Annotated in this window: 43 protein-coding genes, 1 other RNA gene and 2 pseudogenes; 24 read left to right on the top strand and 22 right to left on the bottom strand. The window is 64.6% G+C overall.

Annotated elements, in window-relative coordinates:
• The 5 genes from AC07ZH_RS01415 to dapF form a co-directional block, all read right to left on the bottom strand.
• Positions 1-734, bottom strand: a 734-nt coding sequence (locus AC07ZH_RS01415) for a class I SAM-dependent rRNA methyltransferase (protein WP_495198235.1), incomplete at its 3' end; no start/stop codon positions are given.
• A gap of 81 nt (positions 735-815) precedes the next feature.
• Positions 816-1,487, bottom strand: a complete 672-nt coding sequence (gene lepB, locus AC07ZH_RS01410) for a signal peptidase I (protein ID WP_495198234.1) — start codon at positions 1,485-1,487, stop codon at positions 816-818.
• A gap of 473 nt (positions 1,488-1,960) precedes the next feature.
• Positions 1,961-2,896 (bottom strand): tyrosine recombinase XerC, encoded by a 936-nt coding sequence (locus AC07ZH_RS01405; protein ID WP_495198233.1) that lies wholly within the window; start codon positions 2,894-2,896, stop codon positions 1,961-1,963.
• Between the two features lie 161 nt (positions 2,897-3,057).
• The gene (locus AC07ZH_RS01400) at positions 3,058-3,765 is read right to left on the bottom strand and encodes a DUF484 family protein (protein WP_495198232.1); all 708 of its coding nucleotides are present in this window, start codon (positions 3,763-3,765) and stop codon (positions 3,058-3,060) included.
• Positions 3,762-4,637, bottom strand: coding sequence for a diaminopimelate epimerase (gene dapF / locus AC07ZH_RS01395; protein ID WP_495198231.1), 876 nt, complete (start codon positions 4,635-4,637; stop codon positions 3,762-3,764). The genes AC07ZH_RS01400 and dapF overlap by 4 nt, the downstream gene beginning before the upstream one ends.
• A gap of 98 nt (positions 4,638-4,735) precedes the next feature.
• On the opposite strand from dapF, the gene AC07ZH_RS01390 reads away from it, so the two are divergent.
• From AC07ZH_RS01390 to AC07ZH_RS01380, 3 genes are all read left to right on the top strand, one after another.
• On the top strand, positions 4,736-5,440 hold the full coding sequence (locus AC07ZH_RS01390) for a glutathione S-transferase N-terminal domain-containing protein (protein WP_495198230.1): 705 nt from the start codon (positions 4,736-4,738) through the stop codon (positions 5,438-5,440).
• Positions 5,441-5,462: 22 nt separating this feature from the next.
• Positions 5,463-7,139, top strand: coding sequence for an MBL fold metallo-hydrolase (locus AC07ZH_RS01385; RefSeq protein WP_495198229.1), 1,677 nt, complete (start codon positions 5,463-5,465; stop codon positions 7,137-7,139).
• A 140-nt stretch (positions 7,140-7,279) separates the two neighbouring features.
• Positions 7,280-8,068 carry an rRNA pseudouridine synthase gene (locus AC07ZH_RS01380; RefSeq protein WP_495198228.1) on the top strand — a complete coding sequence of 263 codons (789 nt, stop codon included), beginning with the start codon at positions 7,280-7,282 and terminating at the stop codon, positions 8,066-8,068.
• Positions 8,069-8,152: 84 nt separating this feature from the next.
• On the opposite strand, the gene rnpB is transcribed toward AC07ZH_RS01380, so the two are convergent.
• An RNA gene (rnpB, locus tag AC07ZH_RS01375) (RNase P RNA component class A) lies at positions 8,153-8,484 on the bottom strand.
• 60 nt (positions 8,485-8,544) lie between these two features.
• Between rnpB and AC07ZH_RS01370 the strand changes: the two genes are divergently transcribed.
• From AC07ZH_RS01370 to AC07ZH_RS01340, 7 genes are all read left to right on the top strand, one after another.
• Entirely contained in the window at positions 8,545-9,162 is a 618-nt protein-coding gene (locus tag AC07ZH_RS01370) for a class I SAM-dependent DNA methyltransferase (RefSeq protein ID WP_495198227.1), read from the top strand.
• A 142-nt stretch (positions 9,163-9,304) separates the two neighbouring features.
• Positions 9,305-10,222, top strand: a complete 918-nt coding sequence (cysK, locus tag AC07ZH_RS01365) for a cysteine synthase A (protein WP_495198226.1) — start codon at positions 9,305-9,307, stop codon at positions 10,220-10,222.
• A 169-nt stretch (positions 10,223-10,391) separates the two neighbouring features.
• Positions 10,392-11,156: an endonuclease/exonuclease/phosphatase family protein gene (locus tag AC07ZH_RS01360; protein ID WP_495198225.1), complete on the top strand. Its 765-nt coding sequence runs from the start codon at positions 10,392-10,394 to the stop codon at positions 11,154-11,156.
• Positions 11,157-11,202: 46 nt separating this feature from the next.
• Positions 11,203-12,474: a cardiolipin synthase ClsB gene (clsB, locus tag AC07ZH_RS01355; protein WP_495198224.1), complete on the top strand. Its 1,272-nt coding sequence runs from the start codon at positions 11,203-11,205 to the stop codon at positions 12,472-12,474.
• A 13-nt stretch (positions 12,475-12,487) separates the two neighbouring features.
• The gene (locus AC07ZH_RS01350; protein ID WP_495198223.1) at positions 12,488-13,555 is read left to right on the top strand and encodes a lysylphosphatidylglycerol synthase domain-containing protein; all 1,068 of its coding nucleotides are present in this window, start codon (positions 12,488-12,490) and stop codon (positions 13,553-13,555) included.
• Positions 13,556-13,861: 306 nt separating this feature from the next.
• Complete coding sequence (locus AC07ZH_RS01345) at positions 13,862-14,749, top strand: cache domain-containing protein (protein WP_495198222.1); 888 nt, start codon at positions 13,862-13,864, stop codon at positions 14,747-14,749.
• Positions 14,750-14,914: 165 nt separating this feature from the next.
• Positions 14,915-16,630 carry an NAD(P)/FAD-dependent oxidoreductase gene (locus tag AC07ZH_RS01340; protein ID WP_495198221.1) on the top strand — a complete coding sequence of 572 codons (1,716 nt, stop codon included), beginning with the start codon at positions 14,915-14,917 and terminating at the stop codon, positions 16,628-16,630.
• 46 nt (positions 16,631-16,676) lie between these two features.
• Here the strand turns inward: AC07ZH_RS01340 and htpX are convergent, their stop codons facing one another.
• The 3 genes from htpX to pyrC are packed head-to-tail and all read right to left on the bottom strand — an operon-like array spanning position 16,677 to position 19,450.
• Positions 16,677-17,558, bottom strand: a complete 882-nt coding sequence (gene htpX, locus AC07ZH_RS01335; RefSeq protein WP_495198220.1) for a protease HtpX — start codon at positions 17,556-17,558, stop codon at positions 16,677-16,679.
• 60 nt (positions 17,559-17,618) lie between these two features.
• Complete coding sequence (locus tag AC07ZH_RS01330; RefSeq protein ID WP_495198219.1) at positions 17,619-18,377, bottom strand: DUF3025 domain-containing protein; 759 nt, start codon at positions 18,375-18,377, stop codon at positions 17,619-17,621.
• Between the two features lie 20 nt (positions 18,378-18,397).
• The gene (gene pyrC, locus AC07ZH_RS01325; RefSeq protein ID WP_495198218.1) at positions 18,398-19,450 is read right to left on the bottom strand and encodes a dihydroorotase; all 1,053 of its coding nucleotides are present in this window, start codon (positions 19,448-19,450) and stop codon (positions 18,398-18,400) included.
• A 330-nt stretch (positions 19,451-19,780) separates the two neighbouring features.
• Between pyrC and AC07ZH_RS01320 the strand changes: the two genes are divergently transcribed.
• From AC07ZH_RS01320 to AC07ZH_RS01310, 3 genes are read left to right on the top strand one after another with little or no spacing between them, the layout of a single operon-like run.
• On the top strand, positions 19,781-21,343 hold the full coding sequence (locus AC07ZH_RS01320) for a sensor domain-containing diguanylate cyclase (RefSeq protein WP_495198217.1): 1,563 nt from the start codon (positions 19,781-19,783) through the stop codon (positions 21,341-21,343).
• Between the two features lie 22 nt (positions 21,344-21,365).
• Positions 21,366-21,728 carry a response regulator gene (locus tag AC07ZH_RS01315; protein WP_495198216.1) on the top strand — a complete coding sequence of 121 codons (363 nt, stop codon included), beginning with the start codon at positions 21,366-21,368 and terminating at the stop codon, positions 21,726-21,728.
• 1 nt (position 21,729) lies between these two features.
• Positions 21,730-22,341 (top strand): chemotaxis protein CheC, encoded by a 612-nt coding sequence (locus tag AC07ZH_RS01310; RefSeq protein ID WP_495198215.1) that lies wholly within the window; start codon positions 21,730-21,732, stop codon positions 22,339-22,341.
• Between the two features lie 75 nt (positions 22,342-22,416).
• On the opposite strand, the gene AC07ZH_RS01305 is transcribed toward AC07ZH_RS01310, so the two are convergent.
• The 6 genes from AC07ZH_RS01305 to AC07ZH_RS01280 form a co-directional block, all read right to left on the bottom strand.
• Entirely contained in the window at positions 22,417-23,154 is a 738-nt protein-coding gene (locus tag AC07ZH_RS01305) for an amino acid ABC transporter ATP-binding protein (protein ID WP_495198214.1), read from the bottom strand.
• A gap of 9 nt (positions 23,155-23,163) precedes the next feature.
• On the bottom strand, positions 23,164-23,856 hold the full coding sequence (locus AC07ZH_RS01300; protein ID WP_119109221.1) for an amino acid ABC transporter permease: 693 nt from the start codon (positions 23,854-23,856) through the stop codon (positions 23,164-23,166).
• 1 nt (position 23,857) lies between these two features.
• A complete protein-coding gene (locus tag AC07ZH_RS01295) occupies positions 23,858-24,613 on the bottom strand; it encodes an amino acid ABC transporter permease (protein WP_495198213.1) in 756 nt (251 codons plus the stop codon).
• An 89-nt stretch (positions 24,614-24,702) separates the two neighbouring features.
• A complete protein-coding gene (locus tag AC07ZH_RS01290) occupies positions 24,703-25,602 on the bottom strand; it encodes an amino acid ABC transporter substrate-binding protein (RefSeq protein ID WP_495198212.1) in 900 nt (299 codons plus the stop codon).
• A 183-nt stretch (positions 25,603-25,785) separates the two neighbouring features.
• On the bottom strand, positions 25,786-26,679 hold the full coding sequence (locus AC07ZH_RS01285) for an amino acid ABC transporter substrate-binding protein (protein ID WP_495198211.1): 894 nt from the start codon (positions 26,677-26,679) through the stop codon (positions 25,786-25,788).
• A 99-nt stretch (positions 26,680-26,778) separates the two neighbouring features.
• Complete coding sequence (locus AC07ZH_RS01280) at positions 26,779-27,720, bottom strand: LysR substrate-binding domain-containing protein (protein ID WP_495198210.1); 942 nt, start codon at positions 27,718-27,720, stop codon at positions 26,779-26,781.
• Between the two features lie 288 nt (positions 27,721-28,008).
• On the opposite strand from AC07ZH_RS01280, the pseudogene AC07ZH_RS01275 reads away from it, so the two are divergent.
• From AC07ZH_RS01275 to AC07ZH_RS01250, 6 genes and pseudogenes are all read left to right on the top strand, one after another.
• A pseudogene (locus AC07ZH_RS01275) lies at positions 28,009-28,524 on the top strand (TRAP transporter small permease).
• The gene (locus AC07ZH_RS01270; protein WP_495198209.1) at positions 28,521-29,819 is read left to right on the top strand and encodes a TRAP transporter large permease; all 1,299 of its coding nucleotides are present in this window, start codon (positions 28,521-28,523) and stop codon (positions 29,817-29,819) included. Before AC07ZH_RS01275 ends, AC07ZH_RS01270 begins: the two are co-directional and overlap by 4 nt.
• Before the next feature lie 21 nt (positions 29,820-29,840).
• The gene (locus AC07ZH_RS01265; RefSeq protein ID WP_495198208.1) at positions 29,841-30,878 is read left to right on the top strand and encodes a DctP family TRAP transporter solute-binding subunit; all 1,038 of its coding nucleotides are present in this window, start codon (positions 29,841-29,843) and stop codon (positions 30,876-30,878) included.
• 118 nt (positions 30,879-30,996) lie between these two features.
• Positions 30,997-32,358 carry an efflux RND transporter periplasmic adaptor subunit gene (locus tag AC07ZH_RS01260; RefSeq protein WP_495198207.1) on the top strand — a complete coding sequence of 454 codons (1,362 nt, stop codon included), beginning with the start codon at positions 30,997-30,999 and terminating at the stop codon, positions 32,356-32,358.
• A gap of 14 nt (positions 32,359-32,372) precedes the next feature.
• The gene (locus AC07ZH_RS01255; protein ID WP_495198206.1) at positions 32,373-35,537 is read left to right on the top strand and encodes an efflux RND transporter permease subunit; all 3,165 of its coding nucleotides are present in this window, start codon (positions 32,373-32,375) and stop codon (positions 35,535-35,537) included.
• Between the two features lie 5 nt (positions 35,538-35,542).
• Positions 35,543-37,009: an efflux transporter outer membrane subunit gene (locus AC07ZH_RS01250; RefSeq protein WP_495198255.1), complete on the top strand. Its 1,467-nt coding sequence runs from the start codon at positions 35,543-35,545 to the stop codon at positions 37,007-37,009.
• A 121-nt stretch (positions 37,010-37,130) separates the two neighbouring features.
• On the opposite strand, the gene AC07ZH_RS01245 is transcribed toward AC07ZH_RS01250, so the two are convergent.
• Positions 37,131-38,960 (bottom strand): ABCB family ABC transporter ATP-binding protein/permease, encoded by a 1,830-nt coding sequence (locus AC07ZH_RS01245; RefSeq protein WP_495198205.1) that lies wholly within the window; start codon positions 38,958-38,960, stop codon positions 37,131-37,133.
• A gap of 43 nt (positions 38,961-39,003) precedes the next feature.
• Between AC07ZH_RS01245 and AC07ZH_RS01240 the strand changes: the two genes are divergently transcribed.
• A complete protein-coding gene (locus AC07ZH_RS01240; RefSeq protein ID WP_119109231.1) occupies positions 39,004-39,441 on the top strand; it encodes an acyl-CoA thioesterase in 438 nt (145 codons plus the stop codon).
• Between the two features lie 137 nt (positions 39,442-39,578).
• Here the strand turns inward: AC07ZH_RS01240 and AC07ZH_RS01235 are convergent, their stop codons facing one another.
• Positions 39,579-40,595: a 1-aminocyclopropane-1-carboxylate deaminase gene (locus AC07ZH_RS01235; protein WP_495198204.1), complete on the bottom strand. Its 1,017-nt coding sequence runs from the start codon at positions 40,593-40,595 to the stop codon at positions 39,579-39,581.
• Positions 40,596-40,757: 162 nt separating this feature from the next.
• Here AC07ZH_RS01235 and AC07ZH_RS01230 point away from each other — a divergent pair, with 162 nt between their 5' ends.
• Positions 40,758-41,273, top strand: a complete 516-nt coding sequence (locus AC07ZH_RS01230) for an Lrp/AsnC family transcriptional regulator (protein ID WP_495198203.1) — start codon at positions 40,758-40,760, stop codon at positions 41,271-41,273.
• A gap of 28 nt (positions 41,274-41,301) precedes the next feature.
• Here AC07ZH_RS01230 and AC07ZH_RS01225 read toward each other — a convergent pair whose 3' ends face one another.
• The 5 genes from AC07ZH_RS01225 to AC07ZH_RS01205 form a co-directional block, all read right to left on the bottom strand.
• The gene (locus AC07ZH_RS01225) at positions 41,302-42,477 is read right to left on the bottom strand and encodes an acyl-CoA dehydrogenase family protein (protein ID WP_119109234.1); all 1,176 of its coding nucleotides are present in this window, start codon (positions 42,475-42,477) and stop codon (positions 41,302-41,304) included.
• Positions 42,474-43,148: a TetR/AcrR family transcriptional regulator gene (locus tag AC07ZH_RS01220; protein ID WP_495198202.1), complete on the bottom strand. Its 675-nt coding sequence runs from the start codon at positions 43,146-43,148 to the stop codon at positions 42,474-42,476. Before AC07ZH_RS01220 ends, AC07ZH_RS01225 begins: the two co-directional genes overlap by 4 nt.
• A 124-nt stretch (positions 43,149-43,272) precedes the next feature.
• The gene (locus AC07ZH_RS01215; RefSeq protein WP_119109236.1) at positions 43,273-43,785 is read right to left on the bottom strand and encodes a bactofilin family protein; all 513 of its coding nucleotides are present in this window, start codon (positions 43,783-43,785) and stop codon (positions 43,273-43,275) included.
• Between the two features lie 142 nt (positions 43,786-43,927).
• Entirely contained in the window at positions 43,928-44,413 is a 486-nt protein-coding gene (locus AC07ZH_RS01210; protein WP_495198201.1) for a thioesterase family protein, read from the bottom strand.
• Positions 44,414-44,512: 99 nt separating this feature from the next.
• Entirely contained in the window at positions 44,513-45,313 is an 801-nt protein-coding gene (locus AC07ZH_RS01205; protein WP_495198200.1) for a crotonase/enoyl-CoA hydratase family protein, read from the bottom strand.
• 121 nt (positions 45,314-45,434) lie between these two features.
• On the opposite strand from AC07ZH_RS01205, the gene AC07ZH_RS01200 reads away from it, so the two are divergent.
• From AC07ZH_RS01200 to AC07ZH_RS01190, 3 genes and pseudogenes are all read left to right on the top strand, one after another.
• A complete protein-coding gene (locus AC07ZH_RS01200; protein WP_495198199.1) occupies positions 45,435-46,310 on the top strand; it encodes a branched-chain amino acid ABC transporter permease in 876 nt (291 codons plus the stop codon).
• 150 nt (positions 46,311-46,460) lie between these two features.
• Complete coding sequence (locus tag AC07ZH_RS01195; RefSeq protein ID WP_495198198.1) at positions 46,461-47,537, top strand: branched-chain amino acid ABC transporter permease; 1,077 nt, start codon at positions 46,461-46,463, stop codon at positions 47,535-47,537.
• Positions 47,534-47,958 (top strand): annotated as a pseudogene (locus AC07ZH_RS01190) (ATP-binding cassette domain-containing protein); the annotation flags it as partial. The gene AC07ZH_RS01195 and the pseudogene AC07ZH_RS01190, both read left to right, overlap by 4 nt.

The raw sequence follows: 47,958 nt of genomic DNA, 5'->3' as shown, positions 1-47,958 counted from the left end.
CCCCCCCCCCCCGCCACCGAAAACCCGCCGGTGTAGCAATAACAATTGAGCACGCGGCGCAGGCGAAGGCGCTGCACGGTGTCGGCAAAGCGCTTGCGGCTGTCGCGCTGGTCCAGGTAGAAGCCGGTTTTGTGGCCTTCGGCGATGTTGAGCGTGAGACGCCACTGGTGCTCGTGGATCTCCAGCTCCAGCGGCGGCGCCTCCCCCCCAGCCGCCGGGCCGCCGCGCAGCCAGCCGGTGCTGGCGTCCAGGCCTTCGAGCTGGCGCACGCTGGCGTCCGAGCGCTCGTACAAGAGCGCCAGCCCCGTGGCCTGCAAAAGGGCGTCGGCAATCACATCCTTCCAGCGCTCGGTGCCTGCGCTGGTGAATTGCGCCACGAGCGTGTCGCCGTAGCGGTCCACGATCAGCCCCGGCAGAGCGTCCGATTCGCCATGGACCAGGCGCATGCCGCTACTTTTGATATCAAATCGGGCTCTAGCGCTTACCGCTCTTGCGCAAGCAGCTATGAAAAATGCACCGTCAATGCGCTGCGATGCGTCAAAACTCCACACCCGCACCCGGATGCGCGAGGCCGGGCTGAACGCCGCCCAGGCCAGAAACTGGCCTTCATGCGACTCCACGCGCACGGTCTCACCGCTGTCGCCCCCACCTTTGGCGATAGCGGTTTCAAAGATCCAGGGGTGGCGGCGCAGCAGGGAGCGCTCTTTGCCGGGGCGCAGGGTGAGGGTTTTCATGGTGGTGCAATCGTCGCGCAAATACGCCCCCAACCAAGCACGGGCCGCGCAGGGGTATGCGCACGCGCTGCCGTCTCAGTATCAGAGCGCTTGGCCGATACGGCCCAGGCGCGGCGCCCAATTCTCCAGGATATCCACCGACACCAGCACGCGCCGTGCCTGGCCAATGAGCAAATGGCGCGGAACCAACCCGATGTAGCGCGAGTCGGCGCTGTTGTCCCGGTTGTCGCCGAGCACCAGGTATTCGCCCTCGGGCACGGTCACCGGGCCGAAGCTGCGGTGCGCCGTCACGCCCTGCAGCCACTGCACGCGTCGTTCATCTCCCTGCAGGTGCTCGGTCCAGCGGGTGGCGGGCACCTGCGCACCGATTTCGGCCAGGGTCTCGGTCACGGCTTCGGGCGCGTCGTAGCGCGCGGCCTCGCCGTTGAGGTACAGCACCTCGTCGCGCATTTCCAGGGTATCGCCAGGCAGCGCCGCAATGCGCTTGATCAGTCGCGTGCCGTCGCGCGGCGAGGAAAAAGTGACGATATCGCCCCGTCGCGGCTCGCCCAGGTGGGCAAGCACCACGTCGGTCAGCGGCAGTTTCAGGTCATAGGCCAGGCGGTTGACAAAGACCACGTCGCCCTCCAGAAGGGTGGGCCGCATGGAGCCCGAGGGAATGGGATTCCAGTCGGCCACGGCGGTGCGAAAGACACCAAAGCACAGCAGCAGGACGATGAACCCACGGTTCGATTTGACCCATTTCAGCAGCATCTGGACAACTCCAAAAGCACTCCACAGCGAGCGCCCCTGCTCGGATGCACCCGGTCGCAACTTGGTTCCACCATGCCGGCGGTCGGGGGTCAGACGCAGCCATGGCCCCGTGCGCTGCGCCATGCCAGTGCCCCCTTGGAACCGGCTTTGCCGGGCCACCGGGTGCGCCCCCCTTGGGGGAAGCGGCGCAGCCGCTTAGAACGTGTTTACGATCTCCCAGGGGCCGCGCAGCAGTCTTTGCGGGATGGGATGCAAGGCGCGGTGGGCGGCCAATAGCCCCGCTATTGGCAAGCGCCGCAACGCCGCAGACCGCCCGCAAAGACCACTGCCCAAAGGGTTGGAGCGAAATCGGGCGATTGGACGCCCCGGCTGCTTGCATGGGCATGAGCCCATGCGGCGCATCCGAAGCATCCACTCATCCCGATTGCGCTCCAACGCAGCCCCTGCGAGATCGTAAACACGTTCTTAGGGGATCATTTTTTTCTCGCGCGCGGGTGCGCCGCGTCGTACACCTTGGCCAGGTGCTGGAAATCGAGCCGCGTATAGACCTGCGTGGTGGTGATGTTGGCGTGGCCCAGCAATTCCTGCACGGCGCGCAGGTCGCCGCTCGATTGCAGCAGGTGGCTGGCAAATGAATGGCGCAGCATGTGCGGGTGCACCGGCGTGCTCAGACCTGCCTGCCCGCTGCGCTGGCGCAGGCGCTTCCAGACCGACTGGGCCGAGAGGCGCGTGCCGCGCTGACCGACAAAGAGCGCCGGCCCGCCCGCACTGCCGCGCAGCGGCAGCCACACAGCCAGCGCCTGCCGCGCAGCCGTGCCCAAAGGCAGGCTGCGGCGCTTGCCGCCCTTGCCCAGTACGTGTGCCTCGCCGGCCCGAAGGTCGATCCAGCCCCGGCCTTCGCGCGCCGCATCGCTGCCGGCCGTTCGGTCCAGGCCGACGAGCTCGCCGACGCGCAGGCCGCAGCCATAGAGCAGTTCCACCATGGCGGCGTCGCGCGCCTCCAGCCAGGGGTCGGCGCCGCCGGCATGGAAATCCGCCAGCCGCACCGCATCGTCCACGCCCAATGCCTTGGGAAGAGGCTTGGCCGCCTTGGGGCCGCGCACGCCCTGGACCGGGTTGCTGCTCACCAGGCCCTGCCGCGCGGCCCAGGTGAAAAAACCGCGCCAGCCCGAGAGAATGAGTGCGATGCCCCGGCTGCTGCGCCCGGCGCCGTGCATTTGCGCCACGAAGCGACGAATATGCGCCGGCTGCAAATGCAATAGCGGTACGCTGACTGCACTCGCAAACTGCGCCAGCTTTTCAAGGTCAAGGGTGTAGAGGGTGAGCGTGCGCGCGGCCAGCCGCTTTTCGACGCGCACATGCTCCAGATAGCGCTGGGCTTCAGCGGGCAGCGGCGCAGGCGCGGTCATGCGCAGACCACCCTGCTTTTCAGTGTTCTGCAGCGCTGTGCACCGCCCACAGCCCACGCAAAGGGCGCAATCCAGACCAGCGGCCACCGTGCAAGGGCCGCCCCGCCGCACCGGTGGCGTCCCCCTGAGGGGGAAGGCGCCGAAGGCGACTCAGGGGGCATCTACCTCAACCGCTGCAGCGCGGCGCTGGCCAACTCGGCCATGCGCGAGAGAAATTCCGTGCCCATGGTGGCATCGAAGCGCTGGGCGTCGGGCGAACCCAGCACCAGCAGGCCAAAGGCCGGCGTGGCGCTGTCGATCGAGCCACCCCGCAGCGGCAGCAGTGCGAGCGACTGCGCTGCCATGCTATCGCCCTCTTCCACCGCGACGCGGGGCAGCCAGCTGGCCGGCTCGAACCCCAGGTTGGGCCCGCAAAACGGCATGGTCAGCGAGCTGGCAAAGGCGCGCACATCGTCGCTTGCGTCCTGCGCAAAATCGTGCTCGGTGTACTCAAAGGCAACGTCCCAGACACGGATGGCGGTCTGCGGCACGTCGAAATGCCGCTCGATGCCCTGCACCACGGCCTGCGGCAGCTCCGCTGGGTGCTGCACGCGCTGCAGCTCGCAGCCCCAGGCGTGCACCTTGGCGGCAATGGCTTCGTTGTCGTGGCTGTTGCGCACCATGTCCATCACGCGCTGCTCCAGCGCCTTGATCTTCTCGCGCAGCATTTCGGCCTGGCGCTCCTGCAAACTCACGGCGCGCTGGCCGTGGGCGCTGGCGATCTGCACGCTGGCCAACACCTCGGCGTGGCGTTCGAAGAATTCTGGGGTATTCACCAGAAATTGGGCGATGTCCTCTTCGGTAATGGGGGACTGGGCACTGTTACTCATAGGGGGTCCGGAAGTTGAATGCGGCCCTCGAACACCGTAGTGGCCGGGCCGGTCATGAAAACGGAGTCGGCCGCCTGGCCGCTCCAGGCAATGGAGAGTTCACCGCCGAGCGTCTGCACCTGCACGGGCGATACCAGATACCCCATGCGAATACCCGCCACCACCGCCGCGCAGGCGCCGGTGCCACAGGCCAGCGTCTCGCCCGCGCCGCGCTCGTACACGCGCAGGCGCACATGGTGGGGGTCCACCACCTGCAAGAAGCCGGCGTTGGCGCGCTCGGGAAAGCGGTGGTGGTTGCCGATCAAGGGGCCGATTTCGGCAACCGGCGCCGTGTCAACGTCGTCCACCAGCAGCACCGCGTGCGGATTGCCCATGGAGAGCACCGCCACATACAGCAGGGTTTCCTGGCCCTGGTCTTCGCGCGCCAGTGGCCAGGTCTGCCAGGCGCCTTCGGGCTTGGGCTGCAGGCCGGTCGCAGTGAATGGGGCCTGCAGCGGGTCAAACACCGGGCGACCCATGTCCACCGTGACGCCGTCGCCGGCGAACTGCAGAACAATGGTGCCCGACAGCGTCTGTACGCGCAGGCTGTCCTTGCTGGAGAGGCCCTTGTCGCGCACAAAGCGGGCAAAGCAGCGTGCACCGTTGCCGCATTGCTGCACCTCGCCGCCGTCGGCGTTGTAGATGGCGTAGGCAAAATCGACGTCCGGGCCGGGCGCGGGGCGCACGCACAGCACCTGGTCGGCGCCCACGCCAAAGTGGCGATCGGCGAGAAAACGAATGTGCTCGGGCGAGAGCTGGTACGCCTGCTGGGTTTCATTGAGCACGACAAAATCGTTGCCCGCGCCCTGCATTTTGGTGAATGCGATTTCCATGGCCGCAATTATGGGTGCAGGCGCCCTGCCGGGCACGGCTGCCGCGTTCGGGTTAGGCTGATTGCCATTGCATCGCAACGGACAGGAAAGGACAGAACATGACGCTACTGAGCGATTTCCCCATCACCAAGAAATGGCCGGCGCGCTTCCCGGACCGCATCCAGCTGTATTCGCTGCCCACGCCCAATGGTGTCAAGGCGTCCATCATGCTGGAGGAAACCGGCCTGGCCTACGAGCCGCACCTGGTGAATTTCGAAACCGACGACCAGCATTCACCCGAATTTCTCTCACTCAACCCGAACAACAAGATTCCGGCACTTCTGGACCCCAATGGCCCAGGCGGCAAGCCCATGGCGCTGTTTGAATCGGGCGCCATCCTCTGGTACCTGGCAGAACGCACCGGCCTGTTCCTTCCCCAGGACGCCATGGCCCGCTACGAAACCCTGCAATGGCTGATGTGGCAAGTGGGCGGCGTCGGCCCGATGTTTGGCCAGCTCGGCTTCTTCAACAAGTTCGCCGGCAAAGACTTTGAGGACAAGCGCCCACGCGATCGTTACGTGGCCGAATCGCGCCGCCTGCTGGGCGTGCTCGACAAGCACCTCGAAGGCCGCGACTGGATCATGGGCCAGGATTACACCGTCGCCGACATCGCCACTTTCCCCTGGGTGCGCAACCTGATTGGTTTTTACGAGGCCGGCGCGCTGGTTCAATTCGAGCAGTTCCGGCAAGTCAAGCGCGTGCTCGACGCCTTTGTCGCCCGGCCCGCCGTGGCGCGCGGCCTCACGATTCCCGCGCGCGGCTGATTTCGGGTTCGATAATGGCCCCATGACCCGCCCTACCCAGTGGCTGCACCCGCAGCGCGAACCCGTCCGGCCGCTTTCGGCCGCCACTGTTCTACTTGTGCGCGATGCGCCGGACGCCCCAGGCGGGCTGCAGGTGCTGATGACGCGGCGTTCCGCCAAGGCGAGTTTTGCGCCAGGTGCCTACGTTTTCCCGGGCGGCGGCATTGACGCGCTGGACGCTGACCCAGCCACGCACGCCGCGTGCGCGCGCCGCCCCGGCCAGTCGGATGAGCAGCTCACGCAGGCCGTCGCCGCGATCCGCGAGAGCTTTGAAGAGCTCGGCATCCTGCTGGCACGCCACGAAGGTGGCCGACCGGCCGATGCTGCCGACATCGCTGCGCTCGATCGCCACGCACCGTTTGCCGCGCAATGCGCCGTGCGGGGCCTGCGCTTGGCGGCCGACGAAGTCTTTGTGCTGGCGCGCTGGACCGGTGACCGCGACCTGCCGCGGCGCTTCGACGTACCCTTCCTGATCGCCCGCATGCCCGAAGGCCAGACGCCCGTGGCCGACGAGGCCGAGCAGTTCGAGCCGGTGTGGGTGCGCCCGCATGAAGCGCTGGAACGCCACGCGGCGGGCGGTTTCTTCATGATTTTCCCGACCATCCGCACCCTGGAGCGCCTGACGAAGTTCGACGGCGCCGACGCCGTGCTGGCGGCCTGCGCCAGCGGCACGCCCCTGTGGACCAGTTGCCCCCGCGCCGGCCTGCTGGCCGGCAAGGAAGCGCGCTACATGGAAGACGAAATGCCCTATGGCGAGCTGGCCCTGGTCTGCCCAGATGGCCAGATCGTGCACCCGCTCGACTGGCAAAGCGAGCGCCCGGTCCCACTTTTGAAGAACTTGCAGCGCCTGACCGCCCCCAATCCCGGCGTCATGACCGGCCCCGGCACCAACAGCTACCTGGTGGGTGAGCCGGCCACGGGCTACATCGCCATCGACCCCGGCCCGGCCGATTCGCAGCACCTGGAAAAACTCTGGCGCGCAGCCGGCGGCGACATCCGCATGATCGTCTGCACCCATTCGCACCCCGACCATTCGCCAGGCAGCCAGCCGCTGCAGGCACTGTGCGTGCAAGCGGGCCGCGGCGCCCCGCCCATCCTAGGCCTGGCCTCAAAACCCACGGCGCGCGCGCACAGCCAGTTCACACCGGATCGCGCGCTACAAGATAGTGAGCTGCTCACGCTTACGGGGCAAGCGCTAGAGGGCAAAATCACCCATACTTTGCAAGTGGTGTACACCCCCGGCCACGCGGCCAACCACCTGTGCCTGCTGCTGGTGGAGGACGCCTTGCTGTTCTCCGGCGACCACATCCTGAACGGCAGCACCACAGTGATCGACCCGCCCGACGGCAACATGGCCGATTACCTCGATTCGCTCGACCGGCTGGACGCGCTGTGTGCCGAGCAGGGCGTGGCGTTCATCCTGCCGGCACACGGCTACGTGCTGGGCGATGCGCGCGGCGCGATTGCCCGGCTCAAGGCCCACCGGCTGGCGCGCGAAGCGAAAGTGATTGCCGCGCTGGAGGCCCTGCCCGGCGGCAGCATGGAAGACTGGGTGGCGCATGCCTACGCCGACGTGCCGCCGCGCATCTGGCCGGTGGCGCAGCGCTCGCTGCTGGCGCACATCGAGCGCATTCGCGCACTCGGGCCTGGGAATAATTGATACCCCCTGAGCCGCTTCGCGGCTTCCCCCAAAGGGGGACGCCACCAGCGCGGCGGGGCGGCCCTTGCGCGGTGGCCGCTGGTCTGGGCCGCGCTTGTTTGATGCGCCGCGCTGGATGTATTGCCCCATGATTGAGCGAAATGAAAAATCTCTCCACTTCACCTGACAACACCGAGCGCCTCGCCAAGCGCGTGGCGGCCGAGCATGGCCTCTCGCGCAGCGCGGCCGAGCAGTACATCGAAGGCGGCTATGTCAGCGTCGATGGGGCACTGGTCGAAGTCCCTGGCGCCCGCGTAGCGCCGCAGCAGCACGTGGTGCTGGCCAAGGATGCCAGCCTCGACGCGCTGGAACCCGTGACGCTGCTGCTGCACAAGCCGCCGGGCTATGAAGCAGGCCTGGGGCTTGACGCGGCGGCCGCTGCGCACGGCAGCCGCAGCCAGGGCGCGCCCGCAGCGCTGAGCCTGATCGGGCTGTCCACCCACATGGAAGGCGACGCCGCCGACACCCGCGTGCTGCTGCGCCACTTTCGCGCCCTGGAATGCTTCACGCCGCTGCCCACACCGGCCAGCGGGCTGGTGGTCTACACGCAGGACAAGCGCATCGCGCGCAAGCTGGCCGAGGACATCGAGTCGCTGGAGCAGGAGTGCATCGTCGAGGTGGCGGGCCAGATTGCCGAGGGCGGTCTGAAAAAGCTCTGCCATGGCCTCTCGTTCAACGGCCGGCCGCTGCCGCCCATCAAGGTGAGCTGGCAGAACGAAACCCGGCTGCGCTTTGCGCTGAAGGGCATCCGCCCCGGGCAGATTCCTTCGATGTGCGAGGCCGTGGGCCTGCGCGTGGTGGCGATCCGCCGCATCCGCATCGGGCGCGTGCCGCTGGCCAAGGTGCCCGAGGGGCAATGGCGCTATCTGCAGGCATGGGAGAAATTCTGACGCTATTGAAAAAATAGCTGTCAGGGCAATACCGATAAGCGCTAGAGGCCAATTTCTCTTAAAATTTCGACCTTGCGAGAATAAGTGTGAAGCGCGCCGATAAGCCGGATTCTGTGCGCTGCGGTTGCCTGCAACGTGACCGCCATTACTCTGGGCCGGGTGTCGCCACCACGGCTCGGTGCTACCTACCCGCCAACTCTGCGGAACCACATCAACGTTGGCCTACTTGGTATTGCTGCGCGTAGAGATTGCCCGTTTCACCCGAAGCGGGCCTAGGCCTGCTTCGACTCGTCTCTGTTGCTCTGATCCTCACCTCACGGTGGGCAGCCGTTAGCTGCTACGCTGTCCTGTGCAGTCCGGACGTTCCTCCAGTGCCTGGTTTCCCAGATTGCACCAGCGGCGGTCTGGCGCGCTTCACGGGAGCGATTATCCCCGACCCACGCACCTCGTTCACCCCTTTTTCCAAGCCCATCACCATGACCATTCCTTCCACCACCCATTTCGACACCGCCGCCCGCGATTGGGACCAGCGCCCCACGTCGCTGCAACTGGCCGCTGTACCCGAGCGCCTGCTGGCGCAGCTGCCCTTGCAGGCCAGTGACCATGTGCTGGATTTCGGCGCCGGCACCGGGCTGCTGTCCACCGCCATTGCGCCGCACGTCGCGCAGGTCACGGCGCTGGATATGTCGGCCGCCATGCTGCAGGTGCTGGATGAAAAGGGCTTTGCCAACATCACCACGCGCCAGCAAGACATCTCCGCAGGGTTGCCCGGGCAGTACCACGCCATCGTGAGCTGTATGGCGATGCACCACGTCGCGGACACCTCCGCGCTCCTGCACACCTTTGCCGCTGCGCTGCACAGCGGTGGGCGCATTGCCTTGGTGGATCTGTACCAGGAGGACGGCAGCTTTCACGGCGACGCCGCCGCCAACGCCGCGAAGGGCGTGCAGCACTTCGGCTTTGCACCCGACAGCTTGCGTGCGCTGGCCGAACAAGCCGGTTTGGTGGACATCGCGTTTGGCGAAATCCTTCGCCTGCAGCAGCACAACGGGCGGGCCTATCCCCTGTTTCTGATGACCGGGCGCAAGCCCTGAGGATGTGTTCACGATCTCCCTGAGACACCGGGTGCCGTGACAGGAAGGCCGCTGATCCGGCATATCCATATGGCTGAACCGGCAGAACAATGGGTTCAGAATGAATGGCACTGCTTTTCCACCCAACCGTTCAGGAGACGCCATGAAGGTCGACAACATTCTGCAAACCATTGGCAACACGCCGCACATCCGCATCAACCGCATCTTCGGGCCGGACGCGAAGGTGTGGATCAAGTCCGAGCGCAGCAACCCAGGCGGCTCCATCAAGGACCGCATTGCGCTGGCCATGGTCGAAGCGGCGGAAAAATCGGGCGCGCTCAAGCCCGGCGGCACCATCATCGAGCCCACCAGCGGCAACACCGGCATCGGCCTGGCGCTGGTAGCGGCCGTCAAGGGCTACAAAATCATCCTGGTGATGCCCGACAGCATGAGCATCGAACGGCGCCGCCTGATGCTGGCCTACGGTGCGAAGTTTGACCTGACGCCCAAGGAAAAGGGCATGAAGGGCGCAATTGCCCGCGCCGAGGAGCTGCAGGCGCAGACGCCCGGCGCCTGGATTCCGCAGCAGTTCGAGAACCCGGCCAATATCGCCGTCCACGCCGAGACCACGGCAAAAGAAATCCTGGCCGATTTCCCCGATGGCCTGGATGTGCTGATCACCGGCGTTGGCACCGGCGGCCACATCACTGGCTGCGCGCGCGTGCTCAAGGCAAGATTCCCGAATCTCAAGGTGTTTGCGGTGGAACCCACCGGCTCGGCCGTGATTTCCGGCGGCGCTCCCGGCCCGCACGCCATTCAGGGTCTGGGCGCCGGCTTCATTCCGAAGAACCTCGACACCAGCGTGCTCGATGGCGCCATCGTGGTGGACGCCGAGGATGCACGCGAATTCGCACGCCGCAGCGCCCGCGAGGAAGGCATTCTGGTCGGCATTTCATCGGGCGCCACGCTGGCCGCGATTGCACAAAAGCTGCCCGAACTGCCCGCTGGCAGCCGCATCCTCGGCTTCAACTACGACACCGGCGAGCGCTACCTGTCGGTGGATGGTTTCCTGCCCACCTGATCCAGACAAGATCTATGAGCGCGGTGGTGGCCGCGCTTCACAAGGCATCGGCCAGCCGTCCTACAGCGCCCGCGGGTAGCACGCGGAACAATCGAACCAGGCCGCCGCGAGCTCCATGCACCCGGCACCAGAATGCAGCGGCGGCATCTGTCCACGACCGATTGCCCGCATGCCTTCCACCGAATCCACCACCCTGGCCTTCAAGGCGCTGACCGTCAACGTCCACAAGGGCTTCAGCACTTTCAACCGGCGCTTTGTGCTGCATGAGTTGCGCGACGCGGTGCGGGCCGTAGGAACCGATCTGGTGTTTCTACAGGAAGTGCACGGCACGCACCGGGCCCACGCGCAGCGCATTGCCAACTTCCCGCAGGTGCCGCAATACGAATTTTTGGCCGACGAAATCTGGCACCAGCACGCCTATGGGCGCAACGCTGTGTACGACAACGGAGACCACGGCAACGCCCTGCTCTCCAAATTTCCCATCGTTCACTACGAAAACCACGATATTTCGATTCGCGGCCCCGAACGCCGGGGCATGCTGCACTGCATCGTCCAGCCGCCCGGGCGTGCGGAGCCTTTGCATGCGATCTGCGTGCACCTGGGTCTACAGGAATCGCACCGCCAGCAGCAACTGCGGCTGGCGTGCGACCTCATCAATTCGCTGCCGGCGCACGAGCCGGTGGTGATGGCCGGTGACTTCAACGACTGGCGTGGTCGCGCCCACCGCGTGCTGCGCGACGGCGCGGGTCTGAGCGAGGTGTTTCTGCAGTCGCAAGGGCATGCCCAGCGAACCTTTCCCGCATCCATGCCGGTGCTGGCACTGGACCGCATCTATGTGCGCGATGCGACGGTGAATTCACCGCTGATACTCCCAAAAAAGCCCTGGGACCGGCTGTCTGACCATGCGCCGCTGGCAGTGGAGATCAGCATATGACGGCAGCCGGCCGCCGACGGCCCGCGCAAGGCATGGAGGTTTTTCCATGAACAGTCGCGCACGCGCCCCCCGCTCCACCCGCTGGGTGGAGGGCAACGACTTCGAGCTGCTGGAAAACGGAGAAGACTTCTTTCCCCGCGTGTTCGCCGCCATTGGGGCCGCCGAACGCCAGGTGTGGCTGGAAACCTTCATCCTGTTCGACGACAAGATCGGTCGTGCGCTGCATGCCGCCCTGCTTGGCGCGGCGCAGCGGGGTGTATGCGTGCATGTGCTGGTCGACGGTTTTGGCTCGCCTGACCTGCCCGAGCGCTATGTCGGCGAGCTGGTCGAGGCGGGCGTGCAGTTCCGCACTTTCGATCCGGGCCAACGTATTTTTGGCCAGCGCCTCAATGTGCTGCGGCGCATGCACCGCAAGATCGTGGTGGTCGACGGCGCACTGGGCTTCATCGGTGGCATCAATTATTCGGCCGACCATGTGGCCGATTTCGGACCCGAGGCCAAGCAGGACTACGCCGTGCAGGTGCGTGGCCCCATCGTCGCGCAAATGCACCGCTTCGTGCAGAGCGCGGTGCACACCGACCGGCGCCAGAAGGTTCCCGAATCGCCCGAGTCGCCCGAGTCGCCCGACCCCCAGACCTTGCCGCAAGCTGGCGCAGCAGGCGCCATCTTCGTCACGCGCGACAACCACCGCCACAGGAGCGATATCGAGCGCCATTACCGAATCGCGCTGCGCAGCGCGCGCCAGCGGGTCGTGATCGCCAACGCCTACTTCTTCCCCGGCTACCGCTTCATCCGCGAGATGCGCCGCGCCGCGCGGCGCGGGGTGGACGTGCGCCTGATTTTGCAGGGCCAGCCCGACATGGCCATCGTCAAGACCGCCGCCAGCCTGCTCTACGAGCACTTGTCACGCGCGGGAGTGCGCATCTTCGAATACTGCGACCGGCCGCTGCACGGCAAGGTGGCCCTGGTGGACGACGAGTGGTCCACCGTGGGTTCAAGCAACCTCGATCCGCTGAGCTTGGCGCTGAATCTGGAAGCCAACGTCATCATCCGCGACCGCCCCTTCAACGCCCACCTGCACGAGCGGCTCACCGATCTCATGGACAACAGCTGCCGCAGCATCGAGTTGCCCGCGAAGAGCCGGTGGGCGCGGCTGCGCCTGCTGCGCAGCTATTTGGTGTTTCACCTGATGCGCTGGTTTCCCACCTGGGTGGGCTGGCTGCCACGCCACGAACCCACCATTGCGCTGGCGCAGGCGGTCAAGGAGGCTGGGCAGGCCGAAGCCGGCGAGACCGAGCGCTCGCACGCCGCAGTCTGAAGGAAAGCCGCGCATGGCGCTTCCAAGGCCCACCACGCCCCAGGCGCCGACCGCATTCACTGCGCTGCCGCGCTTGCGCCCTGGGCGCGGTGCCGCGCGCACCGGCGCACCTCGGCGCGCTTCTCAGGGCATGGGGCTGACTTCATTGCAACAAAAACCCTGGTGGCCCTTGCTGACGCGCGGCCTGGCTGGCGCATTCTTCGTGCTGGTGGCCTCGCTCATCGCCCACCAGGCGCGCGGCGTGCACTGGTCCGCCGTCTGGCAAGCGGTGCTGGCGCTTCCGGCACGTGTGCTTTGGGCGGGCGCGGCGCTGGCCTTGCTGAGCCACTTCACCTACGGCAGTTTTGAATGGATCGGCCGGCACACCACTGGCCACACCCTGGGCCGCGCCACCACGCTGGGCATCGCCATGACCAGCTACGCCTTCACCCTCAACCTCGGTTCGCTGATTGGCGGCGTGGGCGTGCGCTACCGGCTCTACAGCCGGCGCGGCGTGGAGCCCGGAACGATTGGCCAGGTGGTGGCCACCAGCATCCTGACCAACTGGGTCGGCTACCTGCTGCTGGCAGCCGCCGTCCCCTGGTTCTGGGTGCCACCCGCCGTCTTTGGCTGGAGCGCCAGCGCCGCGCAGTGGCGCATGGGCGGCGCCCTGCTGGCCCTGGCTCCGCTGGCCTACCTGGCGCTGTGCCTGGTGCGAGGGGGGCGGCCGCTGGCGCTGCGCGGACACCGCTTTGCCCTGCCGCGCTGGCCGCTGGCGCTGTGGCAGGTGGTGGTGTCGTGCGCCAACTGGATGCTGATGGGTGCGGCGCTGTGGGTGGTGCTGCAGGGCCAGGTGGCCTACCCGGCGGCCATCGCCACCGTGATGCTGGGCGCGGTGGCCGGGCTGGTACTGCGCGTGCCCGCCGGCCTGGGCGTGCTGGAATCGGTGGGCGTGGCGCTGCTGACCACGGACACGCTCTCCAAGACCGACGTGCTGGCCGCGCTGCTCGCCTATCGGGCACTGTACTACTTCGTGCCGCTGGTGCTCGCTGCGTTGGCGCTGGCCGCGCAGGAATGGCTGACACCTGAGCGCCCAAAGTAAACGAATGGGGCGTTGCGTTGGCCAAAATGGATGTGCGTTATGTCCGCCGGAATGTGAGAACAGACCTCCACCCGGCGGGTGCTTCGGGCGCGAAGCATGACTTCCAATGCGTCATGTAATGGAACAATAGTTTCAGATTGGAACGATTGTTCCCGTACGGCGCGATTCGCACGCTTGGCTGTGTGACACAGTTCGACAAATGAATGGGTTGGTCTGTATTTTGCTAGCTATTCAGGCTGACACCTTGGCAATCCAACGCCCATTCCGGTATCGAATGGGCTCTCATTTTTCGATCTGGAGTACGTCATGAAACGCAATCGCTTGGGCTTGCTCACTCTGGCCGTAGTTTCGGCATTGATCGCAGCACCGCTTGTCAACGCTGCCGAAGTTACTGAAGCACAGCACCTTGGCACAATCGAACGCTCGGAAGCCAAACGCGCCACCGCGCTGCTGGATAACGCGGTGAGCTACCTGCAGAAAAATGGCCCCGAAAAATCCTTCGCTGCCTTCAATGATCACAAGGGGCCTTTTATCGACGGCGCCTACTATGTTTTTGCCGTCGGAACGGATGGTTTCATGCATGCCGATGGCGCCGCGCCGGCGCTGGCAGGCAAAAATCAGGCGCAACTGCGCGATGCGGCCGGCAAGCCCTTTATTCAGGACTTGCTGGAACTGGCACAAAAATCCCCGACAGGCACCGTTGAATACCGGTGGTTGAACCGCACCACCAATCACCTGGAAAACAAGGTCAGCCTGTACCGCAAGGTCGGCGACACCATCCTCTGCGTCGGGTACTACACGCCGCGCGCCACGGTTGAGGAGGCACAGGACCTGCTCGCCAAGGCAGTGGCATTCTTGAAAAGATGGGGTGGCAAAACCGCATTTGAGGCTTTCAATGACCCGCAGGGCAGCTTCACGCACAACGACCAATATGTGTTCGTGATCGGCATCGACGATGGCGAATACCGGGCAACCGGCGCGTCACCCCAGCTCACCGGGATGAATGTGCGCGGCCTGCGGGACGCCACCGGCAAACCCCTGATCGAAGAAATGATCACCCTGGCAAAACAGAAGGGCAGCGGCACGGTTGACTACATGTGGCGCAATCCAGCCACCAACGCAGTAGAAGCCAAGCATTCGCTCATCCAGCGCGAGGGCGACGTGTTGCTGGGTGTCGGCTATTACACCAAGTAGCCTTTCCCCACGCCTTGGCGGACCCGCCGCCGTCGACTGAAAACATCCATACAGCCATGAGGCGGGCTACCTAGCCCTTGCGACCAATGGCGCACGCAGTCTGAGGGGCTATCATTTGCGCCCTCCGACATTGCCATCGCCCGATAACCACGGGCCCGCAAAATCTTGATCCGACTCTCCGAAATCCGGCTGCCCTTCACGGCAGCCCAAGCGCCCGAGGTCCCGCTTCGGGCCGCCGCCAGTGTGCTGCTGGGCCTGTCCCCGGCGGACATCGCCCACGTCCACGTCTTCAAGCGCAGCTTCGATGCACGCAAGGCGGGCCTGCTGGCGGTGTACATCATCGATGTCACGCTGGCCCAGCCGGAACGCGAAGCCGCCCTGCTGGAGCGCCATGCCGGCGACCCTCACGTCCAGCCCACACCCGACATGGCGTGGCAGCCCGTGGGCCGGGCGCCAGAAACACTGGCAGATCGCCCCGTGGTGGTAGGTTTTGGCCCCTGCGGCATCTTTGCCGCGCTGGTGCTGGCGCAAATGGGGTTCAAGCCCATCGTGCTCGAGCGTGGCAAGGCGGTACGCGAGCGCACGCAGGACACCTGGGCGCTGTGGCGCAAACGCGAACTGCATCCCGAGAGCAACGTACAGTTTGGCGAGGGTGGCGCCGGCACGTTTTCAGACGGCAAGCTCTACAGCCAGATCAAGGACCCGCGCCACCTGGGCCGCAAGTTGATGCACGAGTTCGTGCAGGCGGGTGCCCCGGAAGAAATTCTGTACGCCGCCCATCCGCACATCGGCACGTTCAAGCTCGTCAAGGTTGTCGAAAACCTGCGTGCGCAAATCATCGCACTGGGCGGTGAGGTGCGCTTCGGCCAGCGGGTAACCGATGTGCTGGTGGACGAGAGCGCCGCGGGCCGGCGCATCGCAGGCCTGCGCGTGCTCGACCAGACCACCGGCGACACGGACGAACTGGCCGCGTCGCAGGTCGTCATGGCACTCGGCCACAGCGCGCGCGACAGCTTCGCCATGCTGCACACGCGCGGCGTCGCCATGGAGGCCAAGCCGTTTTCCATCGGCTTTCGCATCGAGCACCCGCAAGGCCTGATCGACCGCGCCCGCTGGGGCCGGCACGCAGGCAACCCTTTGCTGGGCGCAGCCGATTACAAACTGGTACACCACGCGGCCAACGGGCGCGCTGCCTACAGCTTTTGCATGTGCCCTGGCGGCACCGTGGTGGCCGCCACCAGCGAGCCCGGCCGTGTCGTCACCAACGGCATGAGCCAGTATTCGCGCAACGAGCGCAACGCCAATGCGGGGCTGGTAGTCGGCATCACGCCCGAGGACTACCCGCAGGATGCGGCGGCATTCGAAGCCACGCTGGGGGCGCACCACGGGGTCACCGACAAGAGCGCAGGCAGCGCGCATCCGCTCTCCGGCATCGTGCTGCAGCGCCAGCTCGAATCAAGCGCCTACGTCCTCGGCGGCAGCGACTACAGCGCGCCCGCGCAGTTGGTGGGCGACTTTTTGGCGGGCCGCGCATCCACCCACATGGCGAGTGTCGAGCCCTCGTACCAGCCTGGCGTGCGGCCGGTCGATCTGGCCAACGCCCTGCCCGGCTACGCCATTGCCGCGCTGCGGGAAGCTTTGCCCATCTTTGGCCGAAAAATCAAGGGCTTTGACATGCCCGATGCGGTGCTGACGGGGGTGGAAACACGCACCTCTTCGCCGCTGCGCATCCACCGGGGCGACGATTTCCAAAGCCCCAACACCGCCGGTCTGTACCCCGCCGGCGAAGGCGCGGGCTACGCCGGCGGCATTCTTTCGGCCGGGGTGGACGGCATCAAGGTCGGCGAGGCCGTGGCGCGCAGCCTGCTGGGCTTGGCATAGAAAAGCCGCCAGCGGCAGACCTGCTGGCGGCTTGTAGCGTGCGCGCTCAGCCGTTCTTCTGCGCCGCCTGCAGCGCCGCAATCCGCTCTTCAATCGGCGGGTGGGTGGAAAACAGCTGGCCAATACCGCCGGCAATGCCCATGGCCTGCATGCTCTTGGGCAGCTCTGCCGGGTGCAGGCCGCCGAGGCGGGCGAGCGCATTGATCATGGGCTGGCGCTGGCCCATGAGCTGGGCGGAGCCAGCGTCGGCACGAAACTCCCGCTGGCGTGAGAACCAGGCGACGATGATGGCCGCCAGGAAGCCCAGCACGATGTCGAGCACGATGGTGGTGACGTAGTAGCCGATGCCAGGACCGGAGCGGTTTTCACTGTTCTTGTTCAGAAAGCTGTCCACCGCATAGCCGATGACGCGCGAGAGGAAGACCACAAAGGTGTTCATCACCCCCTGGATCAGCGTCATGGTCACCATGTCGCCGTTGGCAATGTGGGCGACCTCGTGGCCAATGACGGCTTGGACCTCCTCGCGCGTCATGTTGCGCAGCAGGCCCGTGGACACTGCCACCAGCGCCGAATTCTTGAAGGCGCCCGTGGCAAAGGCGTTCGGATCACCCTCGAAAATGCCGACTTCTGGCATGCCGATGCCAGCCTTCTCGGCAAAACCACGCACCGTCTCGACAAGCCAGGCTTCGTCGCCATTGCGCGGCGCCTCGATCACCTGCACGCCAGCGCTCCACTTGGCCACCGGCTTGCTGATGAGCAGCGAGATGATGGCGCCGCCAAAGCCCATGATGAAGGCAAAACCCAGCAGCGCACCAAGGTTCAGGCCATTGGCTGTGAGGTAGCGGTTGACACCGAGCAGGCTGGCCACAATGCCCAGCACCACCACCACGGCCAGGTTGGTCAACAAAAACAGGGCGATACGTTTCATTCGGGCTCCACAAAAGAGTCGGTCAAAGGTCGTTGGAAGGTGCGGCGCCCGACAGCGTTTTCAAGGGCCGCGAGGCGGGCGAAACACCGCCGTCTCATCATAAAAGCCAGGCGCCTCGTTACCGGCCCACCACCCCGGGATACCCAGCAGCGGCAGGGGGGCAAAGGGCTTGGTGGCCAGCCAGGGCGCCTGGAGCTGGTGCGCCAGCCTTGCGCCCTGATTTGCTCCTGAATTTATAGCATCATACGTAATCAACACGTGCGCTGTGATGTCTTTTCTTGGCTTGACCAGTTGTTCCATTGCGGCATGACCAAACAACGTGACCCGGGCGCGGCGCCAAAGCGCGCGGTGCTGCACGAACAGTGCCTGCCAATCGCGCGCCAGCAATGCCTGCCAGAGGGCCGGCGGCGCTTCAAGCAGGGCGCCGCTCTCGTCCAGCAGCGTACAGGCGTCGCGCAGCGGCCCGCGCACCGGTCCCACGCCCTGCACGGCCATCGCGCCCGCCTGCAGCTGGTTCAGGCGCTGCTTGGCTTGGCCAAAGCGCTGCCACACCAGGCCATTGAAAAAGTCGTGCAGGTTGCCACGCGTGGGCACGCAGCCGTTGTCGAAAATAAACTGCTCGTAAGCGGTACCTGCTGGCAGATGCGCCTGGGGCACGAAGCGCACTGGGGCGCCTTGGGCTGCGTTCAGCGCCTCGTGCACCGGCATGCCCCTGGCGACTGCCCCCGCCAGCGGTGCGCCAAGCTCGCGCCAGGGCGCAAGCCAGGGGGCTTGCCAGTCCACTTCAGAAAGCACGGCAGGCCGCGTTCGGCTGGCCATTGGTCTGGCGTCGGCAGGCGTCAGTTTTGGACGCGCCAAGCCAGCGCCTCGCCCGCGCGCAGGGGCTTGAGCTCAGCCTCCCCAAAGGCAAAGCTGTCCGGCGGTGTCCAGCTCTCTCGCACCAGGGTGAGGGTACCGCTGTTGCGCGGCAGGCCGTAGAAGGCCGGGCCGTGAAAGCTGGCAAAGCCCTCCAGCCTGTCGAGCGCGCTGGCGGCGTCGAACGCCTCGGCGTACAGCTCCATGGCCGCGTGCGCGGTGTAGCAGCCAGCGCAACCGCTGGCGTGCTCCTTCAAATGCGCGGGGTGCGGCGCGCTGTCGGTGCCGAGAAAGAAGCGGTCGCTCCCGCTGGTGGCAGCCTGCACCAGCGCGCGGCGGTGCTCTTCACGCTTGAGCACTGGCAGACAGTAATAGTGTGGGCGAATGCCGCCCGTAAAGATAGCGTTGCGGTTGTAGAGCAGGTGGTGTGCGGTGATGGTGGCGGCCGTGAAGCGATCCGCATCATTCACGTACTGTGCGGCCTCGCGGGTAGTGATGTGCTCGAAAACGATTTTCAGCTCAGGAAAATCGTGCCGCAGGGGCATCAGTTGCTGCTCGATGAACACCGCCTCGCGGTCGAACAGGTCGATGTCGGGACTGGTCACTTCACCGTGCACCAGAAGCAGCATGCCCGCTTTCTGCATCGCCTCCAGCGTGGCATAGGTCTTGCGCAGATCGGTCACACCAGCATCGCTGTTGGTCGTGGCGCCGGCAGGGTAGAGCTTCACCGCCACAATGCCCGCTTCCTTGGCGCGGGCGATTTCCTCCGGCTGCAGCTTGTCGGTGAGATAGAGCGTCATCAGCGGCTCGAAGGCCATGCCCTCGGGCACTGCCGCCAGGATGCGCTGCTTGTATTCAAGCGCCTGTTGTGCCGTGGTCACCGGCGGGCGCAGGTTGGGCATGATGATGGCACGGCCAAACTGAGCGGCAGTGTGGGGCACCACGGTTCGCAGCGCATCGCCATCGCGCACGTGCAGGTGCCAGTCGTCGGGGCGGGTGATGGTGAGAATGTCGGTGGAGGCGGTCATGGGCAGCATTGTCCCATCCGCGCCAGCGCTTCCAAAACCGGACGACAGTCCCCCCAATGGGGTATCCACTGGAGGCAAACGCTGGCCCCTGGTGCTCAGAACGTGTTCACGATCTACGGAATATACGGGGGCATTGGACGATGGAGCCGCCAGATCCGATGGGGCCTGTGCGTTACCATTCCCTACTGACCACCGCAGCAGTGGCTAGCCCATGGGCACCCGGGAAAAAGGGCCGCTGAAACTGATCCCCTGACGGCCTTCCCCAACTGCAGGTGCGGGAATACCTCAATCCAACCCTCTCACAGGTCCATGCAATCTCCGTCTGCTAAGACTCCGCCGGTGGCGCCTTCCAGATGGTTGAACGGTACCTACTGGCTGCTCGCCATGGTGGCTGCCATGGCGGTTGCCACTTCGACGGCGCTGTGGTGGACCGTACGGGAAACGCAGTCGCTTGCGCGACCCTACCAGCAAAGCGACCCCTGGTACGTTTCGAGCGTACACAGCGAACTGGCACGGGTCAGTCTGCTTGCACGCAAGCTGCAGACAGGGGAAGCCTCCGCGCATGAGCTGCAGAATGGCGTGGACGTGCTTCTCGGCACGCTCGACCAGCCTCATCAAATCGGCATGCGACTGCGCGAAGAGCCACCACAGCCGGCGGCGGAACTGAAGGAACTGCTGCGCCACACTGCGCAATGGTCCAGCCGGCTGGACCGGCCCGACGCCGACGCACGGGCCGTCGCGACAGACATCATCGGGCGCTCGGATGCACTGCTCGACAGCAGCCGCAAAGCCGTGGCTGCTGCGTACCTGTCCAACACCCAGGAAACCGGCCATGCGCGCCAGCAGCTCCACGACCGCTTCACGGTGCTCAGTGCCGTGCTGGGTGGCCTGCTGGCAGGCACGGCGCTGCTGATCTGGAAGTTGGTGCATGACGCCCGGTCGGCCAGCGCGGCATCACGCCAGCTCGCCCAGGCCAACCGTCAGCTCGAAGTACGCGTGGCCAACCGCACGCGCAAGATCGAGGAAGGCCGCGCGCTGCTCAGCTTCATCCTCGATACCAGCCCGAGCGACGTGGTGCTGGCCGAGGTCCAGAGCGGGCGGGTGCATTTCATCAACCGCAAGCTCACCGAGCGCCTCGGGCTCAAGGCTCCACCCCAGACGCTGTTCCTGCAGCAATTGCTGAACGACCCGCAAACCCGCCAACGGTTCATGCAGGCACTCGACCAGTACGGCCAGGTCGATGCGATGGAGGCGCTCATCGGCGGGCGCAACCCAAGCTGGAGTTCGCTGTCGGCACGCCTCATCGAGGTCGATGGGCAACTGGCCCATTTGCTGTGGGGGTTCGACATCAGCACGCACAAGGCGCTCGAAGCGCAGTTGCGCGAACTGGCCACCCAGGACCCGCTCAGCGGACTGCTCAACCGGCGTGCCTTCATGGAACGGGGCACGGCCCTGTTCGACCATTGCCGCCGGCACGCACAGCCCTGCGCGGTACTCATGATCGACATCGACCACTTCAAGCGCATCAACGACCTGCACGGCCACCAAGCGGGCGACGACGCCATCCGCGCCTGCGCGCAGGCCATAGGACAGGTACTGCGCGATGCCGACCTGGTCGGGCGACTGGGAGGTGAGGAATTCGCGGCGCTGCTCCCCCATTCATCGACCGGCAGCGCCATGGTGATCGCCGAGCGCATCCGCGGCGCAATCGCACGGATGGACATTGAGTCCGCCCCTGGCCATCCTATGGCATTCACCGTCTCCATCGGCGCGGCAGAAATGGCGCCCCAGCATCCCGGCATCGAGCACCTGCTCGCCGAGGCCGACCGGGCGCTTTATCGCGCCAAAGCCACGGGCCGTGACAAAGTACTTGCCTATGAGCCCGGAATCCGACAGTCTTGAGGCACTGCCTGTGCCATTCACCATGAGTATCCGACTACTGATCGTTGACGACAGCCGCATGTCCCGGCTCATCCTGCAGGGACTGGCCCTGCAGGCCCATCCGCAATGGACCATCCTGCATGCCAGCAGCGGCGAGGAGGCGCTGCAGATGGTTCGAGAGAGCCCGGTAGACCTCGTCTCCATGGACTTCAACATGCATGGCATCAACGGCCTGGAGGCCGCGCTGGAGTTGCGCAAGATCCTGCCCAACGTGCCCATCGCCATCCTCACCGCCAACGTACAGTCCGTCCTGCAGGAACGCATCGAGGAGGCAGGAATGGTGTTCATCCCGAAGCCGATCACAGCCAGCGCCACGGCCCAGCTCGCGGCCCTCGTGGGAGCCTGACATGGTGCAGCTTGACGACGAGCAAATCGACGCGCTCAGCGAGATCTTCAACATCGGCGTGGGCAAGGCGGCGGCTGCGATGGGCCACCTCATGCACGACGAGGTCCTGCTGTCCGTGCCGCACGTGAGCATCCTCACCGTAAGCGAGGCCGCCCAGCAGCTCGGTACGGCCGAAAAGCCCATGTACGGCGTGCGCCAGCCGTTCCGGGGCGTCTTCAGCGGCGATGCGCTGCTGATCTTTCCGGGCGACAAGAGCCTGGAGATCGTGCGCATCGTGGCAGGCCAGAGCGTGCCCGGCGAGGACCTCAGCGCCATCGAGCAGGATGCGATGACGGAGGTGGGCAACGTGATGCTCAACGCCTGCATCGCGGCACTGGCCGACCTCCTGGGCAACGAATTCGAGCTCAGTTCGCCCAGCATTGACATCGGCGACAGCCGCACCATCCTGGGTACACGCATCCAGAACCACCTGGTGGTGTTCCTGCGCATCCGCTTCGAGCTGCTGAGCAGCCAGATCGAGGGCTTCGTGGTATTCGTGCTCAACACCACCTCGCTCGAAAGCCTGCGCTCGGCAGTCAACCGACTGCTGGACCGCCCGACAGAAATGGACTGACCCAACCAACTGGTGGGCGTGTTCCACGCCTGCAGGCGCCGTGGAACGGGCTTTGCCGGCCGTCGGCGTCGCCCCTCAGTGCGGCAGTATCTTGTTGAGGAAATCCTTGGTCCGAGGTTGGCGGGCTTCGAGGTTGTTGAAAAACTCGTTGCTGGTGCAGTCTTCGAGGATCTTGCCACCGACGTCCATGAAAATCACCCGGTGCGCCACCTTGCGGGCAAAGCCCATTTCGTGGGTAACGCACATCATGGTCATGCCCTCGTTGGCCAGGCCCACCATCACGTCCAGCACCTCGCCGACCATTTCAGGGTCAAGCGCCGAGGTCGGCTCGTCAAACAGCATGACGATAGGGTCCATGCTGAGTGCACGTGCAATGGCCACGCGCTGTTGCTGACCACCCGAGAGCTGGCCTGGGAACTTGTCCTTGTGCGCCGACAGGCCCACACGGTCGAGCATCTTGAGGCCGCGTTTCTTGGCTTCGTCGGCGCTGCGGCCCAACACCTTGATCTGCGCGATGGTGAGGTTTTCCGTCACTGAGAGGTGCGGGAACAGCTCGAAATGCTGGAACACCATGCCAACACGGCTGCGCAGCTTGGGCAGGTTGGTCTTGGGGTCGTGCACCGCTACCCCATCGACCCAGATCTCGCCCTTCTGGAAGGGTTCGAGCGCGTTGATGGTCTTGATGAGCGTGGACTTGCCCGAGCCGGAAGGGCCGCAGACGACCACCACCTCACCCTTCTGGATGGCGGTGGAGCAATCGGTCAGCACCTGAAAGCTGCCGTACCACTTGGAGACGTTCTTGAGTTCAATCATGCAATTTCCTTAGCGCACGATGGCAATCCTGCGGTGCAGGCGTTTGACGGCCCAGGACAGCGCAAAACAGATGACGAAATAGACCACGGCTGCCGCCAGATAGGCCTCGATGGGTCGGCCGTAGTTCTTGCCGGCGATCTCGAAACCCTTGAGCATGTCGTAGGCGCCGATGGCGTAAACCAGCGAGGTATCCTGAAACAGGATGATGGTCTGCGTCAGCAGCACCGGCAGCATGTTGCGAAACGCCTGCGGCAGGATCACGAGCTTCATGTTCTGCCCATAGGTCATGCCCATGGCCATGCCGGCAAACACCTGGCCGCGCGAAATCGACTGGATACCGGCGCGCATGATCTCGCTGAAGTACGCCGCCTCGAAAGCAACAAAGGTCACGACCGCCGACATCTCTGCACGGTAGTCCCTTCCAAATTCGCCAAAGAGTGCATAAAAAGACATCGGCACCAGCAGGAAGCACCACAGAATCACCATGACCAGCGGAATGCTGCGCATGCCGTTGACATAGATGGTCGCCGGCAGCACGAGCAATTTGCGCCCCGAGAGCCGCATCAACGCCAGCACGGTGCCAAAAATCACGCCGCCAATGGTGGATACCACCGTGAGCATGACGCTGAAGTAGAGGCCCTTGAGCACAAAGTTGTGCACCAGGTCCCAGTTGTAGAACGAAAAATCGATTGAAAGAGGCATTTCAGTGTCCTCCTGCGCCGCTGGCGGCAATGAGGCCCGGCACACGCGAGCGCTTCTCGATGAACGCCATGAGGCGGTTGATCGCGAAGGCCGACACCACGTAAAGCGCTGTCACCGCCAGGTAAACCTCGATACCGCGCGAGGTTTCTTCCTGCGCCTGCATAGCGAACATGGTCAGCTCGGCCACGGAGACCGCAAAGGCCACGGACGAGTTCTTGAAAATGTTCATGGTCTCGCTGGTCAGCGGCGGAATGATGATCCGCAGCGCCATCGGTAGCAGCACGTAGCGGTAGGTCTGGAAGGTGGTGAAGCCCACCGCCATGCCCGCGTAGCGCTGGCCCCGCGGCAGCGACTCCAGCCCCGATCTCACCTGCTCTGCAATGCGCGCGGAGGTGAACAGGCCGAGGGCGAAAATCACCAGCACGAAACCGGGCACCTGCTGGAGCGAGGGGAAGAACGATGGCAGCACGTGGTACCAGAGGAACAACTGCACCAGCAAAGGAATATTGCGAAACAGTTCCACCCAGGCATTGCCCAGTCGTACCACCCAGGGCCTTCCCTGCAGGGTGCGCAGCGTGCCGATGAGGCCGCCCAGCACCAGCGCCAGCACCAGCGCCAGCAGCGACACCGACACCGTCCAGCCCCAGGCCGAGAGCAGCCAATCGAGGTAGGTGATGTCACCACCTTTGCCAAAACAACCGGCCACGGCGGTTTGATCCAGCGTGTCCTGACAGAACACCTGCCAATCCCAACTCATAGGTTTCCTTTCAGTTCACGGTCGTGCAGCGCCACGAAAAAGCCCCCCCGAACCGATGGCTCGAAGGGGGCATGGAGCCGATGGTTGCCTTACTTGTTGCCGTAGTCTTCCATGGGCTTGTCGTTCGGGTGCGCCCACGCATCCTTGGTCGCTTCAGACATGGGCAGACCAATCTTCACGTTGGTTGGCGGCACGGGTTGCATGAACCACTTGTCGTACAGCTTGGCGAGCGAGCCGTCGGCGATCTGGCGCTTGATGGAGTCGTCCACGGCTTTCTTGAAGGCCGGGTCGTCCTTGCGCAGCATGCAGGCGATGGGTTCGACCGACAGCACTTCACCGACGATTTTGTAGTCGGCCGGGTTCTTGGCCTTGGAGATGTTGGCCGCCAGAATGGAGCCGTCCATCACGAAGGCATCGGCACGGCCGGTCTCAACCATCAGGAAGCTGTTGGCGTGGTCCTTGCCATAGACTTCCTTGAAGTCCAGGCCAGTGGCGCGCTCGTTCTTGCGCAGGGTCTGAACCGAGGTGGTGCCGGTGGTGGTCGCTACCGTCTTGCCCTTGAGGTCCTTGATGGAGTTGATGCCCGAGTTGGCCTTGACCGCCATGCGCACTTCCTCCACATAGGTGGTCACGGCAAAAGCCACGTCCTTCTGGCGGGCCTTGTTGTTGGTGGTGGAGCCGCACTCCAGGTCCACGGTGCCATTGGTCACCAGCGGGATGCGGTTTTGCGACGTGACGGGCTGGTACTTGATGTCCAGCTTGGCCACGCCCAGGTCCTTTTGCAGGTCGCCCACGATGCGTTCGGCCATCTCGGTGTGAAAACCGACGTACTTGCCATTGCCCAGCGTGTACGACAGACCTGACGATTCGCGCACGCCCAGCGTGATGCTGCCAGAGGATTTGATCTTTGCCAGGGTGTCACCAGCCTGCGCGAAGCTTGCGCTGGCAGCCAGTGCGAGGACGGCTGCGGCCAATAGTTGCTTTTTCATGCGTGTCTCCTTGGGGTTGTGCCGAAAATGGCGGATTTTAGGGTGCTGCACTCACCTTGCGCAGCTGTTGAAGAAATCGAATCTGCAATCAAAGCGAGAACTGGGCACCTGTGCGGAAACGCCGTTCCGCACCAAGACCGAAACGACACAGTAACCGCTTTAAGAAGAAAATGGCGCTGCCGATCAGAAAGGCACCTTGTCGGTCGGGTACTTCCAGAAGTCGCGCATCAGGTAGTTCACCGGCAGATTGAGCGCGCGGTTTTGTGGTGGAATGGGCTGCAAGAACCACTTATCGTAAATGGCATAGATCTCGCGGCTGGTAATCAGGCGGCGCATTTCGTCGTCCACCAGTTTCTTGAACTCAGGGTCGCCCGGCGCCAGCATGATGGCTAGTGGTTCCGTGGTCACGAACCGACCGACGACTTTGAGCGCCTTCGGGTTCGGGCGGCCGGCCGCCAGACCGTAGAGCAGGACGTCGTCCATCACGAAGGCATCGGCCTCGCCTTTTTCCACCATTTCCACGGCACGCGCGTGGTCCGGCGCCTCGACGATGTTCAGGCCCATCAAGTGCGATCGGTTGGCCTGCTGCACTGCGAGCAAAGGCGTGGAGCCTTTGGTGGATACCACCGTTTTGCCAGAAAGATCCTCAAGCCGGGTCACCGTGCTTGCCGCCGGCACCAGCAAACGTGCGCCGGTAATGTAGTGCGGAATGGTGAATGCCACGGTTTTGCGACGCTCGGCGTTGTTCGTTGTCGAGCCGCATTCCATGTCGGCCTTGCCCTCTGCCACCGTGGCCACCCGATTGGCCGAGGTAACCGGCACCAGCTCGATCGCCATGTCCTTCTTGCCGGTCTGGCGCCGCACGACGTCCGCCAAGTGCAGGCACAGGTCCATGGCGTAGCCAATGGGTTGGCTCGTCTTGGTGTCCAGATAGGAAAACGGCACCGATGAGTCGCGGTAGGCAATGACCAGCTTGCCGCCCCCACGTATGCGCTCCAGCACCCCTTGCGCAGCCAACGCGCTCGTGCTTGCCGCCACGGCCAGCAGGAAGTAGACAAAGCGCGAAGCAAGGTTCATGGGGTTCAGTTCCAGAGTAAGAAATACTGTAGGCGGCGAATGTAAGTGGACAGTTACCGCGCATCCAATGCCTATTGTTGGCAGTGTCATGCAAAAGAATCATGAGCCTGCGGAGGCGGCACTTTGCTCCACGAGAAAATTCCACAAAGCATCAATCTTGTCGTGTCCGGTCTCTCGCGGACCGCGTCGCTCGCGGCAGATGCGCACGTCCATGGTCATTTGCAGATGCGGCAGTTCAGGCGGCGCGGCACTGACCAGGCGGCGCGCACGCAGATCTTTGCGAACCGCGCTAAGAGGCAAAAAGGCCACGCCGTGGCCTTCCAGCGCCATCGCCTTGAGGCCTTCGGCCATATCGGTTTCGTACACCCGCTCCAGGTGCAACGGAACACGCGACTCCTTGAGGATCAGTTCGGTCACGCGCCCCAGATAAGCCCCTGGCGCGTAGGCCAGGTAAGGCAGCGGCTCGGCAGCGGCGCCGGGCAGACGGTACAGCGGCCGTCCGTCCGGACCGGGGCGCACATAGGGCGCAAGCACTTCCTGGCCCAGGCTGAGCATTTCGTAGCGGTTGGCATCGAGTTGAAACGGCTGCGACTCATGGTGGTAGGTGACCAACAGATCGCAGCTGCCTTCGACCAGACGCATGACGGCGTCGTGCACGTTCAGCGCGATCAAACGACTTTTGAACGGCCCAAAGCGCTCGCTCATACGCGAGACCCATTCGGGGAAAAAGGTAAACGCCAGGGTGTGCGGAACGGCAAACTCGATCATGTCCTGGCTCGAACTGCCATGGGCGCGCAAGGCGGCCCGGGTGCTGTGCAACGCTTGCAGCATTTCCAGCGACTGGTCGTAGAGCGTACGGCCCGCCGGGGTCAGGCGCGTGGGGTAGGAGCTGCGATCGACCAGATCGGTCCCTGCCCAGGCTTCCAGCGCCTGGATGCGGCGCGAAAACGCCGGCTGCGTCACATGGCGCAACTGGGCGGAGCGGCTAAAGCTGCGCGTCTCGGCCAGGCTGACAAAATCTTCAAGCCACTTGGTTTCCATCGGTCAATTATCCGCTTGGGACGCCCTGCAAAACTCTACGCGAGTGGGTGTAGTGCGGATCGGGATGGGATGCTAGGCGTGTTTTGCAGGCAATAGCCGTAGCTATTGGCTGCAAAACGCAACGACGCACACCGCCCGAGTCCGTGCTATCACACGCCGCGAGGAGTTATGCAGGACGTCCCTTACGCATGCACGCCACAAGCGGCGCAATTGCGTTGCACGCATAATGTTTTGCGCCTGCGCCACGCCCCGCGTGGCCCTCTTCTGCTTCTATGAATCCGCTTCCGCATGTCCCAACCTGAACTGCCCTCGCCGCCAGACGATGCGGCCGACGCCACGACCCGCTCGCTGGCGCTTGAAGACTGGCTCACCGTACTGACCATGGCGGCGCTCGCGCTCATCACCTTCGCCAATGTGCTGGTGCGCTATTTCACCGACGCATCGTTTGCATAGACGGAAGAATTCTCGGTCTTTCTGATGATCGTGCTGGCGCTCGTCGGCGGCTCGGCGGCGGTTGCGCGCGACCGGCACATCCGTATTGAATTTTTCTCCAGCGGCGGCAGTGCCATGCGCCAGCGGCGCCTGGCACTGCTCGGCGCCTTGATGGTGACGGTACTGTTCACGCTGATGGCAGCGCTCAGTGTGCGCCTGGTGTGGGACGACTACCGCTACGGCGAAACCTCGCCCGGTATCGGTGTGCCGCAGTGGTGGTATTCCATCTGGTACCCGTTGCTCACCGGTTTGATCGCATGGCGCGCTTTCGGTCTGCTGCTGCGCATTTCGCGCCGCCCACCCGCTCCATGATCGCGACCTTGCTGTTTGCCGCCTTCGCGGTCTTTCTGCTCGCGGGCGTGCCGGTGGGCGCCGCACTGGGCTTGGCGGGCGCGGCGGCCATTGCGCTCACCAACGCGGATACACAGTGGTTTGGCCTGCTGGCCGTGCCACAGAACTTCTACGCCGGCCTGGGCAAGTACCCGCTGCTGGCGATTCCGATGTTCGTGCTGGTCGGGTCCATCTTCGACCGCTCCGGCGTCGCCGCACGCCTGGTGAACCTGGCCGTCGCCATCGTCGGGCGCGGCCCCGGCATGCTGCCGCTGGTGGCCATTGGCGTGGCCATGTTCCTCGGCGGCATTTCGGGTTCTGGCCCGGCCACGGCCGCGGCCATTGGCGGCGTGATGCTGCTGGCCATGCAGCGCGCTGGCTACCCGCCAGCGTTCTCTGCCAGCGTAGTGGCGGCAGCGGCCTCCACCGACATTCTCATTCCACCATCTGTGGCGTTCATCGTTTACTCGGTGCTGGTGCCTGGGGCCTCGGTGCCGGCGCTGTTTGCCGCCGGCATGGTGCCGGGAATTCTGGCCGGACTGGCACTGGCCATTCCTACGGTGTGGCTGGCACGGCGCCACCGCATGGGCCAGCTTGAAGCCGCGCTACCGCGACCGCCCTTCTGGCGCAGCCTGCGCGACGCTGCCTGGGGCCTGGCAGCCCCGGTGGTGATCCTGGGCGGCATGCGGGCGGGCTGGTTCACGCCTACTGAGGCAGCAGTGGTGGCCGTGTTCTATGGCTTGTTTGTCGGCATGGCCATTCACCGCACGATTCGCGTGCGCGACCTGTTCGTCATCTTGCGCGAATCGGGCGAGCTCTCAGCGGTGATTTTGCTGGTGGTGTCGCTCGCGGCCATCTTTGCGTTCTCGCTCTCGACGCTGGGCGTGATCGACCCGATCACCAACGCCATCGTGCATTCCGGCCTGGGCGAGAACGCGGTGCTGGCGCTCCTGATCCTGATGCTTATCGTGCTGGGCATGTTTCTCGACGGCATCTCGATCTTCCTGATCTTCGTGCCGCTGATGATGCCCATCCTGCGCCACTACCACTGGGACCCGGTGTGGTTTGGCGTCATCCTCACACTCAATGTCACCATTGGCCAGTTCACGCCGCCCATGGCGGTGAACCTGATGGTGTCGAGCCGCATCGCAGGCGTACGCATGGAAGACACCACTGGCTGGGTGCTGTGGCTGGTGGGTGCCATGTGCGTGGCGATGCTATGCGTCATCGTCTGGCCACAACTGGCGCTGTGGCTCCCCACTTACCTGGGCTATTGATTTTTACAAGGAGACTGACCCATGAAACTGCGTACTTTTCTGACCTCGGCCGTGGCCGCCGCCTCGCTGCTGGCCTTCAGCACCCCCGTTGCGCTGGCGCAAAGCCACTACAAAAGCGAGTACCGCATGTCGCTGGTGCTGGGCACGGCCTTCCCCTGGGGCAAGGGCGGCGAGTTGTGGGCCAACAAAGTACGCGAACGCACCAATGGCCGCATCAACATCAAGCTCTATCCAGGCGTCTCGCTGATCCAGGGCGACCAGACACGCGAGTTCTCCGCCCTGCGCCAGGGCGTGATCGACATGGCCGTGGGCTCCACCATCAACTGGTCGCCGCAGGTCAAGCAGCTCAACCTGTTTTCACTGCCCTTCCTGATGCCCGACTACGCCGCCATCGACGCGCTCACGCAGGGCGAAGTCGGCAAGAGCCTGTTCACCACGCTGGACAAAGCCGGGGTCGTGCCGCTCGCCTGGGGCGAGAACGGCTACCGCGAAATCTCGAATTCCAAGCACTCCATCAAGACCCCAGCCGACCTCAAGGGCATGAAGATCCGCGTCGTCGGCTCGCCACTGTTTCTCGACACCTTCACCGCCCTGGGAGCCAACCCGACGCAGATGAGCTGGTCCGATGCCCAGCCCGCCATGGCCAGCGGTGCGGTGGACGGGCAGGAAAACCCCCTCTCCATCTTCACCGCCGCCAAACTGCACAGCGTGTCGCAAAAGTACCTGACGCTGTGGGGCTACATCGCCGACCCGCTGATCTTCGTCGTCAACAAGGAAGTGTGGAACAGCTGGACGCCTGCCGACCGCGACATCGTGCGCCAGGCCGCCATTGAAGCTGGCAAGGAAGAAATCGCCATTGCGCGCAAAGGCGTAGTGGAAGCCGACAAGCCCCTGCTCAAGCAGATCGAGGGCCTGGGCGTCACGGTGACACAGCTCACGCCCGCCGAACGCGAAGCGTTTGTGAAAGCGACTCGCCCGGTCTACAACAAATGGAAAGGCCAGGTGGGCACCGATCTGGTGAACATGGCAGAGAAGGCCATTTCAGCACGCAAGCAGTAAATCCATTCCCCACCAGCCCCGCTCCGGCGGGGCTTTTTTGTGTCGGCAGAGCGCCAACTTTATGAAGAAGACACATTGGATGGTCACAATTCGACCGAGATTCGGAGTCTCCATTTCCATGCCTTTTTCACCCAGCGAAGCCCGCATGCACCCCATCGCCCTCCAAAGGGTCCATCCTGCAGATCGGCCACCTGCAAGGGCCAGTGTCCACAAGAAACAGCGGATTCATTGGTGGGCGCTCCCCCTGGCAGCAGCAGCCTTGCTGGCGGCCTGCTCCGACAAGCCTGCCTCCGACACCAAAGCCCGCAGCGCCGCGGCGCAGGAACCCGCAAAGGTCGGCGTAATCACGCTGCAACCCGAGCGACAGACACTGACCAGCGCTCTGCCCGGGCGCACCGTTGCCTTCATGAGCGCCGACGTGCGCCCCCAAATCAACGGTATCGTCCAAAAACGCCTGTTTGTTGAAGGTGCGCAGGTCAAAGCGGGACAGCCGCTCTACCAGATCGACGCTGCCCCCTATCAGGCCACCGAAGCTGCTGCCCGAGCCGCAGTGGCCAAGGCAAAAGCGCAAGCGCATACCGCAGAAGTGAATGCCAAACGCAATGCGGAACTGGTGCGCATCGACGCCGTCAGCCGGCAGGCCTACGAGGAAAGCCAAGCCGCCGCCGAGCAGGCTACCGCCGACGTGGCGGTGGCACAGGCAGCGCTGGACACCGCCCGCATCAACCTGCGCAACACCCGTGTGCTGGCGCCAATTGCTGGACGCACCAGCCTCTCCAACGTCAATACCGGCGCCCTGGTCACTGCCAACCAGGCCGACGCGATGACCACGATAGCCCAGTTGGACCCGATCTATGTAGACATCACGCAGTCGAGCAGCGAGTTGCTGCAGCTCAGGCGCGACCTGGCCGATGGCCGCTTTCAGCGCGTCGGCGAAGGCGCTGTGCGCATCAGCATCGCGCTCGAAGGCGGCATTCAGTACCCGCAAGCCGGGCGCCTGCAGTTTTCCGGCATCACGGTGAACCCCGGAACTGGCGCCGTAACCTTGCGCGCCGTGGTTCCCAACCCGGACGGCGTGCTTATGCCGGGCATGTACGTGCAGACACTGCTACCCACCGGCGTCTCTAGCGATGCCCTGCTGGTGCCCCAGCAGGCTGTCACGCGGGACATTGCCGGCAAGGCCAGCGTGCTCATCGTGGGACAGGACCGCAAGGTGATGCGTCGCCCTATTGAGGTGAACCGGGCCATCGGAAGCCGCTGGCTGGTCGAGAGCGGCGTGAAGGCCGGCGACACGCTGATAGTGGACGGTTTTCAGCGCATCAAGGAAGGTGATACGGTGAACCCGCAGCCGGTGAAGGTAGCCACCGCGCAGGCGGCAGGAGCGGCCACAGTGGCAGGCACAGGGGGCATGCCCAAAGCGCCCGCCGACAAGGCCTCTGCCGCGTCGGCCCAGCCTGCCCAGAGCGCCGCAACGCGCTGACCGGAGCGCCCGCCATGGCACCGTTTTTCATCAATCGGCCCATCTTCGCGTGGGTGCTGGCCATTGTCATCACGCTCGCCGGCGGCCTGTCGATTGTCACACTGCCGCTGGAGCAGTATCCCAACATCGCCCCACCCAGCGTGACCATCAGCGCCACCTACACCGGCGCGTCCGCCGAGACGGTGGAAAACTCGGTCACGCAGGTGATTGAGCAGCAGCTCAAGGGCATCGACAACCTGCTCTACATGGGTTCGACCAGCGACGCCTCTGGCCAGTCGCGCACCATCTTGACATTCAGCCCAGGCACCAACATCGACGTGGCGCAGGTGCAGGTGCAAAACAAGCTGCAGGCCGCCATGAACCGCCTGCCCGATGCGGTCAAGAGCCGCGGCGTGTTCGTCAACAAGGGCGGCAACGACTACCTGACCACTTACAGCTTCACTTCGCCAGACCCGAACGTGAGCCAGGTGGACGTGGGCGACTATCTGTCCACCAATCTGGTGGATGTCATCGGCCGCATCGACGGTGTGGGCGACGTACGGATATTTGGCACTGGCTATGCCATGCGCATCTGGATGAACCCTGCGCTGATGGAGAAGTTTGCGCTGATGCCGTCCGACATCATCGCGGCGTTGAACGCTCAGAACGCGCAGGTGTCGGCCGGTCAGCTCGGTGCCCTTCCCGCCATGCCCGACCAGCAGCTCAACGCCACCATCACGGCACGCACCAAACTCAAGACGGTGCAAGAGTTCCAGAACATATTGCTGAAGGTTGCTCCAGACGGCTCGGCGGTGCTGCTCAAGGATGTGGCACGTGTGGAGCTGGGCGCAGACAACCTCGCCATCACGTCGCGGTTAAATGGCAAACCCGGCGCCGGCATGGGCATTGTGCTGGCTGACGGTGCCAACGCAACGGCTGTAGCCGACGCAGTGAATGCCAAACTGGCCGAGCTGCAGCCGTTTTTCCCCAACGGCCTGACATCGTTCATCAGTTCGGACTCCACGCCTTTCGTGCGTGCGTCTATCAAGGAGGTGGTCTTCGCTCTCGGCGAAGCCATTTTGCTGGTGGTGCTGGTCATGTTCCTGTTCCTGCAGAACATCCGCGCCACGCTGATTCCCGCCATTGCCGTACCGGTGGTGCTGCTTGGCACCATGGGCGTGTTGTCGATTGCGGGGTATTCGATCAACACGCTCACCATGTTCGCACTGGTGCTGGCCATCGGCCTGCTGGTGGACGACGCCATCGTGGTGGTGGAGAACGTCGAGCGGGTCATGTCCGAGGAAGGCTTGCCGCCCAAAGAGGCGACACGCAAATCCATGGCGGAAATCACCCCGGCGCTGGTCGGCATTGCCCTCACGCTCTCGGCGGTGTTCATCCCCATGGCATTTTTTGGCGGCTCTACCGGCGTGATCTACCGGCAGTTTTCCATCACTATCGTCTCGGCCATGGCGCTGTCGGTGTTTGTGGCGCTGACCCTCACGCCAGCCCTGTGCGCCAGCCTGCTCAAGCCCGTGGTCAAGGGAACACACCACGCGCACGGCGATGCGCCACGCCGCGGGTTACTGGGCATCTCCGACCGGTTCTTCCTGTGGTTCAACGGCCAGTTCGACCGCAACGCCACACGCTACCAAGGTGCCGTGGGCCGGCTGCTGCACGGCAGCAAGCGGATGCTGCTGGTGTTCCTGCTGATCTGCGGCGGCACCGCATTGCTGTTCAGCAAGCTGCCGACGTCCTTTCTGCCTGTGGAAGACCAGGGGTACATGCGCATCCAGATCAGCCTGCCGCCCGGCAGCACCAATGCCCGCCTGCAAGCCGTGATGAAGCAGGTGCAGGAATACTTTTCCAAGCAATCCGATGTGGTCAGCTTCAACTCCATCACGGGCCTGAGCGGTGACCAGGCGTCGGCACGGGGCTTTCTGCGCCTCAAGGACTGGAGCCAGCGCCAACGGCCCGATCAGGCCGCCGACGCCATCGCGCGCAAGGCCACCAAAGATCTCGCGATGCTCAGAGACGCACGAATCTTCGTGACGGCACCGCCTGCGGTGCGCGGCCTCGGCTCGGACGCCGGCTTTAACTTCCAGATCAAGGATTTGAACGGCCTGGGCCACGATGCCTTGGTAGGTGCCCGCGACCAAGTGCTGGAGCAGGCCAAGAGCAGCCCGTTGATTCGCAGCCTGCGCAGCACCAATCTGGAGGACACCTCCGAGCTGGGCGTGGCGATCGACGACCGCAAGGCTGCCGCGCTGGGCCTCTCGACGGCCAACATCAACAGCGTGCTCTCCAGTGCCATAGGCGGCACCTATGTGAACGATTTTCTGAACAACGGCCGGGTCAAGCGCGTGTACGTGCAAGGCGATGCGCCCTACCGCATGCTGCCGCAGGACATCAGCCAATGGACCGTGCGCAACGACAAGGGCGAGATGGTGCCGTTCAGCGCGTTTTCTTCGACCGACTGGACCTATGGCACGCCACAACTGCAGCGCTACAACGGCAGCCCCAGCTACGAATTCATCGGTGACAGCGCACCCGGCGTGAGTTCTGGTGACGCCATGAACGCCATCGAGGCCATTCTGAAGAAGTTGCCCCCAGGTATCGGTTACGAGTGGACAGGGGCATCCCTCCAGGAGCGCCTGTCCGGCGCGCAGGCGCCGCTGCTGTACGCCGTGTCGGTGCTGTTTGTGTTCCTCTGCCTGGCCGCTTTGTACGAAAGCTGGACGGTGCCGCTCGCGGTGATTCTGGCGGTGCCACTGGGCGTCGTCGGGGCGCTGGTCTTCACTGGGCTGCGCGGCCTCTCCAACGATGTGTACTTCCAGGTGGGGCTGCTCACCACCGTGGGGCTGGCCTCCAAAAACGCCATTCTGATTGTCGAATTTGCCACCCAGTTGCAGGAGCGCGGTCGCAGCGTCTTTGACGCCACGCTGGCAGCGGTGCGGCTGCGGCTGCGGCCCATCCTGATGACGTCCATGGCCTTTGGGTTTGGCGTGCTGCCGCTCGCCATTGGCAGCGGGGCCGGCGCGGGCGGCCGCCACGCCATTGGCACGGCCGTGCTGGGCGGTGTGGTTTTCTCCACCTCTCTCGGAATCTTTTTCGTGCCCGTCTTCTTCCTTGTCGTGCGCAGCTGGTTCGCGAGCCAGTCGCGCAGAGAAAATGCCCCAGCGGCGGCGGAGGAAGCGGTATGACCCGCATGGCAATGCGCCCTCTGCCGGCCCACGCTTTGCGCGGTCGCAACCCTTTTCTCCTGGTGATCACGGTGAGCTTGTGCTTGTCGATGGCCGGCTGCATGAATCTGGCGCCCGCCACGGCAACGCCCGCCCTGCCGGTGCCGGCAACCCTGAACGTCGCCGGGCAAGACACGCGGGACCAGGCTGCAGCGCAACCCACTGCGCACAGCCTGGAGCAGGCCGAGGCCATCGGCTGGGTGCAGGCGCCTGCGCTGCGGCAGGTGCTGGCACTCGCGCTGGCCAACAACCGCGACCTGCGCCTGGCACTCACCAACATCGAAAAGGCCCGCGCGCAATACGGCGTGCAGCAGGCCGACCAGGTGCCGACACTGGCCGCCACCGTGCAGGGTACCCGCAGTCGAACGGCGCAGGACCTTACAACAGCCGGGCATGCTCAGACGAGCAGCCAATTGAGCGCGCAGATCGGCTTTGCCAGCTACGAACTCGACCTCTGGGGGCGCGTGCGCAACCTGAACGAGGCGGCGCTACAGCAGTTCCTGCAGGCCACCGAGAACCAGCGCAACGTACAGATCACCCTGGTGGCCGACGTGGCCAATGCCTGGCTGACGTTTTCGGCCGACCAGGCGCGCCTGCAATTGGCGCAGGACACGCTGCAATCACGGCGCAAGGCCTACGCGATCACGCAGCGCATTTACGAGTTGGGGGCCACCTCGGGCCTCGTTCTGGCGCAAAACCAGACCACGGTGGACACCGCGCGTGGCGATGTGGCCGCCTTCTCCAGCCAGGTCGAACGCGACCGCAACGCGCTGCAACTGCTGGTGGGCGGGCCGGTGCCCGAAGTGCTGCTGCCCGCACCGCTCGCCAGCGATACGCCCAGCGCGGCCGCACTGGCCGATGTAGCGGCGCCTTTGCCGTCGAGCCGGCTGCTGGCGCGCCCTGACATCCAGGCGGCCGAATACGGCCTGCGCGCCGCCAGCGCCAACATCGGCGTGGCGCGCGCGGCGCTGTTCCCGAGCATCAGCCTGACGGCCTCGGCCGGATCAGCCAGCACGGAACTGTCCAGCCTGTTCAGCGCAGGCAATGGCACCTGGAGCTTCGTACCACTGGTGCGCCTGCCGATCTTCGACGGCGGCCGCAACCGCGCCAATGTGCAGGTGGCCGAGGCCAATGAGCAACTGGCGCTCACGCAGTACGAAAAAACGGTCCAGACCGCGTTTCGTGAAACCGCCGATGCGCTCGCCGACCGCGCACGCTGGGCCGAGCGGCTTGAGGCCCAGGCGTCGCTCCTCGCAGCCACACAAAAGGCGTTTGATCTGTCCGAGGCGCGTTTCAAGGCCGGCGTGGACAACTACCTCTCGGTGCTGGACGCGCAGCGCAGCCTGTACGCCGCGCAGCAAACCCAGATCACGCTGCAGCTGGCAGAGCAGGCCAACCGCATCACGCTGTACAAGGTCCTTGGCGGCAGTTGACCGCGTTCTGATATCAAAAAGATAGCTGATAGCGCTTACTGCATAAGCGCTAGAGGCCAATTTCTCTTAAATTTCCCCTCTCACCCCAACTTGCCCCTGCGCATCGTGCGCAATCGAGCGTTCAGACGTTTGCGCCATCGCCGCTCTGCTGCAGCGCCCACATGTGCGCATAACGTCCGCCCGCCGCCAACAGCGCACTGTGGCTGCCGCGCTCAACGATGCGACCGGCGTCCATGACCAGGATTTCGTGCGCATCGACCACGGTGGAGAGGCGGTGCGCGATCACCAGCGTGGTCTTGCCGCGCGCCACGCCGCGCAGCTCGGCCTGGATGGCACGCTCGTTGGCCGAATCCAGGGCCGACGTCGCTTCGTCAAACACCAGAATGGGAGGGTTCTTGAGCAGGGTACGGGCAATCGCCACGCGCTGCTTCTCGCCACCCGAGAGCTTGAGGCCGCGCTCGCCCACCATGGTGTCGTAGCCCTTGGGCGTGCTGGCGATGAAGTCGTGGATGTGCGCGGCGCGCGCCGCCTGCTCGACCTCTTGCTGCGTGGCGCCGGGCCGGCCATAGGCGATGTTGTAGGCCACGGTGTCGTTGAACAGCACCGTGTCTTGCGGGACGATGCCGAGCGCTTCGCGCACGCTGGACTGCGTGACGCTGCGCATCTCCTGCCCCGCGATGGTGATGCGTCCCTGCTGGATGTCGTAGAAGCGAAACAACAGCCGCGCCAGTGTCGATTTGCCGGCGCCAGACGGCCCGACCACCGCCACCGTCTTGCCTGCGGGAATCTCGAAGCTCACGCCGCGCAGGATGGGGCGGTCGCTCTCGTACGCAAAGTGCACGTCTTCAAAGCGCACCGCCGGGCTGCTCGCAGAAGATAAAAGGAGCGGCTCGGCACCTGGCGCATCGGCCACCTCGCGCTCGCGGTCCATGAGCGTGAACATCTTGTCCAGGTCGGTCAGGTTCTGCTTGATTTCTCGGTAAATCACACCAAAGAAATTCAGCGGGATGTAGAGCTGGATCATGAAGGCGTTGACCATGACCAGGTCGCCCAGCGTCATGTGCCCGGCGGCGACGCCCTGCGTCGCGCGCCAGAGCATGGCGACCAGCGTGGTGGCGATGATGGCCTGCTGCCCGGCGTTGAGCATCGAGAGCGTGCTCTGGCTTTTGAGCCGCGCGCGGCGCAGGCCCTCCAGGCTCTCGTCGTAGCGGCGCGCTTCGAAGTCTTCGTTGTTGAAGTACTTCACCGTTTCGTAGTTGAGCAGCGAATCGACCGCCTTGGTGTGCGCGGCCGAGTCGAGCAGGTTGGCTTCGCGCCGGAACTTGGTGCGCCACTCGGTCACCACGACGGTGTAGGTGATGTAGAGCACCAGCGCGGCAAGGGTGATCCAGACAAACCACATATCGAAGCGGTTGCCCAGCACCGAGAGCACCAGCGCCACCTCGACCAGGGTGGAGACGATGTTGAACAGCGCAAACGACACCAGCGACTCGATGCCGTGCACCCCGCGCTCGATGTCGCGCGTCATGCCTCCGGTCTGGCGCTCCAGGTGAAAGCGCAGCGAGAGGCCGTGCAGATGGCGAAACGTCTCTAGCGCAATCGAGCGCGCCGCGCCCTGCGTGGCCTTGGCAAACACCAGCTCGCGCAGTTCGGTAAACATCGAGGTCATCAGCCGCAGCGCGCCATAGCCCAGCAGCAGCGCTACGGGCACCACGAGCAGCGCGGCCGGATCGCCGGGCGGGAGCTGCATCGCATCGACCAGGCGCTTGAGCACCAGCGGCACGCCCACATTGGCAAGCTTGGCGCCCAGCATGAAGACCAGCGCAGCCAGCACGCGCCATTTGTAGCGCCACAGGTAGGGCACCAGACGCCCAAGCGTCGCCCAGTCAGAGCGGGTGCGCGGCTGGCTACCGAGGGGGGCTGGGGGAGGGGAATCGCCGTGGTGGCGCATTGGGGGACAATTCGACGCGTTAAATCAACCTAGATTGTTGCCCATGAGCGAACTGCCTGCACCGCCCGCGCTACCCATCCTGCCCGCCCCCGCACCGCCCTGTGAACACGAACTGGTGCTCAAGGTCATTCCCATGCCGGCAGACAGCAACGCCAACGGCGATATTTTTGGCGGCTGGGTCATGGCCCAGGTCGATCTGGCGGGCTCGGTGCTTCCCGCCCGCTACATCCGCGGCCGCATGGCCACCGTGGCAGTGAACGAGTTCATCTTCAAGCAGCCAGTGCGGGTGGGCGACATCTGCTCCTTCTTCGCCCACGTCACGCGCATCGGACGCACCTCGGTCACGGTGGAGGTCGAGGTGTATTCGGAACGCTTTGCCGGCCAGGGGCAGTATCTGAAGGTGACCGAGGCGCGCCTGACCTACGTGGCAATCGATGCGGATGGGCGGCCTCGGGCGGTAGTCTTGCCAGGGGCGCAATAGGGCCTGTCCACGCTCATGTTGCCAGATGCGTTGGGTGACATTGCGGCTTTTCGAGACTGCAATCGGACAGCGCTCAGATCACGGCCCATCCGGCCAGCCGCGCCCAGCGCTGCGCCAGGGCCTCGGTTTCGCGCTGCTTAGCCGTTTCGAAAAAGAAAGCTGTAGGCGTTGAGCGCCGGCACCCCTCCCAGGTGCGCGTACAGAACCCGGGAGCCTTCGGGGAATTCGCCGTTGCGCACCTTGTCGATCATGCCGTGCATGGACTTGCCTTCGTACACCGGGTCGGTGAGCATGCCTTCCTGGCGCGCACACAGGCGAATGGCTTCGAGCGTGCCCTCGTTGGGCAGGCCGTACTCGGGGCCACCGTAGCGCGTGTCCAGCACCACGTCCTCGGCCGTGATCTCCTGGCCCAGCTCCACCAGCTTGGAGGTGTTCTGGGCGATGCGCAGGATCTGCGCGTGCGTCTTCTCGGGTTTGGCCGAGGCGTCGATGCCGATCACCTTGCGGGCACGACCATCGGCGGCAAAGCCCACCACCATGCCGGCCTGCGTACTGCCCGTGACCGAGCACACGACGATGTAGTCGAACTGGAAGCCCAGCGCTCTCTCCTGCTGGCGCACTTCCTCGGCAAAGCCCACAAAGCCCAGGCCGCCGTACGGGTGCTCGGAGCAGCCTGCGGGGATGGGGGAGGGCTTGCCGCCCGCCTTGCGCACGTCGTCCATGGCCTGCTCCCAACTGGGGCGGATGCCGATGTCAAAGCCCGCCGCGTCCAGGCGCACATCGGCGCCCATGATGCGGCTCATCTCGATGTTGCCCACGCGGTCGTACACCGCGTCGGAGTAGTTCACCCAGTTCTCCTGCACCAGCACGCATTTCATGCCCAGGTGGGCCGCCACGGCGGCCACCTGGCGCGTCTGGTTGGACTGGATGCCGCCAATCGACACCAGGGTGTCGTAGCCGCCCGCAATCGCCTCGGGGATCAGGTATTCGAGCTTGCGGGTCTTGTTGCCGCCGAAGGCGAGGCCCGAGTTGCAGTCCTCGCGCTTGGCGTACAGGTGTACCTTGCCGCCCAGGTGGGCCGACAGGCGTGGGAGCGGCGTGATGGGCGAAGGGCCGAAGGTGAGCGGGTGGCGGTGAAATTTCTGCAGGTTCATGGCGGTTGTCCAATCGATGGAAGGGGTGGGTGCAAGGGCTGGCTTGCAGTGCCTTCATCGTAAAAAGACACGCGCATTAAATGGTTGCTAATTTCATGGAATTTTCAGAGTTCTTGATTTTTGTATGAAAATATTACCGTCAAATATTTCTTGAAACCAGCCATGTGCGCAATAAAAATTCGTTCCAGGAATGTCCCGCAGGCCGATGTGTCGGCCGAGCTGGACCGCACCGACAAGGCCATCCTGCGCCAGCTGCAGCGCGATGCCTCGCTGTCCAATGTGGCGCTGGCCGAGAAGGTGCACCTGAGCGCCCCCGCCTGCCTGCGCCGCGTGGAGCGGCTCAAGCGCCTGGGGCTCATCGACAGGGTGGTGGCGCTGCTCGACCCCAAGGCCGTGGGCGCCGGCATGCTGGTGATGATTGGCGTGGTGCTGGACCGCTCCACGCCCGAGTCGTTCGCCGAATTTGAAAAGGCGGCCGCCAAGGTGTCCGGCTGCATGGAGTGCCACGTGGTGACCGGCGAGTTCGACTACTTCATGCTGGTGCGCACACGCGACAACGACAGCTTCAACCGCCTGCACGCCGAGCAGTTGCTTTACCTGCCGGGCGTGCGGCAGGTGCGCTCGTTCATGGTGCTGCGCAATGTGCTGTCCACCACAGAACTACCGCTGGCCTTGTGAGGGCGCCCCTCAGAGTCTGTTCAAAGTCTCACAACCCCCACTGCCGCGCTGCCAGGTCCTTCATGATGTCTTCCGCCCCGCCGCCAATCATCATCACCTTCACCTCGCGGTAGATGCGCTCGCTGACCGTACCGCGCATGTAGCCCATGCCGCCGAGGATCTGCACCGCCTGGTCGGCGCAGAACTGCAGGGTCTGGGTGGCGTGGTTCTTGAGCACACAGACCTGGGCCACCCAGTCTGCCCCCACGTCGCCGGCATCCGCCCGTGCGGCCAGGGCTTCGACCCAGGCAGACGTGGACTGGATGCGCATCTGCATGTCCACCAGCTTGTGGCGCACCGCCTGGTGGCCAACGAGCGTGCTGCCAAAAGTCTTGCGCTGGCGCGCCCAGGCGAGCGCCTCGTCGTAGCAGGCCTGGGCAAAGCCCAGCGACGCAGCGGCAATGCCGAAGCGTTCCGCGTTGAAGTTGGCCATGATGGCGCGAAAGCCGGCACCCTCTTCGCCGAGCAGGTAGCGGGCAGGCACGCGCATATGGTCAAAGCGCAGATGCGCCGTGTCCGAGCACCACCAGCCCATTTTTTCCAGGCGCGTGCGCGCAAGACCAGGGCTGTCGCCCGGCACCAGCAGCAGCGAAATGCCGCCCGAACCTTTAGCGCCAGCCTCGCCCGTGCGCACGGCGAGTGTGATCCAGTCGGCACGCATGCCCGAGGTGATGAAGACCTTTTCGCCATTGACCACGTAGTCGCCGCCATCGCGGCGTGCGGTGGTGGCGAGCTGTGCCACGTCCGAGCCGCCACCCGGTTCGGTGACGGCGAGCGCGGCAATCTGTTCGCCGGCCAACACCGGCGGAACGACTTCTCGGCGTACCGCCTCGCTCGCCAGCGCCAGCACTGGCGGCAGGCCGATGTTGTGCGAGAGGAGGCTGGCAAGCACGCCGCCACTGGCACCGTAGCGACACAGCGGCGACCACAAGGCCAGGCGCAGCGCTTGCGGCGCGGGTGTTCCGCCGTACTGCTCGGGGTAACCCAAACCGAGCAGGCCGAGCTCGCCGGCGCGGCGGTACAGGCTGCGCGGGAATTCACCGGCAGCGTCCCACGCGGTGACGTGGGGGGCGATTTCGGTGCGGGCAAAGCGCTCGACCGTGTCGTGCAAAGCGGCGCGGTCGGCCAGCAATTCGGTGGATGAGGCAGTGCTGGAGGCGCTCATGGAACATCCCCCAAAAACAGCGCCAGCGCCTGGTCGGTAAGCGCATCAAGCGAATGCGCGCCGCGCGCATTGAACCACTGCACCGACCAGTTGAGCGCGCCGAGGATGAACAAGCGCGCCGTGGCTGGGTCGGCCCTGAGTGCGCCCTGGCGGTGCAGTGCTTCGAGCACCGGCGTCCAGCAGGCCTCGTAGGCGTCCTTGGTGGCGGCAATGTCCTGGCGCTGGGTGCTGGTAAGCGAGCGCCATTCGTAGAGCATTACGGGGATGAAATCAGCATGCGGCCCGTGCAGCACCTCGAAATGCTGGCGCACCAGGCTGCGCAGTTGCGCGTGCGGGCTGGCGCCTTCTGGCAGCTTGGCCAGCGCATCGCGTTGGCTTTGCGTGGCGAATGCCATGCCTTCCTGCACCACCACATAGAGCAAGGCATTCTTGCTATCGAAATGGTAAAACGGCGAGCCGCTGCGCATGCCGGCGGCAGCCGCAATGTCGCGGGTGCTGGTGCCCTCAAAACCCTTGGTGCGAAACAAGCGCGCCGCTGCCTCGATCAAGGGGCGGCGGCGGTTGCCTTCGTCGGGGTCGGCTTGCGACTTGGGCGGGCGGCCCCGGCGGCGCGGGCTGGGCGCGGGCGGCGTGGCAGCCGTGCGGGGAGAACTGGCTTGCGGCTTGGTCATGCCGGGAAGATAGCAAGAGCGGCATTTTTAAGCAAGCAGATGCTTTGTGAAAATACCGTAAACTATTCTGCTGCCGCCCCAGCGCGGCATGGCGGCGGGCACGGCCGCCTCACTCTGCACCGGCTCAGGCCAGTGCTGGCCTGGCCTCGTTTTGGCGCAACCGCGGCGGAGAGGCGCGCTCGCCCGTGCCGACCTCGATTTCGCCCGAAAGCTGGCCGCCCTCTTCAATCACCAGCTTGCCATAGCGAATCTTGCCGCTGACCTTGCCGGTGCTGAAGATGACCAGCTTCTGGCGCACCGTCAGCGAACCATCGAAGTTGCCGCGAATCTCGGCAATATCGATCTCGGCAGAGCCACGAAACGCGCCTTCTTCTGAAATCTGGATAACGCGCGAATCCATGGTGGCCTCAACCGTGCCTTCAACGACAAGCGTATCGCAATCGGTGATCTCCACGCCCTTGAGCTTGATGTTCGGCCCGACGGTGAGCTTGCTGCCAGCGCCGCCAGGGGCCGCAGCCGTGGTGGTCACGGGCGCCGCACTGTGCGCGGTTTGTGGAGCTGGCGCTACCGGAGCGCTGGTATGGCGCTGGAAGGATTCGGGTTCACGTTTGCCAAAGAACGGGGTTTGCACGGCCATCGGACCTCCTTGTTGGTAAGCAAGGATCGTAGAAGGCCGCCCACACCAGGCACCGCATGGATTCGCAAGTTGCGTAAGCAAACGGTTCAATGCTTGCATGCGCTTGCAGCAGTTGCCACAGCACACACCACGTAAGGACGTGTCACGAAACGATGTACGCCCCCGCCCCGGTGGCCATGAGGCTGCCATCGGGGCCAAAAAATTCCATGCGCGTGCTGGCCACGCGCGAGCCCAGGCGCAGCACCGTGGCGCGCAGATCGAAATGGCTGCCGATGCCGGGGCGCAGGTAGTCGATGCGCAGGTCGATGGTGCCCAGGCGCGAAAAGCGGTGCAGGCGCTGTTCGGGCGGCTCGTCCATGTGCTTGGCGCCCAGCGCCGCCATGACCGCCAGGCCGCCCATGGCGTCCAGCCCGGCGCTGATGGCGCCGCCGTGGATGCGGTTGTAGGCAAAGTGACCAATGAGTTCGGGGCGCATGGCAATGCGGCCGCTGGCGCCATCGGCGCGCAGCTCGGTCACCTTCAGGCCCAGCACCTGGTTGAAGACGATTTTTTCTTCAAATATCGCCTTGAGGGCGGTGACGAATTCCGGCTCGAAGGCGGGCACAGTGGGTTGGGTAGCGGGGCTCATCGGACTCCAAGTAAGCGGCACCGGCACGGATGGCCGGCACCATAAAAATATCAATTTCATAGCTGCTAGCGCTTACAGGATAAGCGCTAGAGCCCTATTTCATTCAAATTTCCCATGCCTGCCGGCGCCTTGCGCAAAGTGTGCCGCGCCGCGCAGGGCGTCGGCCAGGCAGGCACGGCCACCCCGCCACTCCTGGAACAGGGCCTCACGCTCACCCAAGCCCTCTTGCGCCAAGGCGCTGGCGCGGTCGGCGCGCAGCGTGGCCTGGGGAAACGCAGCCAGTTGCCGCGCCAGCGCCAAGGCCTCATCGCGCGCCGCCCCTTTGGGAACGACGCGGTTGCACAGGCCGATGTGCAGGGCTTCTTGCGCATCCACCTTGCGGCCCGTGAGGATCAGATCCAGCGCCCGTGCCAGGCCAATCAGGCGCGGCAGGCGCACCGTGCCGCCGTCAATCAGTGGCACGCCAAAGCGCCGACAGAAGATGCCGAAGTACGCGTCCTCTTCCACCACACGCAGGTCGCACCACAAGGCAAGCTCCATGCCGCCTGCCACCGCGGCGCCACTGATGGCAGCCACCACAGGCTTGGTGAGCGCGAGGCGGCTCGGCCCCATGGGGGCCAAGGGCTCGGTATCCGACGCAGAAAAATCGAGCGGCCCGGCCAGCGCATCGGGGGTCACACCGCCTTCGAGCAGCGCCGCGCCGGCCTGCAAATCCCAGCCGGCACAAAAATGCCCGTTCGCGCCGTGGAACACCGCCACATCAGCCGTGTCGTCGTGCTCGAAGGCGACGAACGCCGCATGCAAGGCGAGCGCCGTGGCGGCGTCGACCGCGTTGCGCACCTGGGGCCGGTCGAGTGTCACCAGCGTGACGCGCTCAAATTTTTCGGTATAGACGGTCATCGTTTGATGCGTGACATTGCGCTTGCCTGCAGTTCGGGTTAGCCCCCGCTTGTGGCACACGCGGCAGGCAGGCACATTATTTAGTCAAAGCGTCTGCTTCGCACAATTTACCGGAGACTTCGTGCAGTTCCTGCAATTGACGGTCAGCGGCATTTCACAGGGCTGCATTTACGGATTGATCGCATTGGGCTTCGTCTTGATCTACAAGGCGACCGAGGCAGTGAGCTTTGCCCAGGGCGAGCTGATGATGCTCGGCGCCTTCTGCGGCCTGGCGCTGATGACGGTCCTGGGCGTCCCCTACTGGGTGGCAGTGCCGGCCACGATCGTGGCGATGGGGCTGTTCGGCGTGGTGCTTGAACGCCTGGTCATCCGCCCCATCCTTGGCCAGCCGGTGTTCTCGATCGTCATGCTCACGATTGGCGTCGGCTACGTGCTGCGCGGCCTGGTCACCATGATCCCCGACATTGGCACCAACACCAACAGCCTGCCCGTGCCTTACAAGGACATGCTGCTGCGCATGGGGGAGCTGGTGCTGAGCGCCGAGCAACTGGTGGTGATCGGCGCCACCGCCGTGCTGTGCCTGCTGCTGTTTGCGCTGTTTCGCTACAGCAAGCTGGGCGTGGCCATGCAGGCTTCATCACAGAACCAGCTGGCGGCGTATTACATGGGCATTCCGGTGCAGCGGCTCAATGGCCTGGCCTGGGGGCTGGCATCTGCCGTAGCGGCGGTGGCGGGGCTGCTGCTGGCGCCGATCACCTTCGTGCACGCCAACATGGGCTTCATCGGGCTCAAGGCGTTTCCGGCTGCCGTGGTGGGTGGTTTTGGCAGCCTGCCGGGCGCCATTGTCGGCGGCTTGGTGATTGGCCTGGTGGAATCGTTTTCAGGCTTTTATCTGCCTGAAGGCTTCAAGGACACCGCGCCTTACATCGTCGTGCTGCTCATGTTGATGGTCCGGCCCAACGGCCTGTTTGGCGAACGCCTGCGCAAGAAGGTATGACCATGGCACTCCCCCGAAGCACCTGCGGCGCCTCCCCCTCAAGGGGGCGGTACCAGCGGCCCGGCAAAGCCGGTTCCGCGGTAGCCCCGGTATTTGGTGGCGCGCGCTTCATACGGCATCGGTGCGGCGCAGAAAAGGGGCGCTGCTGATATGCGCTTCCTCTTCAAGACCTCGTACGCGCAGGACCTGCGGCTGGCCAAGCATGGCGGGCAGGTGTTCTGGTACGGCCTGCTGTGTCTGCTGCTGGTTGCGGCACCGGTGTTCACGCCCGAATACTGGCTGGCACAACTGACCTTTGTGCTGATCTATGCCATCGTCGGCTTGGGGCTGATGCTGCTCGCCGGCTACACCGGTCTGTTCTCACTCGGGCACGCGGCGTTTCTCGGGGTGGGGGCGTACACGCAGGCGGTATTGACCGGCATGGGCTGGCCATTTTTCCTGTCGCTGGGCTGCGCTGCGGGCATTTCGGCGGCCGTTGGCATCGTTGTCGGCCTGCCGGCGATGCGTGTCAAAGGCATTTACCTGGGTATGGCCACATTGGCCTTTGGCTTCATTGTCGAAGAAGGGTTTGCGCGCTGGGAGAGTGTGACGGGCGGCAATTCTGGTATGCCGGTGGGCACGCCCGAGGTGCTGGGCTACGCGCTGGACACCGCGACGTCGTTCTACTTGCTGTGCCTGGCGATCACGGCGGCGTGCACGCTGGTGATCCTGAACCTGCTGCGCTCGCCCACCGGGAGGGCCTTTGTCGCCATCCGGGATTCGGAGATTTCCGCGCAGAGCATGGGCATTCACCTCGCGTACTACAAGACGCTGTCGTTCGCGCTCTCGGCAGCATTCGCCGGCATTGGCGGCGCGCTGTACGCGCACAAGCTGCAGTTCATCTCGCCGGACCAGTTCAGCATCCTGCAATCAATTGACCTGCTGCTGATGATCGTCATCGGCGGGCTGGGCTCGGTGCACGGCGCCTTCCTGGGAGCGCTGTTCCTGATTTCCATGCCACAGCTCATTTCGCTCGGCAAAGACTGGCTGCCCGATTCGGTCGGCCAGTCGCCCGGCCTGCAAGGCCTGGTTTATGGCGTGGTGCTGATTGCCTTCGTGCTGTTCGAGCCCATGGGCCTGTACGGCCGCTGGCTCAAGGTGCGCACCTGGCTGCAGATGTTTCCGTTCTACCGCCAGGGTATGTTCAAGCGACAGAAAACATTCCAGAAATCGGATAGGTTGAGATGAGCAGGCCCGCCAACTCTGATGTCCTGCTCGCGGCCCGCAACCTCAGCGTGCGCTTTGGCGGTGTGCTTGCCGTCAACGACGTCAGTTTTGACGTGCGCCGGGGCGAGGTGTTCACGCTCATCGGACCCAACGGCGCTGGCAAGACGACGGTGTTCAATCTGATCAGCCGCATCTACACCCCCACCACCGGCACCATTGCATGGTCAGGGCCAGACAGGCACGTCGATCTGACGCAGCAGGCGCCGCACCAGGTGGCAGGCCTGGGCATTGCACGCACCTTCCAGAACATCGAGTTGTTCGAACACGCGAGCGTGCTGCACAACCTGTTGATCGGCCGGCACATCCGGCGCGAAACCGGGCTCTGGGCCGACATGCTGTTCACCGGCCGCGGGGGGGGGGGGGGGGGGGGGGCGGGGGGGGG

The sequence above is a fragment of the Simplicispira sp. GW247-4R2A genome, assembly GCF_059424465.1.
This window is presented reverse-complemented; position numbering and strand designations above follow the sequence as displayed.

Excerpts from the sequence above, each read along its gene's own strand:
- lepB (WP_495198234.1), bottom strand. The coding sequence starts at position 1,487 with ATGCTGCTGAAATGGGTCAAATCGAACCGTGGGTTCATCGTCCTGCTG.
- AC07ZH_RS01405 (WP_495198233.1), bottom strand. The coding sequence starts at position 2,896 with ATGACCGCGCCTGCGCCGCTGCCCGCTGAAGCCCAGCGCTATCTGGAG.
- AC07ZH_RS01400 (WP_495198232.1), bottom strand. The coding sequence starts at position 3,765 with ATGAGTAACAGTGCCCAGTCCCCCATTACCGAAGAGGACATCGCCCAA.
- dapF (WP_495198231.1), bottom strand. The coding sequence starts at position 4,637 with ATGGAAATCGCATTCACCAAAATGCAGGGCGCGGGCAACGATTTTGTC.
- AC07ZH_RS01390 (WP_495198230.1), top strand. The coding sequence starts at position 4,736 with ATGACGCTACTGAGCGATTTCCCCATCACCAAGAAATGGCCGGCGCGC.
- AC07ZH_RS01385 (WP_495198229.1), top strand. The coding sequence starts at position 5,463 with ATGACCCGCCCTACCCAGTGGCTGCACCCGCAGCGCGAACCCGTCCGG.
- AC07ZH_RS01380 (WP_495198228.1), top strand. The coding sequence starts at position 7,280 with ATGAAAAATCTCTCCACTTCACCTGACAACACCGAGCGCCTCGCCAAG.
- AC07ZH_RS01370 (WP_495198227.1), top strand. The coding sequence starts at position 8,545 with ATGACCATTCCTTCCACCACCCATTTCGACACCGCCGCCCGCGATTGG.
- cysK (WP_495198226.1), top strand. The coding sequence starts at position 9,305 with ATGAAGGTCGACAACATTCTGCAAACCATTGGCAACACGCCGCACATC.
- AC07ZH_RS01360 (WP_495198225.1), top strand. The coding sequence starts at position 10,392 with ATGCCTTCCACCGAATCCACCACCCTGGCCTTCAAGGCGCTGACCGTC.
- clsB (WP_495198224.1), top strand. The coding sequence starts at position 11,203 with ATGAACAGTCGCGCACGCGCCCCCCGCTCCACCCGCTGGGTGGAGGGC.
- AC07ZH_RS01350 (WP_495198223.1), top strand. The coding sequence starts at position 12,488 with ATGGCGCTTCCAAGGCCCACCACGCCCCAGGCGCCGACCGCATTCACT.
- AC07ZH_RS01345 (WP_495198222.1), top strand. The coding sequence starts at position 13,862 with ATGAAACGCAATCGCTTGGGCTTGCTCACTCTGGCCGTAGTTTCGGCA.
- htpX (WP_495198220.1), bottom strand. The coding sequence starts at position 17,558 with ATGAAACGTATCGCCCTGTTTTTGTTGACCAACCTGGCCGTGGTGGTG.
- AC07ZH_RS01330 (WP_495198219.1), bottom strand. The coding sequence starts at position 18,377 with ATGGCCAGCCGAACGCGGCCTGCCGTGCTTTCTGAAGTGGACTGGCAA.
- pyrC (WP_495198218.1), bottom strand. The coding sequence starts at position 19,450 with ATGCTGCCCATGACCGCCTCCACCGACATTCTCACCATCACCCGCCCC.
- AC07ZH_RS01315 (WP_495198216.1), top strand. The coding sequence starts at position 21,366 with ATGAGTATCCGACTACTGATCGTTGACGACAGCCGCATGTCCCGGCTC.
- AC07ZH_RS01310 (WP_495198215.1), top strand. The coding sequence starts at position 21,730 with ATGGTGCAGCTTGACGACGAGCAAATCGACGCGCTCAGCGAGATCTTC.
- AC07ZH_RS01305 (WP_495198214.1), bottom strand. The coding sequence starts at position 23,154 with ATGATTGAACTCAAGAACGTCTCCAAGTGGTACGGCAGCTTTCAGGTG.
- AC07ZH_RS01300 (WP_119109221.1), bottom strand. The coding sequence starts at position 23,856 with ATGCCTCTTTCAATCGATTTTTCGTTCTACAACTGGGACCTGGTGCAC.
- AC07ZH_RS01295 (WP_495198213.1), bottom strand. The coding sequence starts at position 24,613 with ATGAGTTGGGATTGGCAGGTGTTCTGTCAGGACACGCTGGATCAAACC.
- AC07ZH_RS01290 (WP_495198212.1), bottom strand. The coding sequence starts at position 25,602 with ATGAAAAAGCAACTATTGGCCGCAGCCGTCCTCGCACTGGCTGCCAGC.
- AC07ZH_RS01285 (WP_495198211.1), bottom strand. The coding sequence starts at position 26,679 with ATGAACCTTGCTTCGCGCTTTGTCTACTTCCTGCTGGCCGTGGCGGCA.
- AC07ZH_RS01280 (WP_495198210.1), bottom strand. The coding sequence starts at position 27,720 with ATGGAAACCAAGTGGCTTGAAGATTTTGTCAGCCTGGCCGAGACGCGC.
- AC07ZH_RS01270 (WP_495198209.1), top strand. The coding sequence starts at position 28,521 with ATGATCGCGACCTTGCTGTTTGCCGCCTTCGCGGTCTTTCTGCTCGCG.
- AC07ZH_RS01265 (WP_495198208.1), top strand. The coding sequence starts at position 29,841 with ATGAAACTGCGTACTTTTCTGACCTCGGCCGTGGCCGCCGCCTCGCTG.
- AC07ZH_RS01260 (WP_495198207.1), top strand. The coding sequence starts at position 30,997 with ATGCCTTTTTCACCCAGCGAAGCCCGCATGCACCCCATCGCCCTCCAA.
- AC07ZH_RS01255 (WP_495198206.1), top strand. The coding sequence starts at position 32,373 with ATGGCACCGTTTTTCATCAATCGGCCCATCTTCGCGTGGGTGCTGGCC.
- AC07ZH_RS01250 (WP_495198255.1), top strand. The coding sequence starts at position 35,543 with ATGGCAATGCGCCCTCTGCCGGCCCACGCTTTGCGCGGTCGCAACCCT.
- AC07ZH_RS01245 (WP_495198205.1), bottom strand. The coding sequence starts at position 38,960 with ATGCGCCACCACGGCGATTCCCCTCCCCCAGCCCCCCTCGGTAGCCAG.
- AC07ZH_RS01240 (WP_119109231.1), top strand. The coding sequence starts at position 39,004 with ATGAGCGAACTGCCTGCACCGCCCGCGCTACCCATCCTGCCCGCCCCC.
- AC07ZH_RS01235 (WP_495198204.1), bottom strand. The coding sequence starts at position 40,595 with ATGAACCTGCAGAAATTTCACCGCCACCCGCTCACCTTCGGCCCTTCG.
- AC07ZH_RS01230 (WP_495198203.1), top strand. The coding sequence starts at position 40,758 with ATGTGCGCAATAAAAATTCGTTCCAGGAATGTCCCGCAGGCCGATGTG.
- AC07ZH_RS01225 (WP_119109234.1), bottom strand. The coding sequence starts at position 42,477 with ATGAGCGCCTCCAGCACTGCCTCATCCACCGAATTGCTGGCCGACCGC.
- AC07ZH_RS01220 (WP_495198202.1), bottom strand. The coding sequence starts at position 43,148 with ATGACCAAGCCGCAAGCCAGTTCTCCCCGCACGGCTGCCACGCCGCCC.
- AC07ZH_RS01215 (WP_119109236.1), bottom strand. The coding sequence starts at position 43,785 with ATGGCCGTGCAAACCCCGTTCTTTGGCAAACGTGAACCCGAATCCTTC.
- AC07ZH_RS01210 (WP_495198201.1), bottom strand. The coding sequence starts at position 44,413 with ATGAGCCCCGCTACCCAACCCACTGTGCCCGCCTTCGAGCCGGAATTC.
- AC07ZH_RS01205 (WP_495198200.1), bottom strand. The coding sequence starts at position 45,313 with ATGACCGTCTATACCGAAAAATTTGAGCGCGTCACGCTGGTGACACTC.
- AC07ZH_RS01195 (WP_495198198.1), top strand. The coding sequence starts at position 46,461 with ATGCGCTTCCTCTTCAAGACCTCGTACGCGCAGGACCTGCGGCTGGCC.